Raw genomic sequence first — 41,969 nt, forward strand, 5'->3', positions numbered from 1 at the left:
ACACAGAAGTTAAGCTCTTTAGCGCTGAAGATACTTGGTGGGAAGCTGCCTGGGAAATTAGGACGTCGCCGGTTTTTTTATGCCAAAAAATATCAGAAAGTCTCGATTATGCGCACAGACACCGGATGCGATATAAAAACTGCATGCGCATAAACATCGGAATCGATGTAAATATAACCTGTAATAAGATAAAACCAACACCTTACTACCGGATTACCACGCATAAATGAGCTTTTGTACGATGCTTCCCCTTGAAAGGTGGAGCTTAAAAATACACTTCCAATATAAATCGAATATTAGTAAATCTAGGTGCTTCAAATATGAGGTGTCTATTTTTTTAACCAATTTGAAAAGCTGTGATGAGAATAGGATACATCAGCAATACTTGTTTTTCTGAGATTTTATAGTATAATAAATCATACAAATCATACAAATCATATAAGTTATATTAGTCGTATTAAAGGGAGGCCGATTATCGTGAAAACACCAAAAGGTAAATATGCTTGGACAGCTACAGTTGGTGAAAAAGGTCAGATAGTAATACCGAAACAGGCACGGGAAATATTTAATATTAAACCCGGTGATACCATTCTGCTTCTCGGTGATGAAAAAAGAGGTATTGCTATACCTCCAAAAGGAACATTTGCACACTTGATGGAAGTAGCTTTTGAAGAAAAAGAGGATGAATGATATGGAATATATTCTCGAGGTAAATAATCTGACGAAAATCTATCCGGCTTTTGAACTAAAACCTATCAGCTTTAATATTGAGGCGGGTGAAGTTATGGGGTTCATAGGCAGAAACGGTGCAGGCAAAACTACGGCACTAAAATCTATCTTGAACCTTGTACATCCCGAAGCAGGCAGTGTTCATATTCTTGGAATGGATTATCTGAACAATGAGGATAAGATCAAACAGCAGATTAGTTATGCAGTAGGTGGGATCAATTATTATAAAAGAAAAAAGTTAAAGGATATTGTAGCCATTACACGTATTTTCTATGAAAATTGGGACAATGAGGCATATCATCACTACCTTGCTGCATTTAAGCTTGACGAAAACAAGAAGATCATAGAGCTTTCTGAGGGGATGAAGGTAAAATTCTATCTAACATTGGCTCTTTCTCATCATGCAAGGCTTTTAATCTTGGATGAGCCGACGAGTGGACTTGATCCGGTATCCAGAGATGAAATGAATGAAATTTTTCGACAACTTGCCGAAAAAGGTGTAGCGATCTTGTTTTCTACACATATTACCAGTGATTTAGAGAAATGTGCGGATACTATCACCTACATCAAAAATGGAGAATTGCTTTTATCTACGAAAAAAGAAGAGTTTATCCGTTATTATACAAGGGAAATAGGTGGTGCACCAACACTTGAAGATATTATGGTGTATATCGAAAGAGAAGAGGTGAATCTATGATGAAAAAACTTCTTTATAAGGAAATGAAGTTATCAGCAAATCCTTTGAGCTATTGTTTTATTGTCTTTTCGGTTATGACAATGATTCCAAGATATCCCATTCTTGTCGGTTCTTTTTTTATCTGTCTTGGCATTTTTCATACTTGCCAGCAGATTCGTGAATACGATGATATTACATATACGGTTATGCTGCCGGTTAAGAAACAAGACGTAGTTACAGCTAAATATCTATTTGTTCTGTTTATCGAATTGATGTCTTTTATTTTATGTGCATTGCTAACGATTATTAGAATGAAATTCTTGGGAAATGCCGCTCCTTATGTTACAAATCAATTGATGAATGCAAATGCAGCTTATCTTGGATATATGATGATTGTATTTGCGTCATTTAACAGTATTTTTCTCGCAGGCTTTTTTAAAACAGCTTACAAGATCGGGAAACCTTTTATACTATTCTGCTTAGTAAATTTTATTGTAATAACCGTGGGGGAGGTGCTGCATCATATTCCCGGTTTAGAAAGTTTGAATGAGCCTTCCGATTTAAACGTATTACAGGTTGTCATATTGGCAATTGGCATCATCATGTTTGCGTTATGTACATTGTTATCATATCGAAGAGCGATGAAGAATTTTGAAGAAATTGATTTGTAAAGCTTAGTACATTAGTTAATATTTCTTTATTGATGAAAACAGGACAAAGGTACGGTTATGCAGATAAATCCGAAATCGTAAAAGGTTGTGTGATTGAAGTGTGCAAGGGTGTCGTGTTGAACCCAAAACACGGATTACAATGAGGAGAAATGAGGCGATTGGCTTGAGAGAATCAATCTTGGTGATCGACGATAAGTGTATTTGCTCACACTCTCGCCATCGCCTCTATTATCCTTTCAGTTTTGACTACCGGCGTCGCCGTATGCAGAAGTAGAAATTAAGCAGCTATAGAGCTTGTCTTAATCGTTTTAGGCAATATCAGAACTTAGTTATGTTGCTTTGTTCAGACAGCAATGCCGGATTTGGATCAGGCGAATTGAACAGGTTGAGCATCTTTTGCCTGGATAAGTCGTTCCCTACAAATAGAAGCACATCGCCATCCTTGACTCTTTCGTATGGGCCAGGTGATATTGTTGTCTCTTCTCCTCGCTTTATTGCCACAATAGTTGCGCCGGTCTGTTGCCATATGTTGAGTTCACCGATTGATTTACCGATAAAGTTGCAGTTAGAATCAATCTTCATATCGTGCGGCTTGAGATATGATGTGTTGTGATCTCTTGCATTGCGTGCTATCAAATCATCAAGAAGCTTTGCAAGGTTCTCGAGATTGCGCCTCTGAGTAGCTATGGCATCGACAATCTGTTCTCTTGTCTGTGCAATGGATATCGAATCGTGAAACCTCTCAAAATACAGTTGTGCCTTTTCGCGAGAAGCAACATATGTGCCGCTGCCCTGTTTTACAGTGACAATTCCCATATCTACGAGAACTTGCATTGCTTTGCGAGCTGTTTCAGGGGATACATGAAAAGTGGTGGCGATGGTGGATCTGGAAGTAATTCGATCTCCGACCTCGTACCAGCCTTCAGCGATTTTTTCAGCCATTTCGACAGCAATCTGCTGATATCTTGATTCATATACCCTTGTATCTTCGATTGTAGACATGAAGAACCTCCTCGTAAATTATCGCCTATGATTATAACATCTTAGGGCACAAATAGCATCATAAGCGGGTGGGAATAATTTTTCTTTGACAAAGTGCCAACATTGAGATACAATAGTGTTGGCATTAAATATAGTCACTCGCACATAGTGGCGAATCAGGGATTCGATTTTGAATGAGAATCTCAATTGGAAAAGGAAATTATATATTGCGATTAATGCAGATATTGAATTATTTGAAAGGATGTGTCAGTAATGACCAAAAAATCTGAGTTCGATAAGGTGTTATCTTCAAAAGATATATTGGTAATTGCATTTGGAGCTATGATTGGCTGGGGCTGGGTCATTTCGACCGGTGATTGGATTCACAGAGGCGGAGTGCTTGGCGCGGCAATCGGGTTTGCGCTTGGTGGAATTATGATATTCTTTGTCGGTCTCACATATGCTGAGCTGACTGCAGCGATGCCGCAGTGTGGAGGCGAACATGTATTTAGTTACAAGGCCATGGGAGCGGTTGGTTCATTCATATGTACCTGGGGGATTATCCTCGGTTACGTCGGAGTTGTGTGCTTCGAGGCTTGCGCGTTTCCGACGATCGTGTCGTATATATTTCCAAGGTTCCTGAAGGGATATCTGTATACGGTTGCCGGGTTTGACATCTATGCATCTTGGCTTGCCCTTGCGGTTGCTACGGCTGCGCTTATGACGTTTATCAACATACTCGGTGCCAAGACGGCTGCGATAGTGCAGACTATTTTGACGGCTATAATATTTAGCGTAGGCGTTCTGCTCATCGTAACGTCGACAGTACGCGGAGATATAGGCAACCTGATGCCACAGCTTTTTGCGGGAAGAGGAAATCAGTCGGCCATCAGCCACGTGATGCACGTAGCGGTTATGACACCTTTCTTCTTCATAGGATTCGACGTAATTCCTCAGGCAGCGGAGGAGATTCAGGGGTCGCTCAAAAAGATAGGCAAGATACTGATCATGTCGATAATTATGGCGGTAGCGTTCTACGCGCTGGTTATAATTGCGGTTGGATACCTGATGAATCCTTCGGAGATCAGTGCATCGATGAAGGGTGCAGGGCTGGTAACAGCGGATGCGATGGCTAAAGCATATGGAACCAAGGCAATGGCCGATGTGGTTATCATCGGCGGGCTTTGCGGAATCGTTACGAGCTGGAACTCGTTTATGATAGGCGGAAGCCGTGCGATGTACTCGATGGCGGATTCCAATATGATTCCAAAGGCTTTTGCGAAGCTGCATCCAAGGTTTAAGACTCCTGTAAATGCACTTTTGCTTATCGGAGTTATCTCGATGTTCGCGCCGCTTGCCGGTAGGCAGATGTTGGTGTGGATATGCGACGCAGGAAACTTGGGCTGCTGCCTGGCATACTGCATGGTATCGATTTCGTTCCTGATCTTGAGGAAAAAGGCTCCTGAGATGCCAAGACCATATAGAGTAAAACATTACAAATTCGTAGGAATTATGGCAGCCGTGCTGTCTGGTGGAATGGTTTCGATGTACCTGATTCCCGGTTCGGGAAGTACGCTGGTAACGCAGGAGTGGCTGATGGCCGGAGGTTGGGCTCTGATGGGGGCTGTGTTCTTTGCGATAAACAAGAAGAAGTACGGAGAGCAATTCGGAAAGCACCTTGATATTGCTGTAGAGTATTCGGCGGAGGACCTGGAAGCTATGAGAGAGCACAAGACAGTTAGAACTGCAAGCGATGTGCGAGTTTCGTAAAGAGCGAACATGAAATGAGCATGAAACCAATAAAAATTTTTAATATATAGTGCAAAAAAATATAAACTGTTGTATAATATAGGCGATAAGAAAGAGAAGAGTTTTGGAGGATGGTCCAATGATTATGTAATGGATTTCGAGATATGTTGATACTTATAACTGTGGAGGGTAGACCGAAGGTTTAGGTAAGATTTCGGAATAGGTTAAAGCTTATGACTGTGGAGGATAGACCAAAGGTTTAGTAAGTAATTTGGAAAGGGCTATTGCTTATAACTGTGGAGGGCAGACCAAAGGTTTAGTAACAGATTAGAATTAGCGTATACACTTCAAGATACGGAGGAAGGTCCGGTGTACAGATAGTAATTTGTCGGAGATGATCTCCAATTGAGTAGTGGGATAAGTGCTTTAGAGGGTGTCAAGAGGAATGCTTGACACCCTCTTTTTGTTATGGTATAGTCTTACGGTATGAAAGAAAGTATAAGCAATGTTGAATATACAAGCTTGATGTATGACTTCTACGGTGGTCTGCTCGATGACAGCAAAAGAGAGATTATGGATTTGTACCATGAGGACAATCTGTCTCTGACGGAGATTGCCGAGGAGCTCGGGATGACTAGGCAGGGGGTGCATTATACGCTCAAGAAGGCGGAGGGCATACTTGAGAACTACGAAGATGCGCTCGGGCTTGTTGCGGTGTGGAAGAACAACAATGAACTGGTGGCAGAAGCTGATTCGCTGGTGGAGAAGATGCAGTCGATAGATGATGATGCTGAGCTGCACGGTGCGCTTGCGAGGATGAACGAGATTTTGCATAAGGCTTTGGATTTATAAGATAGAGATGGCTGCTAATCCGCGGATGAGCAGCGAGATGGAGAGATACGGAAGAGATGGCATTCGAAGGATTATCGGAAAAGCTACAAGAGACATTTCGTAATCTGCGAGGCAAGGGCGTTGTAAGCGAGAAGGATATCGATGCGGCGATGCGCGAGGTTAAGCTCGCGCTGCTTGAGGCCGATGTTAACTTTAAGGTAGTAAAGCAATTCGTCGCTACAATCAAGGACAAGGCTATGGGTGCGGATGTGCTCAAGAGCCTGACTCCCGGGCAGCAAGTGCTCAAGATCGTGAAGGAAGAGCTCGTGGACATGATGGGCGGTGCGAACAGCAAGCTCACATATTCGCCAAGCGGATTCACAGTATATATGATGGTCGGTCTTCAGGGAACCGGCAAGACCACAACCTGCGGAAAGCTGGCAGCGTGGCTCAAGCAGAACGGTAAGAAGCCTATGCTGTGCGCGTGCGATGTATATAGGCCGGCAGCTATCGACCAGCTGGAGGTAGTGGGCAAGGCGGTCAATACTCCCGTGTTTACGCTGAGGGAGTCTAATGAACCGCTTGCCATCGCAAAAGCTGCTGTCGAAGAGGCGAAGCGCAAGGGCTGTAATGTACTGATTGTTGATACAGCGGGACGTCTGCAGATAGATGAAGCCCTTATGGATGAGCTTGTTCAGCTTAAAAAGGGTATCAGGCCGCATGAGATCCTGCTTGCGGTGGACGCTCTCACAGGTCAGGATGCGGTAAATATCGCAGCCGGTTTCAATGAGACACTTGGAATTGATGGAATCATCATGACCAAGATGGATGGTGACTCCCGTGGAGGTGCTGCGCTCTCGACCAAGATGGTTACGGGCAAGCCAATCAAGTTCATGGGTACCGGCGAGAAGTATAACGCTCTCGAGCCATTTCATCCGGATAGAATCGCTTCCAGAATCCTGGGGATGGGCGATGTGATGAGCCTTATCGAGCAGGCTGAAAACGCGTATTCTGAAGAGGAAGCTGCCAGGATGGAGGAAAAGTTCAGGAAGAATCAATTCGACCTCAACGACTTCCTCAACCAGATGGGACAGATCAACAAGATGGGCGGAATCGCTAAGCTTATCGATATGATTCCCGGTATTTCGGCGGCTGACAAGAAGCAGATAGATTTTGAAAAAGGCAAGAAGGATCTGGATAGGATGAAGGCAATCATCCAATCGATGACTAACGAAGAGCGCGAGAACCCTAATATTCTCAATGCCAGCAGAAGAAAGCGTATCGCTGCCGGCAGCGGTCAGACGGTACAGAGCATCAATCAGCTGATTAAGCAATTTGATCAGATGAAAGCGATGATGAAGCAGTTTAATAATCCTAAGGCACTCAAGAAAAATAGACTTTTTAGAGGACTAATGGGTTAGCTTAAAACAAATTTATTTTGTTGAGCATAAAATTATATTTTATAAGATAATCAGGAGGAACAAATGGTTAAGATCAGATTGAAGAGAATGGGAGCTCACAAGAAGCCTTTCTACAGAGTTGTAGTTGCCGATTCCAGAACTCCAAGAAACGGAAGATTTATCGAGGAGATCGGTACTTACGACCCTCTAAAGGATCCGGCTGAGATCAAGATTGATAACGAGGCTGCACAGAAGTGGCTCGCTAACGGCGCACAGCCTACCGACACTGTTAGAGCTCTGCTCAAGAAGTCGGGTTGCTTGAAGTAAGGAAGGAAGTAGATGATGGCCGGCTTAGTTGAATCAATTGCCAAAGCGTTAGTATCAAGGCCTGCCGATGTTGTTGTGACCGAAGAGGATCATGGCAACGAAATAGTGATTAAGCTCAGTGTCGCTAAGGAAGACATGGGTAAGATCATTGGCAAACAGGGACGTATTGCCAAGGCGATTAGAACTGTTGTCAAGGCAGCTGCTATCAAGCAGAACAAGAGAGTCACTGTTGATATCGTTGAAGAGTAGCGCGACTCGGACAATTATCATTATCAAGGCATGCGTGGTTCACGCATGCTTATTTCTATAATAAAGAACTATAAATGTGAAGTGTGTGTTCAGTGCGGCGTACGGAGGTACTTATGTCTCTTGCAAATGACAGGACTATGGTAAATATAGGCAGGCTTGGTGCTGCGGTTGGCCTCAAGGGCGAGGTAAGGGTATTGCTCTATGCGGACGATTCCGAGAACCTGTATGAGGGCGCGGTGCTTCTGATAGATGCCGACAGATTCAGTGCAGGCGTTGATGATAATTCGGTATATGGAGTGAGACACTCTGCAGAAATTGAGGTTGAGGCTGTTCGTTATCAGAAGGGCAAGCCTGTTGTCAAGTTCAGCGGAGTTCTGGACAGGACTGCTGCTGAGAAGCTGACCGGAGCGGAGCTGTGCATACCGGAGAGTGAGCTGGCAGAGCTTGAAGATGGACATTATTATTATCGAGACCTGATCGGGCTTGAAGCTCGCGATTGTGATAGCGGAGCTGCGATTGGAACCGTGAGTGATATCATTGACAACACTTCGCAGAGCTTACTTGAAATAGAGCGAGGAAACGGAGACAAGGTGCTGATTCCTTATGTGGACGCCTTTGTCAAGGCTGTGTCGCTTGAGGATGGAGTTATTGAGATTGCTGTTATTCCGGGACTGATAGATGAAGATTAATATTATGACGCTGTTTCCGGAGATGTTTGAGCCGATTAAAGCCAGCATGCTGGGAAGAGCTGCCGATAATGGAATTATCGAGCTGAATATTGTAAATATTAGGGATTATACTGAGGATAAGCATTGTCGCGTCGACGACACGCCTTTTGGCGGCGGCGCGGGCATGCTTATGCAGGTTCAGCCTATTATCACCTGCTACAGGCAGAATGAGTTCGCAGGCAGAACTATCTACATGTCGCCGCGCGGGCGCAAGCTCTCGCAGCAGCTGGCTGCGGAGCTTGCAGGCGAGGGCGAGCTCACGATCCTGTGCGGTCATTATGAGGGCGTGGATGAGCGCGCCCTCGCCGAGCTCTCCGCCGAGGAGATCTCTATCGGAGACTATGTGCTGACCGGCGGAGAGCTGCCCGCTATGGTGTTGATTGATACTGTAGCGAGATTCGTGCCGGGTGTATTGGCGTCCGATGAGTCAGTGATGGAGGAATCGATATATTCCGGCCTGCTGGAGTATCCACAGTACACCAGACCGAGGTCGATGACCGAGGGCGATGTGCCGAATGTATTGCTCAGCGGAGACCATCGGAAGATTGAGCTCTGGAGATTTGAACAGTCTATGAGACTGACCAGAGAGCGAAGACCGGAGCTATGGGCAGACTTCGTCCGGAAATTCCGAGCAGACGAGAAGGCTTATCCCAAGAAGGAACGCCTTCTCATCAAATCGATAATAGACGAATGTCAGACTGAGATTAACCCGCCACTCAAATAGCAATAATTGCTAAGATGCATCGCTGCTGAACCGGTTGTATAAATTATAAAACGCTGCTGTACCGGCTCCGGGGAAGAACTGTCTGTCTTTGTCGAATGCAACCAATGCAAAGGTATAAAGCGCTTATGCGCCGACACCGGTGCAGACATTGCAGTAGCGCTGAGCGTAAGAGTAAAGAGCGCCGCTGCGGATGCGTTGATTAGAAACATTATAAAATATTGTTATAATACGTTGTTTCGTGTAGAATCATTCCGTAGAGGTGTGCATGATGAAGAAAAAGGCCGTATTTTGGGGAGTTATATATGTGATAGCACTGTTTGCCGTCATGGTAATCGTGTATGTGTTGCCGCCGGTGGCAGGCCTTTTTGACAGGTCCTACGTTGCTAAGTACGGCAGCGTTGAAGTGCAGGATGACGCAGATGGCTATATGGTCAGAAATGAGACTGTATACACGGCAGGTAAGGCCGGAACCGTAAAGCACTCCGTGAACGAAGGGGAGCTGATAAAGGGTACAACCAACGTGATTAAGCTCTCCGGCGAAGGTGCGGACAAGGGCAACAAGGATTTTGCGGCGATTATCAAGAAAATGGATAAGGATCGGGTTGTAAATACCGTTAACGGCAACGCAGAGCACCCGGGCTATGTGAGCTACAATGTGGATGGTCTGGAATATTTGAACGAAAGCAATATACACAAGCTGACGGAAAAGAAGCTCGATAAGCTCGGCAAGGCCAAGCCGGAGAAGCTGAGCGAAGGGAAGGTTGCAAAGGGCGATCCTGTGTTTAAGATAATTGAAAATGGCAGCTGGTGGTATGTGTTCTACGCAGATAGGGATGTCGCTAAGCATTATGCCAAGGGACAGAACGTCAAGATTGAAATTGGCGACAAGAAGATGGACGCGATTGTCGAAGATGTGCAAAAGAGCAAGAAAGACTCCGCTAATGTCAGGATAGTTCTGCGCTCCAGGCAGTATTTTGACAGATTCATTTCGGGACGACAGGAGAATGCCAAAATAACGGCGGCCGGCTCGGATGGAGTAGTAATAGAGACGAGGAGCATCGTAGAGAAAAACGGCAATAAGGGCGTAGTGACCAAGGACAAGGTTGGCAGGCTGCAGTTTAAGCCGGTCAGTATCAAGGCCGACAACGGCAAGCAAGCGGCAGTGTTTGAAGATATCTATATGGACAGCAAGGGTAATTACGTCAAGACGATAAGCACGTATGATGAAGTTGTGAAATCGCCGAGCAAACGCGACATCAGGAAAGCAAAGGACGTTAGCAAATAATGAGTATCAGGGAGAATTATCTGGAGATATTGAAGCGCAAGAATGAAGCTGCCAAGCGCGTCGGAAGGAAGGCGGAGGATGTATTGTTGCTGGCGGTAACTAAAAAGCATGTGCCGTCAGAGCTGCAGGAGGCTCTCGACGCCGGTGCGACTGACTTCGGTGAGAACAAGGTACAGGAGCTGCTAAGCAAATACGACGAGATCTACCCTGAAAGGTGGCACCTGATTGGGCATCTGCAGACCAACAAGGTCAAGCAGGTTATCGACAAGGTGACGATGATTCATTCGGTGGATTCGATCAAGCTGGCCAAGGAGATTGATAAGCGGGCTGCTGCGGCTGATTTGGTTATGGACATCCTGATTGAAATTAACCTGGCTGAGGAGGAATCCAAGACGGGAATTGCTAAGGCTGAGGTATTTGAACTCGTAGCTTCGATTGTCAATACTTGTGACCACATCAGGGTGCGCGGTATCATGTGTATTCCGCCAAGGGGAGACACTCCTGAGGATTCTCGTAAATATTTCAGAGAGGCGAGATCAATTTACGATAAGCTACGGAATTCCGAGCTGCCGACAGCGCGCGCTCCCATCGACACGCTGTCGATGGGAATGTCCGCAGACTTTGAAATTGCAATTGAAGAGGGTGCTACGATTGTAAGGGTGGGAAGTTCAATTTTTGGACAGCGCGACTACCGTTAATATGGTAAAATAAATTGATATGGAGTGAGAAAATCTCACGCAGTTTTCATTGAAAAATGAAAATTGGGCATATAATGATATAAATATTAATTGACGTAAATGGAGGAAATAGCCATGGGTTTGAAAGATGCCTTTAAAGCGGCAATCGGAATGGAAACAGAAGACGAGATTGAGGTTTCGGAGGATGAGATTGCTGAAGAGATGAATAAGATGAGAGGCGGTGATAAGCCTGCCGCGCCTATGAGTCAGTCCAGGCCTGAGACCGGCATCCACAAATCAGACGCATCTTATGACAAGATTGAGCCGCTTATCTCGAAGGGCCCTCAGAACAAGGCTTATTCGATGAACGGTTCAGGACCTTTCAAGATGCTGGTGATCGAGCCTAAGAACTTCGATGAGTGTACCAAGCTCGTTGACAACCTAAAATCGAGAAAACCGGTAATCATCAATCTTGAGCACGTTGAGACCGATCTTGCTCGCAAGATGTTTGATTTTCTCAGCGGTGCGACTTATGCTCTTAATGGAAATGTTCAGAGAGTCACATCCAACATTTTCATCTTTGCACCTGCTAATGTTGATATAGCTGCTAAGGTTAATCGCGAGAGTGCCGAAAACGGGCAGATTGGCGAGAAGAGCAGCCCTTGGAGGTAACCGATGGAACTGATTCTGATCAGGGCTGTTTCATGGTTCTGCTCGATACTGCAGATGCTTTTGGTGGTTACAGCCATACTCAGCTGGTTTGCGGGAGCAAGCGAAACCGTCAGAGGCCTATATCAGATGGGAACGCAGCTCACAGCGCCGCTGGTTGATCCTATAAGAAGGTTCATCAATAGAGGTGGGGATTCCCGCATGATGGTCGACTTTTCGCCGTTGATTGCATTTTTCCTCATTGAGATAGTTCAGAAAATACTTATTAGGATAATTCTAATGATTTTTTAGGCGGAAGCCGTGATGTTATTAATTTGATTAAGAAAGAATAGAAGGGAAGGTAGCGATACTATGATAATGCCAATAGATATCGATAAGAAAGATTTTACTCGTGACAAGAAGGGCTATAATTCCAGAGAGGTCGATGAGTTCTTGGATCTTATCATCGTTGACTATGAGAAGGTTCTAAACGATAACAGAAATATGGCTCACAAGATTAAGTTCCTTGAGAAGCAGCTTGAGGAATCGCAGAAATCCGACACAGCTATGCTGGATACGCTTGAGACAGCTAAAAGACTTATGGCAGATATATCGGCAAGTGCTGAGAGAAGGGCTGAGCTCATGATGAGAGATGCTGAGCTGGAGGCTGAGAGCATGCTTCTGGAGGCTAAGACAACGGTTAAGAAGCTCAACGACGAGCATCTGGTTCTCAAGCAGAAGGTTGAGCGACTCAGAGGCAACTACGCTGCAATGCTCAAGCTTGAGATGGAGAAGCTCGACAATGACGAGTACGGTCTGCTTCCTGATCTGGACAGAAGTGATATTCCTGACATCGACAAGGAGCTCAGGACTGCATTTGGCGGAGACGACGCTGCAGTAACTCAGGATACTTTAGTTATCAAGAAGAACGAGGACAAGGCAGAGGAGAAGGCTGACAAGGCTACAGTTTCCGACCTCAGCGAGAGCCTCAAGAATCTTGCTAAGGAGCAGGGCACAATCGACGACACTATTATCCTTAAGTAGAATAGAGAAGATAAATGATATTGGTAATTATAGCGAGTGGGCTGCTGATTGTAGATCAGATTACTAAATTCGCTGTGAGAAGCCGCATGGAGATTGGAGAAACGCTCCCCGTGTTCCGTGGCGTATTGGATATTACATACGTCCAGAATCGGGGAGCTGCTTTTAGCTTATTCCGGAATTCGCAGCTTATCACAGTAATATTGCCCATCATAACAATTCTAGCCGGGATAGCATTTCTGGTGTATCTCAGGCGCAATAATGAGAGAGTAGCGGAGCTCGGAGCACTGCTGATCGTGTCCGGCGGAATCGGTAATCTCATCGACAGAACGGTCATAGGGTTTGTGACAGACATGATCTCGGTAGGACGGTTTCCCGTATTTAACGTAGCCGACATATGCGTGACGGTCGGATGTGGATTGCTTATACTATGGGTGATACTCGGGGAGATAAAAAATGCTAAAGCCTAAGGAAATACAGGAGAATGCGGAGCGTGACGAGCGGCTGCAGGGTGCTGAAAATGTGGATTTGAAGGAAGCTGCAGAGCTTGATGATGACCTGCTGCAACCTGATGACCTGCTGCAAGCGGGAGGGCCGATTGCTGAGGTCAAGACTCTTACCCCGGGAGCAGCCGATGCGGGTAAGAGACTTGATTCCTACATAGGCGAGGCGACCGACCTCTCGAGGAGCTATGCACAGAACCTCATCGAGGACGGTCAGGTCAGCGTCTCCGGCAGGCAGGTAGCCAAGAAATACAAGGTCAAGGCAGGTGAGAGCATCACTATCAATATACCGGAGGCTAAGTCAATCGACGCTGCCCCGGAAAATATCCCGATAGATATAGTCTACGAAGATGATGACGTGATAGTGGTAGAGAAGCCGCGCGGAATGGTTGTGCATCCGGCTGCAGGCAATCCCGATGGTACACTGGTCAATGCGATTATGTACCACTGCGGTGATTCGCTGTCGTCTATAAACGGGGCAATCCGGCCGGGGATTGTGCACAGGATAGATAAGGACACGAGCGGACTGCTCATGATAGCCAAGAATGACAAGGCTCACGAGTCGCTCACAGCGCAGCTCAAGGTACATTCGGTGACCAGAGAGTATATAGCGCTGGTCTTTGACAATATCAGGAAGGATAAGCTGACCATAGACGCGCCTATCGGCCGAGATGACATCAATAGGCTCAGAAGGGCAGTAAACGGAGCAGGTTCGAGGGATGCGGTCACTCATATCAGAGTGCTGAAGAGGTATGGCAAGTACACCTTGATAGCCGCTAGGCTGGAGACCGGCAGGACTCATCAGATTAGAGTCCACATGGCATCAATCAAACATCCGCTTGTTGGCGACGCGTTGTACGGACCTAAGAAGCAACCCTTCGGATTGACAGGGCAGCTCCTGCACGCTAGGCTGCTGGGCTTCGTACATCCAAGTTCCGGCGGGTATATGGAGTTCTCCAGCGAGGTGCCGAAGTATTTCCGGGAGGTGCTGGATAAGATCGAATTATAAACTCGCAAACTACTTCTCTGCCTTCGGCAGCTGAGGCTTCACATATACCGTTGCGTTGTGTGTAAAGATAACCATACCCGGCTTAGCACCGCTTGGCTTCTTGACGTATTTTATAAGCGTAAAATCGACAGGCACGTTATCGCTGTCCTTGCCCTTGCTGTGATAAGCAGCGATGGAAGCGGCTTCATAGATTGTTTCAGCAGGGATATCGTCCAGTGTCTCGCCGGCTTCTGTCACAAGGATGACGTGGGAGCCGGGAATGTCCTTGGTGTGAAACCACACGTCTGTGCGGCTGGCTGTCTTAGTCGTCAGTTGATCATTTTCCTTGTTGTTACGGCCGACAAAAACGTGATGACCGTCGGAAAGGGTGAACTCCGGGGGAACCTGCTTCCGGTGCTTGCGCTTATAGCCGGGCTTAGTTCGGAACCTGATATACCCGGTTTCGATTAACTCGTCCTTGATCTGCTCCAGCTCATTTTCGGTAGCTGCAGACTCAATGCTCTGCAGCACGCTTTCGAGGTAGGTGATATCGGAGTCGACCTCTTCGAGCTGTACCGCCTTCTCCTTGAGTGCAGTGCGCGCCTTTGAATACTTCTTGAAGTAGTGCTGCGCGTTCTTGGAGCCGGAGAGCTTCTCGGATATCGGAATAGTGATATCGGAATCGTCGTAATAATTTACTACCTCGACAGAGCGAGCACCGGGCTTTATCAGATGGAGGTTTGCGGTGAGCAGTTCACCGTACAGCCTGTATTTATCTGAATCTTCGGCTCTAAGCAGATCCTCGGACAGTCTCTTTTTCTTAAGAAGCGCCTTGTCCAGTGCGGACTTGGCAATCTTGTGCAGAGGCACCGATTTCTGTTTGATTATATTGGTGCCGGCGCGGTGCTGATAAAAGAACTCAACGCAGCTGCTCAAGCTGCTAAATGTCTGTTTTCGCAGCCCTTCATATTCCGACAGCTCGGTGATATGAAACTCACGCGGGGTGTCATCGTCATTGAAATACACGACCGGCGCAGCCGAACCGCTCACAGCGGCCTCGGAGATCTCTCTGAGTCTTTCCGCAGGATCAACGGCAGCAATAAGCTCTCTGGCGATTGCCGGAGATATACCGGAAATACGGCTCATAATCAGCCTTTCGCTGAGCACTGTCCCCTCGCTGTCGGTAAAGTCTGCCGTCGTTACCTCGTTATAAGGTGTTTTATCCTGAGCAGGCGGGTATACGTAGGTGACTCCGGGCAGCAGCTGTCTGTACCTGTTTATGTCTATAGAAATTCTCTTAATCGCATCGATGATCTTGCCTGTATCTATATCGACCAGCACGATGTTGCTGTGCTTACCCATAATCTCGACAATAAGGCGCTTGGAGGTTGTAAAGCCAAGCTCTGTCTGTGCCTCAATATCAATCTCTACAATCCGTTCTGCGCCCTTCTGTCTGACCGCGGTGATACGACCGCTCTGGATGTGTTTTCTGAGAAGCATACAGAAATTAGGGGGCTGCATCGGATTGCTGTACTTGCTCTCCGTGAGGCAGATGCGCGCAGACTGGCTGCCGCACGATGCAAGCAGCTTGACGTTGCCCGCTCTTGTGTGAATCTGTATTAATAAATCCTCACCGCCGGGCTGATATATCTTCTCGATCTTGCCGAGCGTTATATCGTTCGCCAGCTCTGTGGCCATAGCGGATATGATGATGCCGTCAAATGCCAATTCGTATTCCTTTCCGGTGCTCACGTGATGCACGCTTTAGGGAGCCTTATGCATGCTCATCATGCATAACAGCGCCCCGCCGTGCCGAGCATTTCCACCGGCACGATGGTAAATAGCATATCATGCAAATGCACATTTTTCAAGGGTAGCAGGGTGTTGTGTTTACTTTGAAATATATAAAGGATATAATCAGTAGGCTAGATGAAAGGGAGGTAGACACATGGTCAAGAGTATGACGGGATATGGCAGAGGTATATACAGCGATGAACAGAGGAGCATCACCGTAGAGATTAAAGCTGTGAATCACAGATACTGCGATATCAGCGTCAAGATGCCCAGGAGGTACTCTTTTGCAGAGGAGAAAATCAAGGCCGCTGCCAAGGAAGTGCTGATGCGGGGCAAAATCGAGATAGGGGTGTCTATCGATAATTTTGGCAAAAGTGAGACAGATGTCAATCTGAATCTGGATGCTGCAAAGCGTTACTATGATGCGCTTACTGAGCTGGGTCAGAACTTCGACCTGTCCGGAGACGGGCAGATATCCTTGAGCTTGCTTGCAGGCATGACAGATGTGCTTACGACGGTACCGGCTGCGGAGGATGAAGAGGAATTTGTGAGGGAGCTAATGACTGCTCTGGATGAAGCGCTCGCCGGCATTTCCGAGATGAGAGCTGTTGAGGGTGAGAAGCTGGCAGCAGATATCCTCAAGAGGGCTGCTATTATGGAGAACACCAAGAACGCAATCGCTGAACGCGCTCCCAAGATAGAGGTTGAATACAAGGAGAGATTGCATACCAGGATCAATGAGCTGCTGGATGGAAGCGTTGAGATTTCTGAGGAGCGACTTGCGCTTGAGGCTGCGGTGTTTGCCGACAAGTCTAATATAACTGAGGAACTGGTACGGCTCGGCAGTCATATCGACCAGCTGAGGAGCTTTATAAACAGCGAAGAAGAAGCCGTTGGCAAGAAAATCGACTTCCTGGTGCAGGAGATGAACAGGGAGGCTAACACTATAGGCTCCAAGGCAAATGACATGGAGATCACCTCGAGAATGCTCGAGCTCAAGGCAGAGATTGAGAAGATCCGCGAGCAGGTGCAGAACATCGAGTAGTACGGCTGTACGGCATGTGATGCGGGATTTGCAAGGATTAACGTAAATACTGCTAGAGAGAATTCGGCTTTTATGGTATAATACAAGCCAAATATTCAGTATAGGAGACAGCAATGGGAAAGTCCGGCCATAACGACGGCAGACTCTTTGTTATCTCGGGGCCGTCGGGCGCAGGAAAGGGTACTATTTGCAAGCGTTTGCTTAAGGCTATAGATATCTCGCTTTCGATTTCGATGACGACCAGAGCGCCCAGACCGGGTGAGATAGATGGCAAAGACTATTATTTTGTGACGGTAGAAGAGTTCGAAGAAAAGATCAGGAACGGCGATATGCTTGAATATGCGAGGGTGTTTGACAACATTTACGGTACACCTAAGGATATGGTGATCAAGCAACTCGAGAAAGGCAGAGATGTCATACTAGAGATTGATGTGCAGGGAGGACTGCAGGTCAAAGAGAAGATGCAGGAGCAGGCAGTTCTGGTATTTGTGCTTCCGCCTGACCTTGATACGCTCCGCCGGAGGATTATCAACCGAGGCACCGAGACTGAAGAAGTAATCGATAAGAGATTTAACGAGGCTATCAATGAGATAAAGCTGATTGGCGAATATGATTACTGTATCGTCAACGACGAGCTTGACGAAGCCGTATATGATCTGCAGGCGATAATCATGGCCGAGAGACGGCGAGTGCCGGACAAGATCATGCCAATCGTTAGAGAATATGAGAAGGGACTATAGGAGGTACATTAATCATGATGCTATATCCGGCAATTAACGAGCTTAACGAGCTAACTGACAGCAGATACACGCTGGTTGTGCTAGCTGCCAAGAGAGCCAGAGATATTATAGATGGCAAGCCTGTGCTGACAGAGGTTGATGCTGAGAGGCCTGTGAGCCTTGCAACTAATGAGATTGCAGAGGGGAAGATCAAATATAAGAGAGTCGATGCACCTGTGGAGAAGGCTGAGACTGCTTCGTTTGATAAATTTGAGCTTGCACTTGATGGAGATGATGTAGAGCCATCGGCAGCATTTGAGTCAGAAGCGGCTGTCGATGGAGAGATAGAGGCGGCAGTGTCCGATTCAGATACTGTAGAGCAGGACGCATAGGTTGCATGATGTAATATGGTAGTTGAAATGGAAGTCGTCATGATTTCCATTTTTTGTGTATAGATGATTTATAGGCGGTACGATGGAGAGTTATTTTAGAGAGATTGCATATGGGAAATAGTGTTGAGACAGACCTGATGAAGCTGATTGTCGCACTCAACCAATCTCAATCCGGCGGTCAGGATGTTCATATAGAAGAAAAGAAGTACGGGCTAATTGGCGGCAGTGTCAGTCACAGCTTATCCAAGAGGCTGCACGGGCTGATTGGGGGCTATGCGTACAACCTTATCGAGCTCAGAGATGCTGACAGACTCGGAGAGGTGGTGCGTATGCCGGGATACTATGGCTTTAACATCACAAATCCTTATAAAGAAGCGATCATTGAGCATCTGGATGAGCTGTCTGAAGAGGCTGAGGCAATCGGTGCTGTCAACACGGTCAGGAAGCTGCCGGATGGCAGGCTTAAAGGCTATAACACAGATTATCTGGGGCTGATGAAGATCTTTGCGCCGGGCTCTGCAGAGGGGAAAAAGGTTGCTGTACTCGGAACGGGAGGAGCTTCGTTATCCGCAGCATATGCAATGCAAATGCTCGGTGCGCGAGAGATTTGCCGCATATCCCGCAGTTCGGAGAGAGCTGCTAACGGTATATATGGATATCGGGATTCATACTGGCATGATGCAGAGGTGATTATCAATGCGACTCCGGTTGGCATGTTTCCGGACAATGGCAGGTCACCTCTGGATAGCGTTGATATGTCTTGGGATAAGCTGAGCAGTGCAGAAATGGCGGTGGATTTAATCTACAATCCGCACAGAACGAAGTTCCTGCAGGACGCATCAGCTGCAGGGGTATCCACGATTGGTGGACTCGGAATGCTCATCTGGCAGGGCATCTACGCCAGGGATATCTGGGAGGGTCGCGAGATGGAACCGGATTATTCGCTGGCAGCATCTGTGATGGAGAGATTGCTCCGCGAACAGCTCAACCTGGTGACTGTCGGAATGCCGGGAAGCGGCAAATCCTCGATAACGAAGCAAGTTGCTTATGCGCTTAAGCGAAAATTTATAGATATAGACAGGGCGATAGCTAAGGATGTGGGGCGTCCGATAAATTCGATCATCAATAGAGATGGAATTGAGGCTTTTCGAGGGCTTGAGTACGATAAAATCAGGGAAATCTGCTCCGGGAACTATCTGGCAGTTGCAACCGGCGGTGGGGCGATACTGAACGAAGCAAACAGAGAGCTTATACGAGAGAACAGCGTTGTCATCTATATAGATCGACCTGCGAAGTTCTTGGCTACCAAGAACAGACCTGTCAGTCAGAAACGGGGCGTTCATGTGCTGTACAAGGAACGCGGGCAGATATACAGAGACGTTGCAGACGTTAGGGTCCGCAATCGCTATAAGTTTGGAGCTGCGAAGCAGCCGGATGGTAAAAGCAGACAGACGATGGACAAGCAACGGATGAAGCCGGAGCAGTCGCAGTACATGAGAGATATTAAAAGATTTGCAAGAAGCATAGCCAAGAAATACAAGCAGCACATCCATGAGATTGTGGAACGCGACATGCGAGGCATCAGCGGTCAGGCAGAAAGGGATAGATGAAGCTTCCGGTTATCAATGTACCTGATAATAAATGCAGACAATCAATAACAAAGATAAAGCAGGTGACTCTCAGATGAGAGCCGCCTGTTACGTTTTTGTTATATGCCGACAACTGTCACTCAGTGTCGTTGAAGCCCTGCGCTGCCGGAGTACAGAGCAGAGCATAGCCCGGGCTCTAGAACAAATCTAGACCAAAGAATGTGTTGAGCTGCCCTATAAGTATGAAGAATGTGAATATAGGTGCAACCCACTTGATGCAGAATCTGTAGAATTTCTCCGACTTGAATTCTGAACCGATATGAACCTCTTCAGGAAGGACGTTTGGACGCACCCAACCGAAGATGATGGTCGTGATGAACGCGCCGAACGGCATCAGCAGACCTTCAGCCAGCAGGTCGAAGCCATCGAGCCAGATGAACTTTCCGAACATAGGTGGCAAATATTTGCCAAGTCCGTCGCACGCTACAAGGAGTCCCATGCACAGACACACCAGCCCGAATATCCAAGCGAGCTTTTTGCGCTGGTTGCCCTTACCTTTTCTGATACCGTAATCGATAAATGAACCGATGATTGCTTCGAGTACTGACATCGAGGATGTTATAGCAGCTATTACTACCAGTCCGTAGAACAGAACTCCGAATATTGGACCCAGCTTGCCCATACCGTTAAATACGGTCTGCAGAGTCATGTACAGCAGGCCGACTCCGCCCTGTGGGCTCTGTCCGCTTGCAAATACCGCAGGCATGATAGCAAGTCCGGCCATGAGAGCAATGACGGTGTCTGCGACAGGAATTATTAAGCTGCTTCTCTCTATGTTCTGATCCTTCTTCATATAAGAACCGTATGTAACCAGTATACCCATACCTAGTGACAGCGAGAAGAATACCTGGCCGCCGGCTGCAGCGAGAACCGTTATCCAGCCTGTTCCCTTGAATACGGAGAAGTTTGGCTTGAACAGAAAGGCTATACCTTCCGAAGCTCCGGGAAGCGTGACACTTCTGATGATTATTATCAGCAGCATGAAGAACAGTGCCGGCATAGCAATCTTATTGAAGCGCTCGATTCCTTCGGAGAGGCCGCGGGCAACTATTATTATTGTAAGAACAAGGAAGATTGCTGTAAAAACAGATGACTGTAATCTGTCTGAAGAAAGCTGTGCAAAATAGTCAGGGCCGTCCATACCGTTAACACCCCATTTTGCGCCAAAGAGGTCACCGAGATTTGCAATTGTATACTTCAGACAATATCCGCCAAGGTACGAATAGAATCCAAGGATGAAGAAAGGAGCTAGAGCTCCGAACCACCCGACGATTGTGTATTTCTTGCTGATTGCGTGATATGCAAGGATGATTGAACTGTTGGTCTTTCTGCCCAGGGACAGCTCGGTCATGATTAATACGTATCCGGCAAATACGGCCAGTATCAGGTATAGGATCAGGAAGGCAAAGCCTCCATTCATTCCCAGCTTATACGGGAATCCCCACAAATTACCGAGTCCAACGGCAGAACCTATAGCAGCGAGCATGAAACCCAGTGAGCTGCCCCAAGATTCTCTCTTAGCTTTCTTGTTTTGCATTTTTGTTCCTCCGATTAAATTTTGCTTCGTGAATGATGATATTATACAAGAATAGAAAATAGTTTGTCAACATATACAAAAAACTTATTTAAATTATAAATATAAATACAAAATTAGACTTCGCAAAATATAAAAATTCTATTTTTAATAAAATTAATATAAAATTTTAAAAAGTCATAAAAAGACATTGACATGTTCAGGAGGCGGTGGTACTATTGCATCATCACATCAGCGCTTTACTACGGTAAATTAAAGAAGCAAAGCGCAACACGGATGATTTAGAGGAAGCATTAAAGAGGAGAGATTAAGATGAACAGCAAGATGAAGAAAGTGATTGCTATCGGGCTCACAGCGATGACCGTGCTCGGACTCACAGGCTGCGGAGCCGGTTCCAAGTCGGATCTGGAGTATGTAAAGGACAAGGGCGAGCTCATTGTCGGACTCGACGATACTTTTGCCCCTATGGGATTTCGCGACAAGGATAACAAGCTGATTGGCTTTGATATTGACTTGGCTAAGGCGGTTACTAAGGAAATGGGAATCAAGGTCAAGTTCCGGCCTATCGACTGGTCGGCTAAGGAGGGTGAGCTCAAGTCTAAGAATATCGACTGCGTGTGGAATGGTATGTCCGCTACGCCGGACAGGCAGAAGAGTATGTCATTATCCAAGAAGTATCTGCAGAACAGAATCCTCATAATGTCGCTTGACCCCAATGTAAAGGTCAACAGCGCAGATGACCTTAAGAATATGAAGCTTGGAACTCAGGCAGATTCCGCTGCTCTGGAGGCTATCAAGAAGGATGACAAATACAAGGAATTCAAGGATAACGTGTCTGAGTATAAGACTTATGACGAGGCTATTCTCGACATGAAGGCAGGTCGTGTGCAGGCTGTAGCAATTGACGAGGTGTACGCAATATATAATAATAAGAACAAGGATACACTTTATGAATCGCCATTCAATTTCGGAGCTGACTACTATGCAGTGGGCTTCCGCAAGGGTGACAAGAAGCTAACAGCTGAGGTAAACAAGGCCTTTAAGGCTGTAATCGACAGCGGGGAAGCTCAGAAAATCAGTGAGAAGTGGTTCGGCAAGAACATGGTTGTATTCGAAGGATACGACAAATAAGCAGCTAATATACAATTAATTACGATATGAGCTGAACAGCCAATGCCGCCCGGCATTGGCTATCTATATTAAAGGAGATTATGATGGCTTACATCGGAGAGATTTTACCGTTAATGTTACAGGGCGCAATTATTTCGCTCAAACTTTTCGTGCTGACTCTTGTGCTGTCGCTGCCGCTTGGGCTGCCTATATGCCTGGGCGAACAGAGCAGGATTGCACCTATCAGGTGGCTGTGCAAGACATATGTATTTATATTTAGAGGCACGCCTCTGATGCTGCAGCTGTTTTTTTTCTATTTCTTCTTCCCGATTCAGCTTGGAATCCGCATGGCTGCATTTCCAACTGCCATTCTCACGTTTTCCGTCAACTATGCGGCGTACTTCGCGGAGATATACAGGGGGGGATTTAACAGCATTGACAAGGGACAGTATGAAGCGGCGTATTCGCTTGGCTTCACTCACAGCCGGACCCTGTCTAAAATCGTAATTCCGCAGATGTTCCGCATCGTAATTCCACCTATTTCGAACGAGGTTATCACTCTTATCAAGGACACGGCGCTCGCATCGACAATCGCGCTTGCTGAAATGATGAAGGTTGCTCAGGGGATGGTTAACCGCGATGGAACGCTGGTTCCGTACGTGCTGGCAGCCGGAATCTACCTGGTGTTTACGTTCGTGATGACTATAGCATTAGGTAGGGCAGAGGTTAAGTATTCTCAGTACTAGACTGGGAAAATGCAAATTGAGCTATAGTTAAAGGTATTTCGCGCGATGGCAGCCGGTGATGCCTGTTATGCGGTTTTGCATGCTGTTGTCATTCGCGTTTTTTATGGACATGATAATAAAATTAAAAGTGATTATTGTATGTAAATGCATACACTGAATACTGTAATTGTGGTACAATATAAATAATTTCAAAAATAATTAGTTATTTGTACAGAAAGGGAATGCAAGTATGAAATTAAGCAGAAACTCAGAAGCGATGCAGTTTTCGCCTATTAGAAAGTTCAATCCTATTGCAACAGAAGTCGAGAACTCAGGGGTAAAGATATATCACCTCAACATCGGGCAGCCGGATGTCAAGACGCCTGAATGTTTTGCAGCGGCAGTCAATGCGTATGACGAAGATGTTCTTGCATACCAGCAGTCTCAGGGCGACATCAACTTTCTGGAGGCGGTTTGCGATTACTACCGGAGGGAGTATGGCATAGAATATAAGCCTACTGACATCGTAGTTACGATGGGTGCATCCGAAGCTCTTACGATGACTTTTACCACAATACTGGATCCCGGTGACGAGGTGCTGATAGCTGAGCCGTTCTACAGCAACTACTGCACATTTGTCCTCACTACAGGTGGCGTTGTAAGGCCTATACCTACTACATCGACAGAGGGATACCGTTACGCTAGCAAGGAGAGACTGGAGGCTGTGATTTCTGACAAAACCAAAGCTATTGTCTGTATCAATCCCGGCAACCCGACAGGTCTTGCACTGACACCGGAGGAGATGGAGACAGTTGCAGACTTTGCGATTGAGCACGATCTATGGCTCATTGCGGACGAGGCATACAGAGAGTATGTGTATGATGGTATGAAGCCACACAGCTTCGCTAACATTGATAGAATCAGTGATCGACTGATTGTCATCGATTCCGTATCCAAGAGATTCTCAGCTTGCGGTGCTAGAATAGGCTTTGCGGCATCTAAGAATGAAGACTATATCACCGGTATCATCAAGCTGGCTCAATCCAGACTGTGCGTATCCACAATCGATCAGATCGGCTCGGCAGAACTCTTCAAGCTGCCTCATTCGTACTATGAGGAGATGAACAAGGAGTACTGCGGCAGAAGAGATGCAGCATATGAGGAAATCATGCAGATTCCGGACGTTATCTGCCACAAGCCGGGCGGCGCTTTTTACATGATGATTGACCTCCCGATTGATGACGCCGAAGACTTCCTGATGTTCCTGCTCACAGAGTATCGGGATAACAACGAAACTGTGATGTTCGCACCTGCCGGCGGATTCTACGCTACACCGGGTAAGGGAAAGAGCGAGATTAGAATCGCTTATGTGCTGGAGAAGGAATATATCAAAAGAGCTTGCGAGCTGATTCGCACAGGACTGGAGGCATATATGGCAAAGAACGTGCAGGAATAAGCGTGTAAATTTGCTGCCCGGAATCCATTTTTAATAAAATCCATCTAAAAGCCGCGTCCCACGAAGGACGCGGCTTTTACTCTCTCTCCTTAAAAGTGTGCATTTAATTTGAAACTTGGCGTGAACGTCATAAAATAGAAGCATATAATTAAACACTGGAGGGTAGATATGAACATTGGAATTAAAGGATGCAGGGAACTTGTTGTAACTGAGAAGCTGACTGCCGGGAGCGTGGGGAGTGGAGAGCTTGATGTCTATGCAACTCCCTCTATGATCGCCCTTATGGAGGGGACTGCTTCGGAGTCGGTCAAATCCGGGCTTGAAGCTGGACAGGGCACAGTTGGAACCGGCATCTCCATCCGGCATCTCGCAGCCACACCGGTCGGCATGAAGGTAAGGTGTGAGACTGAGCTTGTGGAAGTAGATGGGCGCAGGCTGATATTTCGCATCGCAGCTTACGATGAGAAGGAGAAAATCGGTGAGGGAACTCACGAGAGGTTTATCATCTACAATGAGAGATTTCAGGATAAGGCGAACTCCAAGCTCGGATAGCAGCCGGAGGGCGAAATAGCAAATCTTAAACCCGGATCAGATTTGTGCAATGGAGCTTGTATCAAGGGGGAACTATGGATAAGCAGATGAATCGCGATTATGTGATTATCAGGACGAGCGTAATCGGCATCATTGCAAATGTGCTGCTTGCCGCTTTTAAGGCCGTCATAGGGACGGCAACGCACTCTATCGCCATTGTTATGGACGCGGTCAACAATCTGAGTGACGCTCTGTCTTCTATTATTACGATTGTGGGAACCAAGCTGGCCGGCAAGGCGCCGGACAAAGATCATCCGCTGGGACACGGAAGGTATGAGGATCTCACGGCTATGGTTATAGCTGTGATCGTTCTGTACGCCGGCGTTACTGCGCTGCAGGAGTCGGTCAAGAAGATTCTCAATCCTGAGACACCTTCATACACGAATGTTTCGCTTTTGATCATCGCTGCGGCAGTTCTCGTGAAGCTGCTGCTCGGCAGATATGTAAAGTCGGTCGGGGTAAAGGTCAATTCGGATTCGCTCGTGGCCTCGGGTAGCGATGCGCTTTTTGATTCGATCATATCCATCTCGACTCTTGTCGCTGCAGGACTGTATATCGGATTTGACATCAGCCTGGAGTCCTATCTGGGCGCAATCATTTCAGTTGTAATAATCAAGGCAGGTATCGATATGCTGCGCGAGACTATCAGCAAGATCCTCGGTGAGCGTGCAGACAGCAAGCTGTCTACTGAGATAAAGGCTGCAATAGCGGAGATCGATGGCATAAACGGTGCATACGATTTGCTCCTTCACAACTACGGACCCAACACGATAATCGGAGAGATTCATATCGAGGTACCGGATACTTATACAGCGGCGAAAATTGATGAGCTCACCAGGCAGATACAGGAGAAAGTCTACACCAAATATGGTGTGGCAATTGCTACCGTCGGAGTATATTCGATGAATACCACTGATGACAAAGCCTTGCAGATCAAGAGCGACATTACCAGATTCGTTATGTCGGAAGAATACGTGCTGCAGATGCATGGATTTTACATAAACGAGGAGAAGGCTCTGATGGTATTTGACATAGTTGTGGACTTTATGGCTCCGGATAGATATGCAGTCCGCGATCAGATATTGAAGAAAATTGCGGAGAAATATCCGGAATATCAGGTGCAAATTACGCTTGATCTTGATGTCAGCGATTAGTTCAGATTCAGATAGGAAAGAAGGGATTAAAAGTGAAGATTATTGCGATTCTTGTCTTTGTACTTGTTATCGGACTGATAATCAGTGAGAAGGTCCATAGAGCAGCTGCAGCACTTGCGGGTGCTGTTGTGCTGATTTTGACCGGAGTTATGTCCGGTCAAAAGGCGTTGTCATACATTGATTTCAACACAATAGGCGTGCTGGTCGGTATGATGATACTGGTTGCTGTCATCAGACAGTCAGGGCTATTCGAATACGTCGCTATCAAGGCGGCTAAGGCTGTTCATGGTGATCCCTGGAAGATTATGATTGCTTTTATACTTATAACAGCAGCGCTTTCGGGAATTCTCGATAACGTAACGACGGTACTGCTCGTCGGACCGATGACGATAGCTATCGCCAGGATGCTGGAGATTAATCCGGTACCTTTCCTTATGACTCAGATTCTGGCTTCTAACGTAGGCGGTACTGCGACTCTCATCGGTGACCCGCCTAACATAATGATCGGAAGCGCTGCGAACCTATCGTTTATGGATTTCATTGCAAATACAGGTGCAGCTGTCGTGCTCATACTTGTATTCATGATTATCATGATGAAATTCGTGTACAAGAAGGAGATAGAGGTGTCAGGGCTGGATACGTCCAAGATTATGAGCCTGGATCCTGACAAGTCAATCACCGACAAGCCGCTTCTAATAAAAGGTGTAGTAGTAATTGGTCTCGTAATAGTCGGATTTATACTGCATGACAAGCTTGGTCTGGAGTCGTCTGTAATCGCGCTGACTGCTGCGGCAATCATGCTGATTATCGGCAAGCAGAGTGTTGATAATGCCATTCAGGATGTTGAGTGGACCACGATTATATTCTTTATGTCGTTGTTTGTAGTCGTCGGAGGATTGACGGAAACCGGAGTTATCAAACAGATGGCGGCCGTGGTAATCGATAAGACCGCCGGGCATCCGGTGATTATGATGCTCATACTGCTCTGGGCTTCGGCGATTCTGTCATCATTCCTGGATAACATTCCATTTGTAGCGACTTTGATTCCGCTGGTTCTGGCTCTGAAGGCCGGTGGCATGGACGTAGAACCGTTGTGGTGGTCGATTTCACTTGGCGCTTGCCTCGGTGGAAACGGAACTATGATCGGTGCATCTGCCAACGTAGTTTTGTCGGATATAAGTACTAAGCACGGATATCCAATCACATTTAAGAGCTATCTGCGTATCGGCATGCCTTTTATGCTGGGATCGGTAGCGATTTCAATGATATTCCTGTTGGTTAAATACGCAATGTAATAGATTGGAGGGTGCAATATGAGCAATGCATTTACGACCGATAAAGTGTCCAGTGATGTGATAAATATGATGATAAAGCAGCTGGGGGCTATTACAGTCAAGAACAAGCCCGCTCACATCAATATCTATGAATTTGAGGTTGGCGAGGATCTTACGCTTAAATATATGCTGGATATCAGAAGGGACCATGCCATGTATCTGCGCCGTGTAACCCCATATCCTATGCTGCTCGGCAAGTTTTACGGTGAGACGGACGTGGTGGAATTCATCAAGCGCGATCTCGCTAAATTCAGAAATGCTCACAAGACTGATAAGCTCAACCAGTTCCTGGAGCTGGTGGATAACTTGACGCAGTTCAATAGGGAGATAGAGCAGCTGTTCCTCAACAGGAAGGTTCCAACGGCCGCATTTGAAGAGTTTTCGGATGAGATGAATCATATCAGGGCAACTATAGAGCAGGTTGCCCGCGAATGCCCAATGCTGTATGATGAGGAGACTCAGCTGAATATCGGACATGACGAGTTGTAGAGAGCTACAGGTGCGATGCTGTAAGGCGTGACTGCAAGATAACTTTGAAAATCAGAAAGTCGAGGGGAATATGCCTGAATTCAAGGTTCATTCAGAATTTGAGATGACAGGAGATCAGCCGCAGGCGGTAGAGAAAATAGCAAAGAGCATAGAGTCTGGAAATAGATTCCAGACTCTTCTTGGCGTTACCGGATCCGGTAAGACGTATACGATGGCCAAGATAATCGAGAAGGTGCAGAAGCCGACGCTTATTATCTCGCATAACAAGACGTTGGCGGCGCAGCTTCATGGCGAGATGAAGGAATTTTTCCCGGATAACGCTGTCGAGTACTTCGTGTCGTACTACGACTTCTACCAGCCTGAGGCCTATGTCGCTTCAACCGACACATACATAGAGAAAGATGCTGATATCAACGATGAGATTGATAAGCTCAGACATTCAGCCACTGCGGCAGTGCTTGAGCGCAAGGATGTAATCATTGTTGCCAGTGTGTCATGCATCTATGGTTTGGGTAGTCCTAATTCATATAGGAATCAACTGTTGTCGCTGAGACCGGGTATGGAGATGGACAGAGCCGAGATGATGCGCAAGCTCATAGACATGCAGTATGAGCGAAATGACATAGACTTTCATCGAGGTGCTTTCCGAGTTCGCGGGGACATCATTGACATCTATCCTGCGGGCGGAGAAGAGGCTGTACGCGTTGAAATGTTTGGTGATGAGATAGAAGAGATCAAGGAGATGAATGCTCTCACAGGTGAAATCACCGGGGTAAGGAGCCATATTTCCATCTTCCCTGCTTCTCACTATGTGACCAGCAAGGAGGATATGGAGCTGGCTGTCGGGACTATCAGAGAGGAGCTCGACGAGCGTGTCAAATGGTTCAAGGATAACGGTAAGTTGCTCGAGGCAGAACGAATCGAGCAGAGGACTAACTACGACATGGAGATGATGATGGAGGTTGGAACCTGCAAGGGTGTCGAGAACTACTCAAGGCACCTGAACTTCCTCAAGCCGGGCGAACGCCCTTACGTGCTGCTCGACTATTTTCCGGACGACTTTCTAACCATCATAGACGAGTCGCACGCGATGCTGCCACAACTCAGGGCTATGTACAATGGCGATAGAGCCAGGAAGAGTTCGCTGGTCGAATTCGGTTTCAGGCTCCCGTCGGCGTTGGACAACCGGCCTCTCAAATTCGAGGAGTTTGAGCAGGTCACTAATGATTTGCTGTTTGTAAGCGCTACCCCCGGCAAATACGAGCTGGAGAACTCGCACGGCGTCACTGCTGAGCAGGTCATCAGACCAACAGGACTGCTGGATCCGGTTATAGAGGTTAGACCTATTGGTGGACAGATTGACGATATCATCGGTGAGATATACAAGACTGTGGACAAGGGCGAGAGAGTGCTGATCACGACTCTGACTAAGCGTATGGCAGAGGATTTGACGGGATTTCTTAGAAACGAGGGAATCAAGGTCAGATATCTGCACTCCGAGATTGACAACTTCGAGAGATTGGAGATTATCAGGGATCTCAGACTCGGCAAATTCGATGTGCTCGTCGGTATCAATTTGTTGCGAGAGGGGTTGGATCTTCCGGAGGTATCGATGGTTGCTATTCTCGATGCTGACAAGGAGGGCTTTCTGCGCACGGAAACTTCGCTGGTGCAAACTGTGGGGCGAGCTGCCAGAAATGAGCACGGCCGCGTCATAATGTACGCGGATCACATCAGCAAGGCGATGAAATACACCATCGACGAGACTGTCAGAAGGCGTAAGCTGCAGGAGGCCTACAATAGTAAGCACGGCATCACGCCGAAGACTATTATCAAGCCCGTCAGAGATGTTATAGAGGCAACCAAGGCGTATACGGGAGACACCGATCTCAAGAACCCTAAGGAGATGACTACCAAGGAGCTGCAGCGCACTATCAAGAATCTCGAAAAGGAGATGAAGCAGGCAGCCAAGGATCTCCGGTTTGAGCGCGCAGCCGAGCTCAGGGATCTGCTGTTCGAGCTGCGCAGCAGCAAACGCGTCTAAAACGTATGACATACGCGTTCACAGGTGGCTGGCTGTATAGAGTTGGTGACACATTATGCTGCCTAAAACGTATGATACACGCGTTCACGGATATCGGTGGACGTTATGAAAGGAATAACTGTGGAGAAAAATATCGTAATAAAGGGAGCGAGGGAGAATAATCTCAAGAGCGTCGATCTCACAATTCCGCGCGATAGGATGATTGTATTTACAGGGCTTTCAGGCTCAGGTAAATCCTCGCTTGCCTTCGACACCATATATGCGGAGGGACAAAAGAAATACGTCGAATCACTGTCATCGTACGCGAGGCAGTTCCTCGGACTCATGAAAAAGCCGGATGTGCAGCTGATAGAAGGGCTATCGCCTGCCATCTCTATTGACCAAAAGACTACCAACAAGAATCCCAGATCGACTGTAGGAACGGTCACGGAGATCTATGACTATCTGAGACTGCTGTACGCCCGAGTAGGTATTCCCCACTGTCCGGTATGCGGCAGAGTGATATCCAGCCAGTCGATCGATACGATTGTGGATCATATCATGGCGCATGAAGAGGGCACGCGCATGACTGTTCTTGCACCTGTCATCAAGGGTCGCAAGGGCGAGCACAAGAACGTAATCTCGCGTATCAAGCGAGACGGGTACATCAGGGTCAGGCTGGACGGCGAGATGAGGAGGTTGGACGAGCAGGAGGAGTTCAAGCTCAACAAGAACGTCAAGCATTCGATCGATATAGTCATCGACAGAGTTGTGCTCAGAGCTGAGAATCGCAGCCGTATCGCTGAAGCGGTTGAGCTTGCAGTCATGGAAGGCGAGGGCGTTACAGACGTACTCTTTCGGCAGAAGAACGATGACGGTACAGCCGGGGAATACGAGGAGACTTTTAGCACGCTGCTGGCTTGTCCGGAACACGGAGTGGGTATTGAGGAGATGGAACCCAGGATGTTCTCGTTCAATGCACCTTATGGATCCTGCGAGACATGCACTGGCCTCGGCTTTACTCTCAAAATAGATGACGAGAATGTCGTAACCGATCCGGACAAGAGCATACTTGAAGGCGCTATGGGACAGGTGTTCTCGACGATGGACGCTATGGGCTTCTACAGGCAGATGCTCAATCAGCTGGCGAAGGATCACAATACGGATTTGTCCGTTGCATATAGGAATCTGCCAATTGAGTTCAAAAACGATTTGCTGCACGGAACCGGGGAGCGCAAGCTCAAATACACATACACCAGCAAGTCCGGCCGTGTCTCGCATATGAACCACACCTTTGAAGGCGTAATTCCCAGCCTTGAGCGCAGATACGGTGAGACAAATTCCGACTATATCAAGGAGAAAATCGCCGGTATGATGACTGAGGCTGTTTGTCCGACCTGCCACGGCCGGAAGCTCAAGGATACAGTCTTGGCTGTAACTGTCGGCGGCAAGAACATCATCGAGCTGACTGACCTGTCAGTTGAGTCTGCTATCGAATTTTTTGACAACCTGGAGCTGACTCCCAGGGAGCAGCAGATTTCCAAGCTTATCACCAAAGAGATAAGGGAGAGGCTGCATTTTCTCAAACAGGTGGGGCTCGGATATCTGACACTGTCGCGTGCCGCAGGCACGCTGTCCGGTGGTGAATCTCAGCGCATCCGCTTGGCTACTCAGATAGGATCGGGTCTCATCGGCGTATTGTATATTCTGGACGAGCCTTCTATTGGGCTTCACCAGCGAGACAACGACAAGCTGCTGGGTGCACTCAGAAACCTGACTGATATGGGCAACACGCTGGTCATCGTAGAACACGATGAGGATACTATGTATGCTGCCGACCATATCGTCGATATAGGACCCGGAGCAGGCATTAACGGCGGCGAGCTGGTGGTTCAGGGAACTGTCGACGATATCAAGGCGTGCAAGCGCTCTATAACCGGACAGTTTCTGTCCGGTACGCGCAAGATTGAAGTTCCTGAGACGAGGCGAGCCGGTAACGGAGAAAACCTTGAAATCATCGGTGCTAAGCAGAACAACCTCAAGAACATCGATGTCAAAATTCCGGTCGGAAAGCTAGTGTGCGTTACCGGCGTGTCCGGCTCCGGCAAATCCTCTCTTGTAAATGAAATCCTTTACAAGGGAGTTGCGAGTGTTACGAATAAAGTTCAGGTTAAGCCCGGTGCGCACAAGGAAATTTGCGGTATCGGGCACTTCGATAAGGTCATCGACATCGATCAGTCCCCAATCGGACGTACACCTCGCTCCAATCCGGCGACGTATACGGGCATGTTCGATTCTGTTAGGGATCTGTTTGCACAGATGCCGGAGGCTAAGATGCGCGGATATCAGAAGGGTCGGTTTAGCTTCAATGTGAAGGGCGGCCGTTGTGAAGCCTGCCGCGGTGATGGAATTACCAAGGTGGAGATGCACTTCCTGCCGGATGTGTACGTGCCGTGTGAGGTCTGCGGCGGTGCCAGATACAACCACGAGACACTTGAGGTTAAATACAAGGGAAAGAATATCTCGGAAGTACTAGACATGAGCGTAACGGAGGCTTTGCCGTTCTTCGAAAACCACAGATCTATAGAGAAGTACCTTAAGACGCTCGATGATGTCGGGCTCGGATACATCAAACTGGGGCAGCCTTCGACTCAGCTGTCAGGCGGAGAGGCACAGAGAATCAAGCTGGCAACTGAATTGTCCAAAAAGAGCACCGGCAAAACCCTGTATATTCTGGATGAACCGACTACAGGTCTGCACTTTGCCGACGTGGAGAAGCTGATGTATGTGCTCAACAGATTGGTTGATGAGGGAAATACTGTAGTCGTGATTGAACACAACCTGGATGTGATCAAATGTGCTGACCATATTATCGATCTCGGACCGGAGGGCGGCAGCGGTGGAGGAACCGTCGTAGCTACCGGAACGCCGGAGGAGGTTGCAAGCTGTGATGATTCATTTACAGGCCTGTACCTCAAAAAGATGCTGAAATAGCAATATAGTAACCGCCGCAGCTATTGAAAGCTCCATAGCTGCGGCGGCTTTTTTTGTGAGTTCCGTTACACCGGAAATTGACCGTGTTTTAATTCACGATAATTGTTGCAGATACAAATGTCAATAATAAAAACTGATGATAATAATTGATTTGTTTAATTCCACAACTAAATAAAAAATAAATTATTAACAAGAACAAAAGTATTGCTTGTCGACAGTCTTTGCTTTAAAATTAATACATATTCTTTGTTTTATATACAGGAGGTATATATGCTTAACACGATTGCAAGTATCAATGACTCGGTCAATGCTTTCATTTGGGGCGTCCCATCGATGATATGCATTATGGGAGTCGGAATTTGGCTGACATGTAGATCAGGCTTCCTACAGTTTAGAAAGTTCGGATACACACTGAAGCACACCTTCGGTGCAATGTTCAACAAGAAGGAAGCAGGAGATGGGGCGTTAACATCATTCCAGTCGGTTTGTACCGCGCTTGCGGGCACCGTAGGTACTGGTAATATCGCCGGTGTCGCCGGAGCCATCGCGTTGGGCGGTCCCGGAGCAGTATTTTGGATGTGGATATCGGCGCTGCTGGGTATGTGCACCAAGTTTGCTGAGGTTACTCTCGCAGTGCACTTCAGAGAACGTAACGACCACGGTGACTGGGTCGGCGGACCTATGTACTATATCAAGAATGGTCTGGGTAAGAGATGGGGATGGCTGGCTGCGCTCTACTCCATATTTGGAATTCTCACCGTATTCGGAACAGGAAATGCGACACAGGTTAACACCATTACGACAGCCATCGATTCGGCACTGGTATCGACAGGAGCAGTTTCAGAAAAGGTTCCCGGTGGTGTAAATCTATTCATCGGAATTCTCATCACTATCATGGTTCTCATCATCCTTATCGGCGGTATCAAGAGAATAGGAAGTGTAACAGAGAAGCTCGTGCCGTTCATGGCGCTTTACTACATAATCTTTGGACTTCTCGTTGTGATATTCAACTACAAGAACCTGCCGGGAGTAATCGAATCGATCTTTGGCGGTGCATTCTCGCCTAGAGCTATAACCGGCGGTGTTGTCGGATCGATGTTTATGGCCATGCGAAGAGGTGTATCGAGAGGTATATTCTCCAATGAGGCCGGACTCGGTACCGGATCAATCGCTCACTCAGCCGCTGACGTTGAGCACCCGGTACAGCAGGGCCTGTGGGGCATCTTCGAGGTGTTTGCAGACACAATTGTAATCTGCACTATCACAGCTCTGGTAATTCTCTGTAGCGGAATCAAGGTTAACTACGGAGAAACGGCAGGTGCCGAACTGACTATCTCAGGCTTCACGGCTACATTTGGCAGTTGGGTGTCCGTAATGCTGGCAGTAGCTCTTTGCTGCTTTGCCTTCTCCACCATTCTCGGCTGGGGCCTTTACGGATCGCGCTGCATAGAGTACTTGCTCGGCAAGGGCGCAATCAAGCCGTTTATCATCGTATACTCGCTGGTTGCTATCATCGGAGCCACGATGGATCTGGGCTTGATCTGGAGCATTGCCGATACATTTAACGGTCTGATGGTAATCCCTAACCTGATTGCGGTATTCCTGCTATCAGGCACGGTAATAAAGCTGACCAAGGATTACTTCGGAAGATACAAGTCTGAAAAATAGAACTTAATTTCAACAAAATAAATATCATGAAGGGACTCTCGTTCGTATGGGCGAGGGTCTCTATTTATATCAGGAGTGTTACGGAAGATTTCCAGAGGGTAGATCAGTCATGTGTATGAGTGGATATGATCTCTCAAAATCCGCATTTTTAGTGATTTAGTGTATAATATTGAATTACAATTGATAGTTGCAACTGTGAGTTGACAAATTTCCAAGTATAGTTGGTGGTGAAGAGGACGGTGCTACCATAAGATGAAACCGTAGAACGCAGCTGCTCTATCAAATGAAAATAATATCAATGAGCGAGAAACTCGAAAGAAATATGATAATGAGGAACTTCATATATCAATTATGATAAGAAGCTTAACAGGGGGGCATGATGATAATCGCAGAGAAAATAATGAGTCTGCGTAAGCAGTATGGGTGGAGTCAAGAGGAATTGGCAGACCTTATCGGTGTATCGAGACAGTCTGTATCGAAATGGGAATCGGCAGCATCGATACCCGATATACAGAAGATAATCAAGATGAGCGAAGTTTTTGGGGTGTCGATAGACTATCTGTTAAAGGATGAAATTGATTTACCGGAAACATCTCAGGTCGAGAAGACTTCTGATATAGGAGCTGACAGTGAGAGCTCCGTCAAAAGCGTATCGCTCGAAGAAGCTAATGATTATCTTGATGCGACACATAAGCAAGCATTAAGAACAGCCAGGGCAGTTGCTTTATTTATAATATCACCTGGTTTATATATAGCTGTGGGAGAAATGAACGGTGATCATGGAGAATCGTTTATTTATTCTCCTCTGTTGATGATAGCCTTCGCTGCTATGTTGATTTTGATAGGAATAGGGGTGGCGATGTTAATAAAATCCCATTTCTCAATGTCTAAATATGAGTATCTGTCAAAGGAAGAGATTAAACTCGGATATGGAGTAGAGGCGGCAGTAAAGCGCAGATATGCTCCTGTCCAAGAGGTAATGGGACACAGCATTGCTGTTGGTGTCTTCTTATGTATAGTCGGATTACTTCCTGTTTTCGTATTTAATATGGGCGGACAATTCAGAACGGAGATAGCAGTTATGGCAATACCTCTTACTTTAATGATGGTAGCAATTGCTGTACATACATTTGTAAGAGTCGGAATTATCAACGGGGGCTATAAGAAGCTGCTTCAAGAAGTTGATTACACACCGGAGAATAAACGTGCAGAAGAGAGGATGGCACCATTTGCAGGTGCGTATTGGACAGCAGTAACAGCTATATATATGATACAGAGTTTTTTGCTCGGCAACTGGGGTAGAAGCTGGGTTGTCTGGCCGATTGCCGGAGTGTTGTTTGGCTTTATCTATACGGTATATGAAGCGTATATAAAAAAGAAAGATTCGGATAAGAAAGGATATTGACCGCAAATTAGAACTCCCTCTGAAGAATAAACTTCAAAGGGAGTTTTTATTTACATGTATTAATTTATAGCTGTGAATCAGATCAAGCTGCCGCCGTCCCCTTGACCTTCTTGGATGCGTAGAACACGAGTCCGATTACGAAGCCGATTACTGCAGGCACTACCCAGTCCATTCCGATATCGGAGAATGGCAGGAAATCGCCGACTGCTTTTACAAATCCGTCCAGATGAAGTGCGGAAACTGTTCCTGCAGGAAGGCTCTTAACGCCATCGAATATCGCAGGTAGCATTGTGAAGCCGATTGTCCACCTGTATACGACCGTGTGGTAATTGTACAGTCCGCCGATGATGCTTATCAGGATGATAACGATCGTCAGCGGATACAGGAACATCAGCATCGGTACGGAGTAAGCGATGATCTTGACCAGTCCGAAGTTGGCAAATGTGAACGAGATGATCGTGAAGATTATTGCCCATGTCTTATACGACAGCCGGTTAGGAAACATCTCTCCAAATGTCTCTGCACAAGCAGTTACAAGTCCGATTGCCGTCTTGAGGCAAGCCAGCGTGATCATAACTGCGAGGAAGAACGCGCCTATATTTCCGAAGTAGTGACCGGCTATTTTGTTGAGCAACGTTCCGCCATCCGGCTGGATGCTGAATATTCCTCTCGACTGAGCACCGGCGACTACCAGCGCCAGATAAATGAGAGCCATCAGCACGGCGCATCCGATGCTGGCTACTGCGGAAGCCTTAGCGATATTTTTAGGTTCCTTAACTCCGAGGTTTCTAACCGCATTGACTATGATGATTCCAAATGCAAGAGATGCGAGAGCATCCATTGTGTTGTACCCTTCGAGGAAGCCTCTGAAGAACGGGTGTGACACATACTCTCCGGTGGGAGCAGCTACGTTAACAGAACCCATCGGCTTCACAAAGCACATGACGATAAGCACTGCCAGGAATACCAGGAATAGCGGATTGATGATCTTACCGACGTGGGTGAGTATATCTGAAGGCTTGAGCGAGAACCACAGTACTGCTGCAAAGAAGCACAGGGAGAATATTCCGAGTACTAGCGGCGAATCCTTGTGGAGTGCCGGTACAAGCCCGACAGAATACGGAACGGTTGCGGTCCTTGGAAGAGCAAAGAACGGTCCTATTGTCAGATATAGAAGACAGGTGAAGAGCAAGCTGTATGGTCTGGATACCTTGCAGCCCAGATCATAGAGACCTTCACTACGCGACAAGGAAATCGCAATAATGCCAAGCAGCGGTAGGCCGACGCCGGTAATTACGAAACCAAGCGTAGCGCTAGCTGTGTGGTCGCCTGCCATCTGTCCCATGAGTGCCGGGAATATCAGATTTCCTGCTCCGAAGAATAGTCCGAAGAGGAGGGAGGCTAGAGCAATGTAATCCTTCATAGTGAATTTTCTGTCCATTGGTATGTCCCCTTTTTAAAATATTTTTTAGTTTAAAACAATAAAGATTGTAACATAGTTTATTAAATTTCACAATATAGTTTGCGATTTTTTAAAATTATATCAAAAATTAATGCGCTTATATTGCTAAATAAGCCGAGAAAGTTATTTCACCTATCCTGCAGATTTCGGAGAAGCAGATAGCTGTCCCTGTATTTATTGAAACCGCATCCAATCAGTGAACAGCTAATGACAATAAAAGTTATCCGAAGTTATTGCATTTTTATAGATGGGAGAGTATGCTAACATAAATGGTTAGAGTACACTAACTAACATCAAATGCATCTCTTTAATAAATATAAACGGTGTGCATATTAAATGTATTGCAGAGCTGTGCGGATTGAATTTCATAATACCTTAATCAATCTGTCGATGTTCGGCGTTTGCCGGGGTATTTCCGGGTTCTTTTATTTAATACAAAAAAGATTAGAGGAGGTTTAAGAATGGATACTTTTAGGAAGCTGTTCAGCTACGCCGAGGAACGCAAGGCTTGCATGATTGCAGCGATGATATTGTCGGGTGTGGCAACGATACTGTCTTTTATCCCCTATTATTTTCTATGGCAGATGCTAAATGAGATAACGGGAAATGCCGACCGGACGTTGATCAGCAAGCTGTCATATCTAATATTCGGAACTACAATTTTATATACTGTCGTGTATCTATCAGCACTTTTATTCAGCCATTTATTCGCCTTTAGGCTTGAAACAAATATGAGGAAGAAGGGCTTAAATGCGCTGCTTGACGCTTCATTTTCGTTCTTTGATATGAACCCGTCAGGCCGCACGCGAAAGATTATAGATGATAATTCTTCAAATACGCATACGATTGTAGCACATATGCTGCCTGATTCTGTAAACGCAGTGCTGTTTCCGATATGTCTGTTGGTTATTTCATTTATGGTTAGCAGGTATGTTGGAATACTGATAATATTAGCAGTGATTGCGGCAAGCATATGCTTTAAATTCATGTATTCAGATCCCGATATGATGAAGGATTACATGGGAGCCCTGGAAGATATCAACTCGGAGACGGTTGAATATGTCAGGGGGATACAGGTGATCAAGATATTTGATATGGTTGTTGAATCCTTCGAGAGGCTTTACAAATCAATTATCAGATATTCTGATGTAGTTAACAGGCAATGCCAGATGTGCAAGAGACCCTATGTTGCCTTTCAGACCTGCATGCTGTGCTTGGCGGCACTCATTATACCTGTTGCCCTTAAGCTGTTGCCAAATGCATCCAATATAAGTGAAGTGATAAGTCTTGTTGTGTTCTTTGCATCCTTCTCGGGACTTCTGATGAATGCCTTTGTTAAGGTGATGTTCTTCAGCAAGAATTTTGAACTGGCAAAGGATGCCATTGACAAGCTCGAGGGTCTTTTCGATGAAATGGACAGGGATAAGCTTTCCCACGGGAAGGTCGAGTCAATGACGAGCTATGACATTGAATTTGACAACGTGACATTCAGCTATGAAGAAGGCGTTGATGTACTAAAGGATTTCAATCTAAAGCTTGCGGGAGGCAGAAGATATGCGCTGGTGGGATCATCCGGCAGCGGTAAATCCACGATTGCCAAGCTTGCATCAGGATTTTACCCGGTAGTAAGCGGACATCTCAGAATCGGCGGGGTTGATATCACAGAATATAAAAGTGAAACACTTGAGCGCGGGATTGCTTTTGTGTTTCAAAATGCCAAGCTGTTTAAGACAAGCATTTATGAGAATGTGAGAATAGGTAAACCGGGATGCAAGCATGAAGAGGTTATGCAGGCTCTTGAATATGCGATGTGCGGGAACATCATCGATAAATTCGAGGAACGGGAAAACACGATTATAGGCGCCGAGGGAGTTCATTTATCGGGTGGTGAGACTCAGAGAATTGCGATTGCCAGAGCCATACTTAAGGATGCTCCAATCATAATCCTTGATGAGGCGAGCGCTGCCAGCGATCCGGAGAATGAATATGAGATGCAGCAGGCCTTTTCAAAGCTTATGGAAGGTAAAACCGTGATTATGATTGCACATAGGCTTTCCAGTATCAGGAATGTTGATGAAATACTTGTTATTGAAGACGGCAAGGTATCCGAACGAGGCCCGCATGATGAGCTTATGTCAACAGACAGCAAGTACAAGAGCTTACAGCAGCTGTATAATCAGGCGAATGAATGGAGGCTATCATAATGAAAAATAAATTGCAGAGATATTTCTCGCTTACCGACACCGGCATAGATAATATGATGAGAGCGGCTCGAGCGTCGTTTTGTAAATATGTGACGTTCTTGATGCCGCCTGTTCTTGTATTCGTTTTTCTTAATGATTTGATATCGGGAAAGCTTAAGTCACCTTCCTATTATATCGGGATGCTAGTGGCGATAGCGATTGTGATGTACCTGCTTACAGCTAGGGAATATAGACTCACATACGATGTTACGTACGAGGAAAGCACCAATCTCAGAATAGAACTAGCTAAAAAGATTAAGGAACTGCCTCTTTCGTATTTTTCTACCCACAATCTGTCAGACCTGTCTCAGACAGTTATGATGGATGTTAGCAATATTGAAATGGCTATATCTCACGCCGTTCCGGAAAGCTTAGGGTTTGCAGCTTTTTTTATCATAATAACCGTAATGATGTGTATCGGGAATCTTATTCTAGGTCTTGCAGTGACACTCCCTATCTGGTTCGGGTTTGCTTTTTTGTTCATGACCAGGAATCTGCAAACAAAAAAGGTCAAGGTATATTACAAGAAATTGCTTGAGAACGCAAACTCATTCCAGAATGCATTTGAAATGCAGCAGGAGATTAAAAGCTATTCGATGCAGAATGAAATCAGAGACGATGTTATATCAAAGCTTGATAATACGGAGAAAATTCACATCGCAGCGGAATTTACAATGGCGATTAACAGTTCGATAATACGGGTTATTCCGCTGTTGGGGCCTGTATTGGTAGCAACTATAGGAGCGGCATTATTTGCAAATGGGAGCATAAGTCTTCTGTACTACGTAGGATATCTGATGGCGGTAACGACGATTTCTCATCAGTACGCAGCTCTTGCCGAGTTCATTATGACGATGTTTTTCTTTGAGGACAGCTTCGGCCGAATCAGAGGACTAATGGATGAGGATGTGCAGACAGGAGCTGATAAAGCGATAAACAGCTATGATATCTGCTTTAAGGATGTGGAATTTCAATATGGCGACAATAAGGTTATAAACGGAATAAGTTTCAAGGCTGATCAAAATGCCGTTACAGCAATAGTTGGACCTTCCGGCTGTGGTAAGACCACTATATTGAGGCTTCTCTCTCGTTTATACGATTACGATAAAGGCAAGATAACAGTTGGTGGCGAAGACATCAAGGCTATTAGTACAGCATCTCTATTTAATAAGATATCAATTGTGTTCCAAAATGTTGAGCTCTTTAACACAAGCGTCATGGAGAATATCAGACTGGGCAGAAAGGATGCTACTGATGAAGAGGTGCTGGAAGCTGCGAGGTTCGCAAATGTGGATGAGATAGCTTCAAAGCTTCCGAATGGATATGCGACTATAATAGGAGAAAACGGTTCAAAGCTATCCGGGGGTGAGCGACAGCGCATCTCCATAGCAAGAGCTTTTCTGAAGAATTCGCCTATAATATTGCTTGATGAAATATCCGCTTCGCTTGATGTGGAAAATGAGATGGAGATTCAGAGCAGCATAAACAGGCTGATCAAGGATAAAACTGTAATTGTAGTATCTCACCGAATGAAATCAATAGAGAAGGCTAATAAAATTATAGTTATTGATGATGGGCGTGTAGTTGGTTCAGGCAGTCACGAGGAGCTCATGAAGAGCTCGGAGCTGTACGGTGCTATGGTTAGAAAGTCACATCTGACGGAAGATTATCTGTATTAAAGCAGTGGTGAATAGCAGCTGTGACACAGCCGATTCCTGTTTAGATCAGATTTTAGGGATAAGACCCGGAACCGTGTGAAATGCCGCTGTGGATAACAAAACGGCATCTGACGTTCGGTATACTCGGTATATAAGCATTGGCTAAAAGGTATAGCACAGGTATTCAAGAAGATGCCAAGCTGCGATGTAAAAAGCGGCTTATAGGACAAAAAACGTGTTACAAAACCGCTATAGCCATTGAAATTTCAATGGCTATAGCGGTTTTATCTTTTTTGAAAGAAGATAGAGGGTGGACA

General features: G+C 46.4%; 38 protein-coding genes and 1 rRNA gene. 35 read left to right on the forward strand and 4 right to left on the reverse strand.

The features are described from left to right. The 4 genes from rrf to HMPREF0581_RS02940 all read left to right on the forward strand — a co-directional run. Positions 1-74 (forward strand): 5S ribosomal RNA (gene rrf / locus HMPREF0581_RS09115); the annotation flags it as partial. Between the two features lie 403 nt (positions 75-477). Further along, complete coding sequence (locus HMPREF0581_RS02930) at positions 478-690, forward strand: AbrB/MazE/SpoVT family DNA-binding domain-containing protein (protein WP_036380378.1); 213 nt, start codon at positions 478-480, stop codon at positions 688-690. Then, the gene (locus HMPREF0581_RS02935) at positions 668-1,426 is read left to right on the forward strand and encodes an ABC transporter ATP-binding protein (RefSeq protein ID WP_330371653.1); all 759 of its coding nucleotides are present in this window, start codon (positions 668-670) and stop codon (positions 1,424-1,426) included. The genes HMPREF0581_RS02930 and HMPREF0581_RS02935 overlap by 23 nt, the downstream gene beginning before the upstream one ends. After that, positions 1,423-2,076: an ABC-2 transporter permease gene (locus tag HMPREF0581_RS02940; RefSeq protein ID WP_242835192.1), complete on the forward strand. Its 654-nt coding sequence runs from the start codon at positions 1,423-1,425 to the stop codon at positions 2,074-2,076. Before HMPREF0581_RS02935 ends, HMPREF0581_RS02940 begins: the two co-directional genes overlap by 4 nt. Positions 2,077-2,394: 318 nt before the next feature. Here the strand turns inward: HMPREF0581_RS02940 and HMPREF0581_RS02945 are convergent, their stop codons facing one another. Continuing rightward, positions 2,395-3,078: a TrkA C-terminal domain-containing protein gene (locus HMPREF0581_RS02945; RefSeq protein WP_036380380.1), complete on the reverse strand. Its 684-nt coding sequence runs from the start codon at positions 3,076-3,078 to the stop codon at positions 2,395-2,397. 252 nt (positions 3,079-3,330) lie between these two features. Here HMPREF0581_RS02945 and HMPREF0581_RS02950 point away from each other — a divergent pair, with 252 nt between their 5' ends. The 14 genes from HMPREF0581_RS02950 (at position 3,331) to HMPREF0581_RS03015 (ending at position 14,228) form a co-directional block, all read left to right on the forward strand. Further along, entirely contained in the window at positions 3,331-4,827 is a 1,497-nt protein-coding gene (locus tag HMPREF0581_RS02950) for an APC family permease (protein WP_036380381.1), read from the forward strand. Between the two features lie 465 nt (positions 4,828-5,292). Continuing rightward, entirely contained in the window at positions 5,293-5,658 is a 366-nt protein-coding gene (locus HMPREF0581_RS02955) for a sigma factor-like helix-turn-helix DNA-binding protein (RefSeq protein WP_009643879.1), read from the forward strand. A 56-nt stretch (positions 5,659-5,714) separates the two neighbouring features. Beyond that, positions 5,715-7,058 carry a signal recognition particle protein gene (gene ffh, locus HMPREF0581_RS02960; protein ID WP_036380382.1) on the forward strand — a complete coding sequence of 448 codons (1,344 nt, stop codon included), beginning with the start codon at positions 5,715-5,717 and terminating at the stop codon, positions 7,056-7,058. 63 nt (positions 7,059-7,121) lie between these two features. Continuing rightward, positions 7,122-7,364 (forward strand): 30S ribosomal protein S16, encoded by a 243-nt coding sequence (gene rpsP, locus HMPREF0581_RS02965; RefSeq protein WP_009643892.1) that lies wholly within the window; start codon positions 7,122-7,124, stop codon positions 7,362-7,364. Between the two features lie 15 nt (positions 7,365-7,379). Further along, complete coding sequence (locus tag HMPREF0581_RS02970) at positions 7,380-7,613, forward strand: KH domain-containing protein (protein ID WP_009643898.1); 234 nt, start codon at positions 7,380-7,382, stop codon at positions 7,611-7,613. A 113-nt stretch (positions 7,614-7,726) separates the two neighbouring features. Continuing rightward, positions 7,727-8,302: a ribosome maturation factor RimM gene (rimM, locus tag HMPREF0581_RS08245; protein WP_051426905.1), complete on the forward strand. Its 576-nt coding sequence runs from the start codon at positions 7,727-7,729 to the stop codon at positions 8,300-8,302. Continuing rightward, a complete protein-coding gene (gene trmD, locus HMPREF0581_RS02980) occupies positions 8,292-9,065 on the forward strand; it encodes a tRNA (guanosine(37)-N1)-methyltransferase TrmD (protein ID WP_084645326.1) in 774 nt (257 codons plus the stop codon). The genes rimM and trmD overlap by 11 nt, the downstream gene beginning before the upstream one ends. 265 nt (positions 9,066-9,330) lie before the next feature. Then, positions 9,331-10,350 (forward strand): HlyD family efflux transporter periplasmic adaptor subunit, encoded by a 1,020-nt coding sequence (locus HMPREF0581_RS02985; protein ID WP_036380384.1) that lies wholly within the window; start codon positions 9,331-9,333, stop codon positions 10,348-10,350. Then, on the forward strand, positions 10,350-11,048 hold the full coding sequence (locus HMPREF0581_RS02990) for a YggS family pyridoxal phosphate-dependent enzyme (protein ID WP_009643899.1): 699 nt from the start codon (positions 10,350-10,352) through the stop codon (positions 11,046-11,048). The genes HMPREF0581_RS02985 and HMPREF0581_RS02990 overlap by 1 nt, the downstream gene beginning before the upstream one ends. A gap of 114 nt (positions 11,049-11,162) precedes the next feature. Continuing rightward, complete coding sequence (locus tag HMPREF0581_RS08250; protein ID WP_009643908.1) at positions 11,163-11,699, forward strand: cell division protein SepF; 537 nt, start codon at positions 11,163-11,165, stop codon at positions 11,697-11,699. Positions 11,700-11,702: 3 nt separating this feature from the next. Then, the gene (locus tag HMPREF0581_RS03000; protein ID WP_009643887.1) at positions 11,703-11,987 is read left to right on the forward strand and encodes a YggT family protein; all 285 of its coding nucleotides are present in this window, start codon (positions 11,703-11,705) and stop codon (positions 11,985-11,987) included. Positions 11,988-12,047: 60 nt separating this feature from the next. Continuing rightward, a complete protein-coding gene (locus tag HMPREF0581_RS03005; protein WP_009643890.1) occupies positions 12,048-12,719 on the forward strand; it encodes a DivIVA domain-containing protein in 672 nt (223 codons plus the stop codon). A 14-nt stretch (positions 12,720-12,733) separates the two neighbouring features. Then, positions 12,734-13,186: a signal peptidase II gene (lspA, locus tag HMPREF0581_RS03010; RefSeq protein WP_036380385.1), complete on the forward strand. Its 453-nt coding sequence runs from the start codon at positions 12,734-12,736 to the stop codon at positions 13,184-13,186. Continuing rightward, on the forward strand, positions 13,173-14,228 hold the full coding sequence (locus HMPREF0581_RS03015; protein WP_036380386.1) for an RluA family pseudouridine synthase: 1,056 nt from the start codon (positions 13,173-13,175) through the stop codon (positions 14,226-14,228). Before lspA ends, HMPREF0581_RS03015 begins: the two co-directional genes overlap by 14 nt. Positions 14,229-14,237: 9 nt before the next feature. Here HMPREF0581_RS03015 and HMPREF0581_RS03020 read toward each other — a convergent pair whose 3' ends face one another. Beyond that, complete coding sequence (locus HMPREF0581_RS03020) at positions 14,238-15,959, reverse strand: Rqc2 family fibronectin-binding protein (protein ID WP_156918805.1); 1,722 nt, start codon at positions 15,957-15,959, stop codon at positions 14,238-14,240. 196 nt (positions 15,960-16,155) lie between these two features. On the opposite strand from HMPREF0581_RS03020, the gene HMPREF0581_RS03025 reads away from it, so the two are divergent. From HMPREF0581_RS03025 to HMPREF0581_RS03040, 4 genes are all read left to right on the forward strand, one after another. Beyond that, on the forward strand, positions 16,156-17,046 hold the full coding sequence (locus HMPREF0581_RS03025) for a YicC/YloC family endoribonuclease (RefSeq protein ID WP_036380388.1): 891 nt from the start codon (positions 16,156-16,158) through the stop codon (positions 17,044-17,046). A gap of 113 nt (positions 17,047-17,159) precedes the next feature. Continuing rightward, positions 17,160-17,786, forward strand: a complete 627-nt coding sequence (gmk, locus tag HMPREF0581_RS03030) for a guanylate kinase (protein ID WP_036380390.1) — start codon at positions 17,160-17,162, stop codon at positions 17,784-17,786. Between the two features lie 14 nt (positions 17,787-17,800). Next, on the forward strand, positions 17,801-18,157 hold the full coding sequence (gene rpoZ / locus HMPREF0581_RS08515; protein ID WP_084645327.1) for a DNA-directed RNA polymerase subunit omega: 357 nt from the start codon (positions 17,801-17,803) through the stop codon (positions 18,155-18,157). A gap of 110 nt (positions 18,158-18,267) precedes the next feature. Next, positions 18,268-19,767 carry a shikimate kinase gene (locus HMPREF0581_RS03040; RefSeq protein WP_036380392.1) on the forward strand — a complete coding sequence of 500 codons (1,500 nt, stop codon included), beginning with the start codon at positions 18,268-18,270 and terminating at the stop codon, positions 19,765-19,767. A gap of 175 nt (positions 19,768-19,942) precedes the next feature. Here HMPREF0581_RS03040 and HMPREF0581_RS03045 read toward each other — a convergent pair whose 3' ends face one another. Continuing rightward, entirely contained in the window at positions 19,943-21,343 is a 1,401-nt protein-coding gene (locus HMPREF0581_RS03045; RefSeq protein WP_036380394.1) for a sodium-dependent transporter, read from the reverse strand. Positions 21,344-21,652: 309 nt separating this feature from the next. On the opposite strand from HMPREF0581_RS03045, the gene HMPREF0581_RS03050 reads away from it, so the two are divergent. The 11 genes from HMPREF0581_RS03050 to HMPREF0581_RS03100 all read left to right on the forward strand — a co-directional run bounded on the left by HMPREF0581_RS03050 (position 21,653) and on the right by HMPREF0581_RS03100 (position 36,289). Further along, positions 21,653-22,471: an amino acid ABC transporter substrate-binding protein gene (locus HMPREF0581_RS03050; protein ID WP_051426906.1), complete on the forward strand. Its 819-nt coding sequence runs from the start codon at positions 21,653-21,655 to the stop codon at positions 22,469-22,471. Between the two features lie 83 nt (positions 22,472-22,554). Next, positions 22,555-23,196 carry an amino acid ABC transporter permease gene (locus HMPREF0581_RS03055; protein WP_009643881.1) on the forward strand — a complete coding sequence of 214 codons (642 nt, stop codon included), beginning with the start codon at positions 22,555-22,557 and terminating at the stop codon, positions 23,194-23,196. 229 nt (positions 23,197-23,425) lie between these two features. Beyond that, entirely contained in the window at positions 23,426-24,631 is a 1,206-nt protein-coding gene (locus HMPREF0581_RS03060) for a pyridoxal phosphate-dependent aminotransferase (RefSeq protein ID WP_009643895.1), read from the forward strand. Positions 24,632-24,799: 168 nt separating this feature from the next. Then, the gene (locus HMPREF0581_RS03065; protein ID WP_009643883.1) at positions 24,800-25,183 is read left to right on the forward strand and encodes a thioesterase family protein; all 384 of its coding nucleotides are present in this window, start codon (positions 24,800-24,802) and stop codon (positions 25,181-25,183) included. Between the two features lie 74 nt (positions 25,184-25,257). Next, complete coding sequence (locus HMPREF0581_RS03070) at positions 25,258-26,376, forward strand: cation diffusion facilitator family transporter (protein ID WP_036380399.1); 1,119 nt, start codon at positions 25,258-25,260, stop codon at positions 26,374-26,376. Positions 26,377-26,408: 32 nt separating this feature from the next. Next, entirely contained in the window at positions 26,409-27,671 is a 1,263-nt protein-coding gene (locus HMPREF0581_RS03075) for an ArsB/NhaD family transporter (RefSeq protein WP_036380401.1), read from the forward strand. Positions 27,672-27,689: 18 nt separating this feature from the next. Next, on the forward strand, positions 27,690-28,199 hold the full coding sequence (locus HMPREF0581_RS03080; RefSeq protein ID WP_036380403.1) for a hypothetical protein: 510 nt from the start codon (positions 27,690-27,692) through the stop codon (positions 28,197-28,199). 70 nt (positions 28,200-28,269) lie between these two features. Next, entirely contained in the window at positions 28,270-30,243 is a 1,974-nt protein-coding gene (gene uvrB, locus HMPREF0581_RS03085) for an excinuclease ABC subunit UvrB (RefSeq protein ID WP_036380405.1), read from the forward strand. Between the two features lie 105 nt (positions 30,244-30,348). Continuing rightward, the gene (gene uvrA / locus HMPREF0581_RS03090; protein WP_207637007.1) at positions 30,349-33,216 is read left to right on the forward strand and encodes an excinuclease ABC subunit UvrA; all 2,868 of its coding nucleotides are present in this window, start codon (positions 30,349-30,351) and stop codon (positions 33,214-33,216) included. A 270-nt stretch (positions 33,217-33,486) separates the two neighbouring features. Continuing rightward, positions 33,487-34,884, forward strand: a complete 1,398-nt coding sequence (locus HMPREF0581_RS03095) for an alanine/glycine:cation symporter family protein (protein ID WP_009643909.1) — start codon at positions 33,487-33,489, stop codon at positions 34,882-34,884. Between the two features lie 376 nt (positions 34,885-35,260). Beyond that, complete coding sequence (locus HMPREF0581_RS03100) at positions 35,261-36,289, forward strand: helix-turn-helix domain-containing protein (protein ID WP_084645328.1); 1,029 nt, start codon at positions 35,261-35,263, stop codon at positions 36,287-36,289. A gap of 82 nt (positions 36,290-36,371) precedes the next feature. Here HMPREF0581_RS03100 and brnQ read toward each other — a convergent pair whose 3' ends face one another. Continuing rightward, positions 36,372-37,730, reverse strand: a complete 1,359-nt coding sequence (brnQ, locus tag HMPREF0581_RS03105) for a branched-chain amino acid transport system II carrier protein (protein ID WP_051426908.1) — start codon at positions 37,728-37,730, stop codon at positions 36,372-36,374. A gap of 482 nt (positions 37,731-38,212) precedes the next feature. Between brnQ and HMPREF0581_RS03110 the strand changes: the two genes are divergently transcribed. Next, positions 38,213-39,955, forward strand: coding sequence for an ABC transporter ATP-binding protein (locus HMPREF0581_RS03110; RefSeq protein WP_036380407.1), 1,743 nt, complete (start codon positions 38,213-38,215; stop codon positions 39,953-39,955). Further along, positions 39,955-41,673: an ABC transporter ATP-binding protein gene (locus HMPREF0581_RS03115; protein WP_036380409.1), complete on the forward strand. Its 1,719-nt coding sequence runs from the start codon at positions 39,955-39,957 to the stop codon at positions 41,671-41,673. The genes HMPREF0581_RS03110 and HMPREF0581_RS03115 overlap by 1 nt, the downstream gene beginning before the upstream one ends. The last annotated feature ends 296 nt before the right edge of the window (positions 41,674-41,969 follow it).

Origin of the sequence: Mogibacterium timidum ATCC 33093 (assembly GCF_000525775.1) — a bacterium.
Classification (GTDB): Bacteria; Bacillota; Clostridia; order Peptostreptococcales; family Anaerovoracaceae; genus Mogibacterium; species Mogibacterium timidum.

Bases quoted from the DNA above. Each gene is read 5' to 3' on its own strand.
- HMPREF0581_RS02940 (WP_242835192.1), top strand. From the start codon at position 1,423: ATGATGAAAAAACTTCTTTATAAGGAAATGAAGTTATCAGCAAATCCT.
- HMPREF0581_RS02945 (WP_036380380.1), bottom strand. From the start codon at position 3,078: ATGTCTACAATCGAAGATACAAGGGTATATGAATCAAGATATCAGCAG.
- HMPREF0581_RS02950 (WP_036380381.1), top strand. From the start codon at position 3,331: ATGACCAAAAAATCTGAGTTCGATAAGGTGTTATCTTCAAAAGATATA.
- HMPREF0581_RS02955 (WP_009643879.1), top strand. From the start codon at position 5,293: ATGAAAGAAAGTATAAGCAATGTTGAATATACAAGCTTGATGTATGAC.
- ffh (WP_036380382.1), top strand. From the start codon at position 5,715: ATGGCATTCGAAGGATTATCGGAAAAGCTACAAGAGACATTTCGTAAT.
- rpsP (WP_009643892.1), top strand. From the start codon at position 7,122: ATGGTTAAGATCAGATTGAAGAGAATGGGAGCTCACAAGAAGCCTTTC.
- HMPREF0581_RS02970 (WP_009643898.1), top strand. From the start codon at position 7,380: ATGGCCGGCTTAGTTGAATCAATTGCCAAAGCGTTAGTATCAAGGCCT.
- rimM (WP_051426905.1), top strand. From the start codon at position 7,727: ATGTCTCTTGCAAATGACAGGACTATGGTAAATATAGGCAGGCTTGGT.
- trmD (WP_084645326.1), top strand. From the start codon at position 8,292: ATGAAGATTAATATTATGACGCTGTTTCCGGAGATGTTTGAGCCGATT.
- HMPREF0581_RS02985 (WP_036380384.1), top strand. From the start codon at position 9,331: ATGATGAAGAAAAAGGCCGTATTTTGGGGAGTTATATATGTGATAGCA.
- HMPREF0581_RS02990 (WP_009643899.1), top strand. From the start codon at position 10,350: ATGAGTATCAGGGAGAATTATCTGGAGATATTGAAGCGCAAGAATGAA.
- HMPREF0581_RS08250 (WP_009643908.1), top strand. From the start codon at position 11,163: ATGGGTTTGAAAGATGCCTTTAAAGCGGCAATCGGAATGGAAACAGAA.
- HMPREF0581_RS03000 (WP_009643887.1), top strand. From the start codon at position 11,703: ATGGAACTGATTCTGATCAGGGCTGTTTCATGGTTCTGCTCGATACTG.
- HMPREF0581_RS03005 (WP_009643890.1), top strand. From the start codon at position 12,048: ATGATAATGCCAATAGATATCGATAAGAAAGATTTTACTCGTGACAAG.
- lspA (WP_036380385.1), top strand. From the start codon at position 12,734: ATGATATTGGTAATTATAGCGAGTGGGCTGCTGATTGTAGATCAGATT.
- HMPREF0581_RS03015 (WP_036380386.1), top strand. From the start codon at position 13,173: ATGCTAAAGCCTAAGGAAATACAGGAGAATGCGGAGCGTGACGAGCGG.
- HMPREF0581_RS03025 (WP_036380388.1), top strand. From the start codon at position 16,156: ATGGTCAAGAGTATGACGGGATATGGCAGAGGTATATACAGCGATGAA.
- gmk (WP_036380390.1), top strand. From the start codon at position 17,160: ATGGGAAAGTCCGGCCATAACGACGGCAGACTCTTTGTTATCTCGGGG.
- rpoZ (WP_084645327.1), top strand. From the start codon at position 17,801: ATGATGCTATATCCGGCAATTAACGAGCTTAACGAGCTAACTGACAGC.
- HMPREF0581_RS03040 (WP_036380392.1), top strand. From the start codon at position 18,268: ATGGGAAATAGTGTTGAGACAGACCTGATGAAGCTGATTGTCGCACTC.
- HMPREF0581_RS03045 (WP_036380394.1), bottom strand. From the start codon at position 21,343: ATGCAAAACAAGAAAGCTAAGAGAGAATCTTGGGGCAGCTCACTGGGT.
- HMPREF0581_RS03050 (WP_051426906.1), top strand. From the start codon at position 21,653: ATGAACAGCAAGATGAAGAAAGTGATTGCTATCGGGCTCACAGCGATG.
- HMPREF0581_RS03055 (WP_009643881.1), top strand. From the start codon at position 22,555: ATGGCTTACATCGGAGAGATTTTACCGTTAATGTTACAGGGCGCAATT.
- HMPREF0581_RS03060 (WP_009643895.1), top strand. From the start codon at position 23,426: ATGAAATTAAGCAGAAACTCAGAAGCGATGCAGTTTTCGCCTATTAGA.
- HMPREF0581_RS03065 (WP_009643883.1), top strand. From the start codon at position 24,800: ATGAACATTGGAATTAAAGGATGCAGGGAACTTGTTGTAACTGAGAAG.
- HMPREF0581_RS03070 (WP_036380399.1), top strand. From the start codon at position 25,258: ATGGATAAGCAGATGAATCGCGATTATGTGATTATCAGGACGAGCGTA.
- HMPREF0581_RS03080 (WP_036380403.1), top strand. From the start codon at position 27,690: ATGAGCAATGCATTTACGACCGATAAAGTGTCCAGTGATGTGATAAAT.
- uvrB (WP_036380405.1), top strand. From the start codon at position 28,270: ATGCCTGAATTCAAGGTTCATTCAGAATTTGAGATGACAGGAGATCAG.
- uvrA (WP_207637007.1), top strand. From the start codon at position 30,349: ATGAAAGGAATAACTGTGGAGAAAAATATCGTAATAAAGGGAGCGAGG.
- HMPREF0581_RS03095 (WP_009643909.1), top strand. From the start codon at position 33,487: ATGCTTAACACGATTGCAAGTATCAATGACTCGGTCAATGCTTTCATT.
- HMPREF0581_RS03100 (WP_084645328.1), top strand. From the start codon at position 35,261: ATGATGATAATCGCAGAGAAAATAATGAGTCTGCGTAAGCAGTATGGG.
- brnQ (WP_051426908.1), bottom strand. From the start codon at position 37,730: ATGGACAGAAAATTCACTATGAAGGATTACATTGCTCTAGCCTCCCTC.
- HMPREF0581_RS03110 (WP_036380407.1), top strand. From the start codon at position 38,213: ATGGATACTTTTAGGAAGCTGTTCAGCTACGCCGAGGAACGCAAGGCT.
- HMPREF0581_RS03115 (WP_036380409.1), top strand. From the start codon at position 39,955: ATGAAAAATAAATTGCAGAGATATTTCTCGCTTACCGACACCGGCATA.